49 protein-coding genes, 1 tRNA gene, 1 pseudogene and 1 riboswitch are annotated in these 55,275 nt (G+C 74.8%); of the genes and pseudogenes, 28 read left to right on the forward strand and 23 right to left on the reverse strand.

Annotation, left to right across the window (positions count from 1 at the left end):
* Positions 1-169 precede the first annotated feature (169 nt).
* Together ACIGG8_RS36450 and ACIGG8_RS36455 are read right to left on the reverse strand one after the other, a co-directional pair.
* A pseudogene (locus ACIGG8_RS36450) lies at positions 170-1,492 on the reverse strand (SpoIIE family protein phosphatase); the annotation flags it as partial.
* 170 nt (positions 1,493-1,662) lie between these two features.
* Positions 1,663-3,066, reverse strand: a complete 1,404-nt coding sequence (locus ACIGG8_RS36455) for an NAD(P)/FAD-dependent oxidoreductase (RefSeq protein ID WP_396552941.1) — start codon at positions 3,064-3,066, stop codon at positions 1,663-1,665.
* Positions 3,067-3,588: 522 nt separating this feature from the next.
* Here ACIGG8_RS36455 and ACIGG8_RS36460 point away from each other — a divergent pair.
* The gene (locus ACIGG8_RS36460) at positions 3,589-4,479 is read left to right on the forward strand and encodes a TetR/AcrR family transcriptional regulator (protein ID WP_396552907.1); all 891 of its coding nucleotides are present in this window, start codon (positions 3,589-3,591) and stop codon (positions 4,477-4,479) included.
* A gap of 336 nt (positions 4,480-4,815) precedes the next feature.
* Complete coding sequence (locus ACIGG8_RS36465) at positions 4,816-7,155, forward strand: sigma-70 family RNA polymerase sigma factor (RefSeq protein WP_396552908.1); 2,340 nt, start codon at positions 4,816-4,818, stop codon at positions 7,153-7,155.
* Positions 7,156-7,210: 55 nt separating this feature from the next.
* Here ACIGG8_RS36465 and ACIGG8_RS36470 read toward each other — a convergent pair whose 3' ends face one another.
* From ACIGG8_RS36470 to ACIGG8_RS36480, 3 genes are all read right to left on the reverse strand, one after another.
* On the reverse strand, positions 7,211-7,915 hold the full coding sequence (locus ACIGG8_RS36470) for a DsbA family oxidoreductase (RefSeq protein WP_396552909.1): 705 nt from the start codon (positions 7,913-7,915) through the stop codon (positions 7,211-7,213).
* 95 nt (positions 7,916-8,010) lie between these two features.
* Positions 8,011-8,532: a universal stress protein gene (locus tag ACIGG8_RS36475; RefSeq protein ID WP_396552910.1), complete on the reverse strand. Its 522-nt coding sequence runs from the start codon at positions 8,530-8,532 to the stop codon at positions 8,011-8,013.
* A gap of 169 nt (positions 8,533-8,701) precedes the next feature.
* A complete protein-coding gene (locus tag ACIGG8_RS36480; protein WP_396552911.1) occupies positions 8,702-10,873 on the reverse strand; it encodes an asparagine synthase-related protein in 2,172 nt (723 codons plus the stop codon).
* A gap of 741 nt (positions 10,874-11,614) precedes the next feature.
* Between ACIGG8_RS36480 and ACIGG8_RS36485 the strand changes: the two genes are divergently transcribed.
* The 8 genes from ACIGG8_RS36485 (at position 11,615) to ACIGG8_RS36520 (ending at position 21,953) form a co-directional block, all read left to right on the forward strand.
* A complete protein-coding gene (locus tag ACIGG8_RS36485; RefSeq protein ID WP_350525373.1) occupies positions 11,615-13,042 on the forward strand; it encodes an MFS transporter in 1,428 nt (475 codons plus the stop codon).
* 633 nt (positions 13,043-13,675) lie between these two features.
* Positions 13,676-15,253: a TROVE domain-containing protein gene (locus tag ACIGG8_RS36490; protein ID WP_396552912.1), complete on the forward strand. Its 1,578-nt coding sequence runs from the start codon at positions 13,676-13,678 to the stop codon at positions 15,251-15,253.
* 268 nt (positions 15,254-15,521) lie between these two features.
* Complete coding sequence (gene lhgO, locus ACIGG8_RS36495; RefSeq protein WP_396552913.1) at positions 15,522-16,760, forward strand: L-2-hydroxyglutarate oxidase; 1,239 nt, start codon at positions 15,522-15,524, stop codon at positions 16,758-16,760.
* 55 nt (positions 16,761-16,815) lie between these two features.
* Entirely contained in the window at positions 16,816-17,646 is an 831-nt protein-coding gene (gene trmB / locus ACIGG8_RS36500; protein WP_350525376.1) for a tRNA (guanosine(46)-N7)-methyltransferase TrmB, read from the forward strand.
* A 115-nt stretch (positions 17,647-17,761) separates the two neighbouring features.
* Positions 17,762-19,129 carry a PrsW family intramembrane metalloprotease gene (locus tag ACIGG8_RS36505; protein ID WP_396552914.1) on the forward strand — a complete coding sequence of 456 codons (1,368 nt, stop codon included), beginning with the start codon at positions 17,762-17,764 and terminating at the stop codon, positions 19,127-19,129.
* Between the two features lie 95 nt (positions 19,130-19,224).
* Positions 19,225-19,298: transfer RNA gene (locus ACIGG8_RS36510), tRNA-Met, on the forward strand.
* Between the two features lie 196 nt (positions 19,299-19,494).
* Positions 19,495-20,286, forward strand: a complete 792-nt coding sequence (locus ACIGG8_RS36515; protein WP_396552915.1) for a hypothetical protein — start codon at positions 19,495-19,497, stop codon at positions 20,284-20,286.
* A 452-nt stretch (positions 20,287-20,738) separates the two neighbouring features.
* Positions 20,739-21,953 (forward strand): hypothetical protein, encoded by a 1,215-nt coding sequence (locus ACIGG8_RS36520; protein WP_396552916.1) that lies wholly within the window; start codon positions 20,739-20,741, stop codon positions 21,951-21,953.
* Here the strand turns inward: ACIGG8_RS36520 and ACIGG8_RS36525 are convergent.
* The 4 genes from ACIGG8_RS36525 to ACIGG8_RS36540 form a co-directional block, all read right to left on the reverse strand.
* Positions 21,950-22,396, reverse strand: coding sequence for a GNAT family N-acetyltransferase (locus tag ACIGG8_RS36525; protein WP_396552917.1), 447 nt, complete (start codon positions 22,394-22,396; stop codon positions 21,950-21,952). The two genes, ACIGG8_RS36520 and ACIGG8_RS36525, sit on opposite strands and share 4 nt — an antisense overlap.
* 47 nt (positions 22,397-22,443) lie before the next feature.
* Positions 22,444-23,232, reverse strand: coding sequence for a hypothetical protein (locus tag ACIGG8_RS36530; RefSeq protein WP_396552918.1), 789 nt, complete (start codon positions 23,230-23,232; stop codon positions 22,444-22,446).
* Between the two features lie 110 nt (positions 23,233-23,342).
* Complete coding sequence (locus tag ACIGG8_RS36535) at positions 23,343-24,083, reverse strand: sensor domain-containing protein (protein ID WP_396552919.1); 741 nt, start codon at positions 24,081-24,083, stop codon at positions 23,343-23,345.
* 114 nt (positions 24,084-24,197) lie between these two features.
* Positions 24,198-24,809: a GNAT family N-acetyltransferase gene (locus ACIGG8_RS36540; protein WP_396552920.1), complete on the reverse strand. Its 612-nt coding sequence runs from the start codon at positions 24,807-24,809 to the stop codon at positions 24,198-24,200.
* A 42-nt stretch (positions 24,810-24,851) separates the two neighbouring features.
* On the opposite strand from ACIGG8_RS36540, the gene ACIGG8_RS36545 reads away from it, so the two are divergent.
* Positions 24,852-25,727 carry a hypothetical protein gene (locus ACIGG8_RS36545; protein WP_396552921.1) on the forward strand — a complete coding sequence of 292 codons (876 nt, stop codon included), beginning with the start codon at positions 24,852-24,854 and terminating at the stop codon, positions 25,725-25,727.
* Positions 25,728-25,823: 96 nt separating this feature from the next.
* On the opposite strand, the gene ACIGG8_RS36550 is transcribed toward ACIGG8_RS36545, so the two are convergent.
* Positions 25,824-26,657 carry a M23 family metallopeptidase gene (locus tag ACIGG8_RS36550; protein ID WP_350525385.1) on the reverse strand — a complete coding sequence of 278 codons (834 nt, stop codon included), beginning with the start codon at positions 26,655-26,657 and terminating at the stop codon, positions 25,824-25,826.
* A gap of 12 nt (positions 26,658-26,669) precedes the next feature.
* Positions 26,670-26,828, reverse strand: a riboswitch (cyclic di-AMP (ydaO/yuaA leader).
* 197 nt (positions 26,829-27,025) lie between these two features.
* Between ACIGG8_RS36550 and ACIGG8_RS36555 the strand changes: the two genes are divergently transcribed.
* The 10 genes from ACIGG8_RS36555 to ACIGG8_RS36600 all read left to right on the forward strand — a co-directional run bounded on the left by ACIGG8_RS36555 (position 27,026) and on the right by ACIGG8_RS36600 (position 34,962).
* Positions 27,026-27,316 (forward strand): YiaA/YiaB family inner membrane protein, encoded by a 291-nt coding sequence (locus tag ACIGG8_RS36555; RefSeq protein WP_350525386.1) that lies wholly within the window; start codon positions 27,026-27,028, stop codon positions 27,314-27,316.
* Positions 27,317-27,445: 129 nt separating this feature from the next.
* Complete coding sequence (locus ACIGG8_RS36560; protein ID WP_396552922.1) at positions 27,446-28,273, forward strand: alpha/beta fold hydrolase; 828 nt, start codon at positions 27,446-27,448, stop codon at positions 28,271-28,273.
* 123 nt (positions 28,274-28,396) lie between these two features.
* Positions 28,397-28,963, forward strand: coding sequence for a TetR-like C-terminal domain-containing protein (locus ACIGG8_RS36565; RefSeq protein WP_350525388.1), 567 nt, complete (start codon positions 28,397-28,399; stop codon positions 28,961-28,963).
* 451 nt (positions 28,964-29,414) lie between these two features.
* Complete coding sequence (locus ACIGG8_RS36570) at positions 29,415-30,626, forward strand: ATP-binding protein (protein ID WP_350525436.1); 1,212 nt, start codon at positions 29,415-29,417, stop codon at positions 30,624-30,626.
* Between the two features lie 57 nt (positions 30,627-30,683).
* Positions 30,684-31,097 (forward strand): roadblock/LC7 domain-containing protein, encoded by a 414-nt coding sequence (locus ACIGG8_RS36575; RefSeq protein ID WP_350525389.1) that lies wholly within the window; start codon positions 30,684-30,686, stop codon positions 31,095-31,097.
* On the forward strand, positions 31,094-31,441 hold the full coding sequence (locus ACIGG8_RS36580; RefSeq protein WP_350525390.1) for a DUF742 domain-containing protein: 348 nt from the start codon (positions 31,094-31,096) through the stop codon (positions 31,439-31,441). Before ACIGG8_RS36575 ends, ACIGG8_RS36580 begins: the two co-directional genes overlap by 4 nt.
* Positions 31,419-32,054 carry an ATP/GTP-binding protein gene (locus ACIGG8_RS36585; RefSeq protein WP_350525391.1) on the forward strand — a complete coding sequence of 212 codons (636 nt, stop codon included), beginning with the start codon at positions 31,419-31,421 and terminating at the stop codon, positions 32,052-32,054. Before ACIGG8_RS36580 ends, ACIGG8_RS36585 begins: the two co-directional genes overlap by 23 nt.
* Positions 32,051-33,523: a cytochrome P450 gene (locus ACIGG8_RS36590; RefSeq protein ID WP_350525392.1), complete on the forward strand. Its 1,473-nt coding sequence runs from the start codon at positions 32,051-32,053 to the stop codon at positions 33,521-33,523. Before ACIGG8_RS36585 ends, ACIGG8_RS36590 begins: the two co-directional genes overlap by 4 nt.
* The gene (locus tag ACIGG8_RS36595) at positions 33,487-34,620 is read left to right on the forward strand and encodes a cytochrome P450 (protein WP_396552923.1); all 1,134 of its coding nucleotides are present in this window, start codon (positions 33,487-33,489) and stop codon (positions 34,618-34,620) included. Before ACIGG8_RS36590 ends, ACIGG8_RS36595 begins: the two co-directional genes overlap by 37 nt.
* A gap of 84 nt (positions 34,621-34,704) precedes the next feature.
* Positions 34,705-34,962 (forward strand): hypothetical protein, encoded by a 258-nt coding sequence (locus ACIGG8_RS36600; protein ID WP_396552924.1) that lies wholly within the window; start codon positions 34,705-34,707, stop codon positions 34,960-34,962.
* A gap of 121 nt (positions 34,963-35,083) precedes the next feature.
* On the opposite strand, the gene ACIGG8_RS36605 is transcribed toward ACIGG8_RS36600, so the two are convergent.
* Both ACIGG8_RS36605 and ACIGG8_RS36610 read right to left on the reverse strand, forming a co-directional pair.
* A complete protein-coding gene (locus ACIGG8_RS36605; protein WP_396552925.1) occupies positions 35,084-35,893 on the reverse strand; it encodes an isocitrate lyase/phosphoenolpyruvate mutase family protein in 810 nt (269 codons plus the stop codon).
* An 11-nt stretch (positions 35,894-35,904) separates the two neighbouring features.
* Positions 35,905-36,405, reverse strand: a complete 501-nt coding sequence (locus ACIGG8_RS36610; protein ID WP_396552926.1) for a carboxymuconolactone decarboxylase family protein — start codon at positions 36,403-36,405, stop codon at positions 35,905-35,907.
* Positions 36,406-36,533: 128 nt separating this feature from the next.
* Between ACIGG8_RS36610 and ACIGG8_RS36615 the strand changes: the two genes are divergently transcribed.
* The 3 genes from ACIGG8_RS36615 (at position 36,534) to ACIGG8_RS36625 (ending at position 38,704) form a co-directional block, all read left to right on the forward strand.
* Positions 36,534-37,343, forward strand: coding sequence for an NRDE family protein (locus ACIGG8_RS36615; protein ID WP_396552927.1), 810 nt, complete (start codon positions 36,534-36,536; stop codon positions 37,341-37,343).
* A 153-nt stretch (positions 37,344-37,496) separates the two neighbouring features.
* On the forward strand, positions 37,497-37,670 hold the full coding sequence (locus ACIGG8_RS36620; protein ID WP_396552928.1) for a hypothetical protein: 174 nt from the start codon (positions 37,497-37,499) through the stop codon (positions 37,668-37,670).
* 116 nt (positions 37,671-37,786) lie between these two features.
* Complete coding sequence (locus tag ACIGG8_RS36625; protein ID WP_350525399.1) at positions 37,787-38,704, forward strand: undecaprenyl-diphosphate phosphatase; 918 nt, start codon at positions 37,787-37,789, stop codon at positions 38,702-38,704.
* Here the strand turns inward: ACIGG8_RS36625 and ACIGG8_RS36630 are convergent.
* Positions 38,689-39,453, reverse strand: coding sequence for an alpha/beta fold hydrolase (locus tag ACIGG8_RS36630; RefSeq protein ID WP_396552929.1), 765 nt, complete (start codon positions 39,451-39,453; stop codon positions 38,689-38,691). The genes ACIGG8_RS36625 and ACIGG8_RS36630 overlap by 16 nt on opposite strands.
* 57 nt (positions 39,454-39,510) lie before the next feature.
* Between ACIGG8_RS36630 and ACIGG8_RS36635 the strand changes: the two genes are divergently transcribed.
* Entirely contained in the window at positions 39,511-40,263 is a 753-nt protein-coding gene (locus ACIGG8_RS36635) for a glucose 1-dehydrogenase (RefSeq protein ID WP_396552930.1), read from the forward strand.
* Positions 40,264-40,327: 64 nt separating this feature from the next.
* Here ACIGG8_RS36635 and ACIGG8_RS36640 read toward each other — a convergent pair whose 3' ends face one another.
* Positions 40,328-41,284 (reverse strand): sigma-70 family RNA polymerase sigma factor, encoded by a 957-nt coding sequence (locus ACIGG8_RS36640; RefSeq protein ID WP_396552931.1) that lies wholly within the window; start codon positions 41,282-41,284, stop codon positions 40,328-40,330.
* A gap of 81 nt (positions 41,285-41,365) precedes the next feature.
* Here ACIGG8_RS36640 and ACIGG8_RS36645 point away from each other — a divergent pair, with 81 nt between their 5' ends.
* Together ACIGG8_RS36645 and ACIGG8_RS36650 are read left to right on the forward strand one after the other, a co-directional pair.
* On the forward strand, positions 41,366-41,812 hold the full coding sequence (locus ACIGG8_RS36645; RefSeq protein ID WP_396552942.1) for a carboxymuconolactone decarboxylase family protein: 447 nt from the start codon (positions 41,366-41,368) through the stop codon (positions 41,810-41,812).
* 36 nt (positions 41,813-41,848) lie between these two features.
* Positions 41,849-43,282 carry a PLP-dependent aminotransferase family protein gene (locus tag ACIGG8_RS36650; protein WP_396552932.1) on the forward strand — a complete coding sequence of 478 codons (1,434 nt, stop codon included), beginning with the start codon at positions 41,849-41,851 and terminating at the stop codon, positions 43,280-43,282.
* A 173-nt stretch (positions 43,283-43,455) separates the two neighbouring features.
* Here the strand turns inward: ACIGG8_RS36650 and ACIGG8_RS36655 are convergent, their stop codons facing one another.
* The 9 genes from ACIGG8_RS36655 to ACIGG8_RS36695 form a co-directional block, all read right to left on the reverse strand.
* Positions 43,456-43,659, reverse strand: coding sequence for a DUF6126 family protein (locus tag ACIGG8_RS36655; RefSeq protein WP_350525404.1), 204 nt, complete (start codon positions 43,657-43,659; stop codon positions 43,456-43,458).
* A 32-nt stretch (positions 43,660-43,691) separates the two neighbouring features.
* Entirely contained in the window at positions 43,692-44,327 is a 636-nt protein-coding gene (locus tag ACIGG8_RS36660) for a helix-turn-helix domain-containing protein (RefSeq protein ID WP_396552933.1), read from the reverse strand.
* Between the two features lie 106 nt (positions 44,328-44,433).
* On the reverse strand, positions 44,434-46,167 hold the full coding sequence (locus ACIGG8_RS36665) for a pyruvate dehydrogenase (protein WP_396552934.1): 1,734 nt from the start codon (positions 46,165-46,167) through the stop codon (positions 44,434-44,436).
* A 128-nt stretch (positions 46,168-46,295) separates the two neighbouring features.
* Positions 46,296-48,701 (reverse strand): glycoside hydrolase family 65 protein, encoded by a 2,406-nt coding sequence (locus tag ACIGG8_RS36670; RefSeq protein WP_396552935.1) that lies wholly within the window; start codon positions 48,699-48,701, stop codon positions 46,296-46,298.
* Between the two features lie 76 nt (positions 48,702-48,777).
* Positions 48,778-49,524 carry an HAD family hydrolase gene (locus tag ACIGG8_RS36675; RefSeq protein WP_396552936.1) on the reverse strand — a complete coding sequence of 249 codons (747 nt, stop codon included), beginning with the start codon at positions 49,522-49,524 and terminating at the stop codon, positions 48,778-48,780.
* Between the two features lie 98 nt (positions 49,525-49,622).
* Positions 49,623-50,423 (reverse strand): VOC family protein, encoded by an 801-nt coding sequence (locus ACIGG8_RS36680; protein ID WP_396552937.1) that lies wholly within the window; start codon positions 50,421-50,423, stop codon positions 49,623-49,625.
* Between the two features lie 197 nt (positions 50,424-50,620).
* On the reverse strand, positions 50,621-51,070 hold the full coding sequence (locus ACIGG8_RS36685) for an SRPBCC domain-containing protein (protein WP_396552938.1): 450 nt from the start codon (positions 51,068-51,070) through the stop codon (positions 50,621-50,623).
* Between the two features lie 126 nt (positions 51,071-51,196).
* Positions 51,197-52,948 (reverse strand): LCP family protein, encoded by a 1,752-nt coding sequence (locus ACIGG8_RS36690; RefSeq protein ID WP_396552939.1) that lies wholly within the window; start codon positions 52,946-52,948, stop codon positions 51,197-51,199.
* Positions 52,949-53,260: 312 nt separating this feature from the next.
* Positions 53,261-54,247, reverse strand: coding sequence for a LuxR C-terminal-related transcriptional regulator (locus tag ACIGG8_RS36695; RefSeq protein WP_350525412.1), 987 nt, complete (start codon positions 54,245-54,247; stop codon positions 53,261-53,263).
* 367 nt (positions 54,248-54,614) lie between these two features.
* On the opposite strand from ACIGG8_RS36695, the gene ACIGG8_RS36700 reads away from it, so the two are divergent.
* Positions 54,615-54,857 carry a hypothetical protein gene (locus ACIGG8_RS36700; RefSeq protein ID WP_396552940.1) on the forward strand — a complete coding sequence of 81 codons (243 nt, stop codon included), beginning with the start codon at positions 54,615-54,617 and terminating at the stop codon, positions 54,855-54,857.
* The last annotated feature ends 418 nt before the right edge of the window (positions 54,858-55,275 follow it).

Below are 55,275 nucleotides of genomic sequence, written 5' to 3' on the forward strand. Positions count from 1 at the left end.
AACGAGCACGCCGAATAAGAACCGAGCCGCGACGCAGAAATGCGAACGCAACCCAGCCCGAACCTGGGAAGTGGTGTTTCAGGGGATTGGCTGCCCCGGGGGCCGTCCGCGCTGATGCGTGTCCGGTGCTCCATGTCAGGCAACTCGAAGAACACTAGACCTCTGGGGTGGCCGAGTCAAGGCCCGCAAGCGAATTTTCGGCGACCTCCGCCGCCGGCAGGTGGAAGGCCAGGACGGCGACGTCGTCGTCGTGCTCCGAGGTCACGCCCATCGCCCGCAGCAGACGGGCGCAGATGACGTCGGGGGCACCGATCGCACCGGTCAGGGTGCGGGCCAGGAGGTCGAGGCCCTGGTCGATGTCCTCGTCGCGACGCTCGACCAGGCCGTCCGTATAGAGGACGCCGGTCGTGCCGGGGAGCAGGCGCAGGGTGTGGGAGACGTGCATGCCTCCCCCGGTGCCGAGCGGCGGGCCGTTCTGTTCCTCGCTGCGCAGGATGGTGCCGTCGGGGCAGCGCAGCAGGATCGGGAGGTGGCCGGCCGAGGCGTAGGAGAGGGTGCGGCGCTCCGGGTCCCAGACGGCGTAGGTGCAGGTGGCGATCTGGTTGGCGTCGATCTCCATGGCGAGGCCGTCGAGCAGGCGCATCACCTCGTGCGGTGGCAGGTCGAGGCGGGCGTAGGCGCGGACCGCGGTGCGCAGCTGGCCCATGACGGCCGCCGCCCGCAGGCCGCGGCCCATGACGTCGCCGATGACGAGTGCCGTGCGCCCGCCGTCGATGGCGATGACGTCGTACCAGTCGCCGCCGACGGCCGCCTCGGCGCCGCCGGGCTGGTAGGTGGCGGCGACCCGCAGGTCGGCCGGCTGGTCGAGCTTCTGCGGGAGCAGGCTGCGCTGGAGGGTGACGGCGGCCTCGCGCTGGCGTCGTTCGGCTTCGCGCAGACGGGCGGCGGCGAGGACCTGGTCGGTGACCTCGGCGGCGAAGATCAGGACACCGGCGGGCGGGCCCTCGGCGGGGGCGTCGGTGGTGTCGCCGGAGCCGAGCGGGACGCAGGAGACGTTGTAGTAGCGGTTGCCGGTGAGGCCGAGGATGCAGCGGGCCTTGACGCTGCGCGGGCGGCCTCCGCGGATGACCTGGTCCATCAGGGGCAGGACGCCCATGGACCCGAGTTCCGGGAGTGCCTCGCCCGCGGGCAGGCCGGTGGGGCGTTCGCCGAAGAGTTCGCGGTAGGCGCGGTTGGCGTAGCCGAGCTGGTGGAGCGGGCCGTAGGTGACGGCGACCGGGGCGGGGATGCGGTTGAGGACCTCGCGCAGGTTCTGGGGTTTGTGCGGGTCGAGGAGTTCGGAGGCGGCGGCGGTGGAGCCGGCCGGTTCGCGGGGGCTGGGCACGACGACGCCGTCGGCGGAGGGCACGCCCTCGTCGGTGCCGACCCCGCAAGTCGGGGTGGCACGCCAGGGGACTCCGGTGAGCCGGGCGCTCCAGCGCATCAGGTTCAAACGACGGCCGCTTCCTCGTTTTCCAGGCATATCATCACTTTTTGTGTACACGGCAGTACACGGGGTAATGACCAGGTCGGGCTGATCCTGTCAGGCAGAGGCCCGGTTTCGGAAGTCGCGCGCCCGGCGTGGCCGCCCGATCGGCTTCCGGGCCGCATCGGCGGGGGCGGTCAGCGGGGCGCATCCGGTCCGGCGTCGGACGGCCGTCCGGGCTTCGGGTCGAACCCCTCCTCGAAAGCCGAACGCGGGTGCTCCATCGCACCCAGCGAGACCACCTCGCGGGAGAACACCCCGCCCAGCACCCAGTCCATCAGCACCCGGACCCGGCGCTCCGCGGTCGGCAGCCGCCGTAGGTGCCTCGCCCGGTGCAGCCACCAGGCCCGTCGGCCGGTGAGCTTGCCTCCCCGCCGGGTGTGCGCGACGGCGCGGTGCGGGCCGAGCGAGGTCGAGCAGGCCGCGGGACCGGGCTCGTACGCCGCCAGGCCCGGTGCGTGCGGCCCGCCGTCCAGGGCGACCGCGATGTTGCGGGCGAGCAGCGCGGCCTCGGCGAAGGCGTGCTGGGCGTTGGGCGCGCAGGGGGCGCCGTGCGCGTTCGGATCCGGTACGGCCGCGCAGTCGCCGGCCGCCCAGACCCCGGGCAGGGCCCGCCCGTCCGGTCCCATCGCCTGCAGGGTGGACAGACAGCGGACCCGGCCGAGGGTGTCCAGCGGCAGGTCGGTGTCGCGCAGCAGCGGGGACGGCCGGACGCCCGCCGTCCAGACCAGGGTGCGGGCGCCGAAGCGGCTGCCGTCGGAGAGTGCGACGACCCGGTCGACGGCGGACTCCAGGGTGGTGCGCAGCCGGATGTCGACGCCGCGTTCGCGCAGCTCGCCGAGGGTGTGCTCGGCGAGTTCGGGCGACTCCTCGGCGAGGATCCGGTCGGTCGCCTCGACCAGCACCCAGTGCAGGTCCTCCGCGCGGACGTTGTGGTAGCCGCGCACGGCGGTGCGGACCATGTCCTCCAGCTCCGCGAGCGCCCCGACGCCCGCGTAGCCCGCGCCGACGAAGACGAAGGTGAGCGCGGCCTGGCGCAGCGCGGGATCGCGGGTGGCGGAGGCCAGGTCGAGCTGTTCCAGGACGTGGTTGCGCAGGCCGACCGCCTCGCCGACGGTGGAGAAGCCGAGGCCGTGCTCGGCGAGGCCCGGCACCGGTGCCGTCCGGGAGACCGATCCGGGGGCCACCACCAGGACGTCGTAGGGCAGTTCGATCGGCGCCGGGGGTTCGCCGGGGCTCGCGGCGTCGGCCAGGGCTCGGCGGGCGGCGTGCTCGATCCGGGTGATCCGGGCGGTGAGCACCCGGCAGTCGGGCAGGACCCGGCGCAGGGGGACGACCACGTGTCTCGGGTCGATCGAACCGGCCGCGACCTCGGCCAGCAGCGGGTGGTAGGTGAAGTAGGCCTGGGGCTCGACCACGGTGATCTCCACCTCGCCGCTCCGCAGCCGCTCCCGCAGGCCGCGCTGGAGGTGGAGTGCGGTGGCCGTACCGGCGCAGCCGCCGCCGGCGATCAGGATCCTGATGGTGCACCTCCTGCCGATGTGACGTTTCGTCCCGGCCTCGCGGCCGGGGGTGTCCCCCCATCACGCCCCCCTATGAAGGACCGGCGGAGGTGGTCTTGTCCACAGTCCGTACGGGGCTGGTTGCGTCGCGAGTGGCCGCCGTGGCCAGTTGTGCTTCCCGGGCGACTTTCTGACGCACTTTCGGCCGCGAAGAGCCGTGAACTATGGTCGGATTGTGTACCGGGGCGGCTGTCGCCATGACAATCGGCGGCGACGCACCGTGGAGCGGCCACTACGGCCAGTTCCAGCGTTGGCGTGAGAACCCGACTGGGGGACAGTCATCCGGGGAAGGGTAGTTCCCGGACAGGGCCCCGGGCGGTGCCGACGCGCCGAGCCGGACATGGACCCGGCCCGGCGGCACGAAACCGTGGTCACCGGAACGGGACGGGCGGCACGAGCGATGGTTCATCGGGTCATTTCTGACGGGCTGAGCTGCACCGGGGGGTGCAGGGGCGGGCGACGACAGGGTCCGGATTCGGACGCCTGCGGGGGAGAGTTGGGATGATGGAACAGGAGCAGGTGTTGGGGCGGGCGGGAGCACCGCAGGCCGGGCCGGGCACGGTGCCCGAGCAACGCGGCCCGGTGGACCTGTCGGTGCAGGCCGGGATGGCGCAAGTCGGGATGTTCCAGGGCGCCGCGCCGTACCGGACCGAGTCCGCGCAGGCCGTGCCGCCGGTGCCGGGGGCCCGGCTCCGGGTGGACGCCCGGCGGAATCTGGAGAGCGTGCTGCGGGCGGCCCGCGAGGTGTTCGGCGAGTTCGGCTACGGCGCGCCGATGGAGGAGGTCGCACGCCGGGCCGGGGTCGGCGTCGGCACCGTCTACCGGCGCTTCCCGAGCAAGGAGGTGCTGGTCCAGAGGATCGCCGCCGAGGAGGTGGCGTGGCTGACCGCGCAGGCGCGCGAGTCGCTGTACGGCGGCGACGGCGCCTGGGAGTCACTGGCCGGCTACCTGGCCCGCGCGGTGAGCAGCGGGGCCGGGCGGCTGCTGCCGCCGGAGGCGTTCCGCTACGCAGAGGAGCTGGGCCGGGTGCCCCAACAGCGGGTGCCGGAACCGCCTGCGGCGGTCCGCTTCGACCTGCGCGGTGAGGAGGCCCGGTCCGGCGGGGCGGTCGAGCCGTCGGCCGCCGACGCCGATCCCCGGCTGCTGCTCCAGCTGCTGGCCGCGCTGGTGGCGCGGGCCGGTGCGGCGGGCGAACTGCGGCCGGGTGTCACGGTGTCGGACGTGGTGCTGGTGCTGACCGCGTCGGTGCCGGTGCACGCGGCCCGCCCGTCGGTCTCGACGCCGGCGGCGGGCGGCTTCTCGCCGGTTGCTCCGCAGACGGACGGTCAGGCGCTCACCGGTCCCGCGGACCGACTGCTGCAGATCCTGCTGGACGGTCTGCGGGCGCGCTGACTTCCGGCGGCGGGTGTGGCCGCCACCCCTGGCGGGCAGGGCAGTTGGACGGATCACCGGCGCGCGGGGCAGGCGCGCGCCGGGTGCGGGTGTCGCGCGACCGGGCGCCGCACGCTGGGCGAACACATCCGCGACGGCCCCACGGAAGAGTGGGGAACGGCCGGTCCGGCTACCGCGCGTCCCTGCGCTATGCCATCCTTTGCCCGTGGTTGGAGCCAATGTCCGGATGCGCGCCCTTCGCGCGCCGTCGGCGCCGCACGCCGGGGAACCGTGCGCCTACGCACGTCCGCGCGCCCTGCCACACTACGGGGGCTGTCGTGGAATCTGGGGTCCGTTGTGAGCGCCGAGGAACAGAACGACTACGGGTACGGCCTCGACTTCGGAGGCCTCTCGGGTAGTACCGCCGAAGGGTCCGCCGCAGGCTCCGGCGGGCTCGGCGGTACGGGCGGGCTCGGCAGCCCGGGCGGGGCCGGCGGACCGGCCCAAGGCCCGGGCGCCGCAGCGGGTTCCGCGGCCGGACACGTCCCCGACCAGGCCGGGATGCCCAGCCGTGAGTCGCTCTCCGCATCGGCCGCCGCGCTGCCCTCCGGCCGGGTGCCCGGCCAGGCCCCGGCGGGCCGCGGCGGCGTCGCCCCCGAGGCGTTCGTCGGCGAGCAGTTCGGCGGCGGCCGGCCCGTGCGCCCGACCGTGCCCGCGCCCGCCGACCCGGTGGACGGTGAGCGCCCGCCCTCCGACGCCGAGTTGACCGCCCGGGTGCGGGCCGGCGACGACGCCGCGTACGAGGAGATCTACCGTCGGCACGCCGAATCGGTCCGCCGCTACGCGCGCACCTGCTGCCGGGACAACTTCACCGCCGAGGACCTCGCGGGTGAGGTCTTCGCCCGCACCCTGCAGGCGCTGCGGGCGGGCAAGGGACCGGAGTTCGCCGTCCGCGCCTACCTGCTGACCGCCGTGCGCAACGTCGCCACCGCCTGGCACCGCAGCGAACGGCGCGAGCAACTCGTGGACGACTTCGCCGTCTTCGCGCAGACCTCGGCCGCCGTGGCCGACCCCGACCTGGCCGACCCGGGCGCCGACGCCTGGGCGATGGCGATGGCCGACCAGCGGATGGTCATGCAGGCCTACGCCGAACTGCCCGAGGACGACCGGGTGGTGCTCTGGCACACCGAGGTCGAGCGGGAGTCCCCCAAGACCGTCGCGGTGATGCTCGGCAAGACCGCCAACGCCACCGCCGTCCAGGCCCACCGGGCCCGTGACCGGCTCGCCGCCGCGTTCCTGCAGGCACACGTCTCCGGCAGCCAGGACCGGGCGTGCGAGGGGTACGCCAACCGGCTCGGCGCGTACGCGCGCGGCTCGCTGCGCAAGCGGGCCTCGGCGGAGGTCGGACGGCACCTCAAGGAGTGCGACCGCTGCACGGCGGCCTGCCTGGAACTGACCGAGATCAACACCGGCCTGCGCGCGCTGCTGCCCGGCGGCGTGCTCGTCTGGGTCGGGGTCGGCGGGTTCGGTGCCGCCGCGGCCGCCGTCGGCGGTGTCGCCGCAGTCGGCGGGGCGGCGGCGGGGACGGCGGCGGCGACCGCCGGGTCCTCGGGCGCGGCGGCCGGCTCGGCTGCGGGCGGTACGGCAGGTGCGGCCGGGTCCGTCGGTGCCGCGGGCTCGGGCGGTGCCGCGGGCGGAGGGGCCGCGGGGGCCGGTGCGGCCTCCGGCGGGCACGCGGCCGCCCTGGCCGGCGAGGGCCTGGGCGCGGCCGCCAAGGCCGGGATCGCCGCCGCCGTCGCGGTGGCTGCGGCCGCCGTCGCCGCCTACGCGCTGACCGGTTCGTCCGAGCCGACTCCCCCGGCGGCCGCTCCCCCCGCCGTCAGTGCCCCGCCCGCGCCTTCCCCGGCGGCCCCGTCCCCGGCGGCTCCCCCTCCGGCAGCGGCGCCCCCCGCGCCCGCCCCGGCACCCGCGCCCAGCAGCGCCGCGCCGGCCCCGGAGCAGCCCGCGCCGAGCCCCAGTGCGCAGCCGCCCGTCAAACCCGCTCCGGTACCGCCCGCGGCCAAGGCGCCGAAGCCCGCCCCGGCCGCGCCCAGCAGCCCGGCGGCCCCGAAGCCGACCTTCGTGCCCCCGGTCATGCCCGCGCCGACCCTGCCGCCGGTGCCCGTGCCCGAGCCGCCCGTCGTCCCGACGCCCACCCCGCCGCGGGTGCCGACCCCGACCGTCACACCGCCCACCCCGCCGCTGCCCACCGACTTCTGGGCCGACGCGCTGCCCGTGATCAAGCCCGGCCACAACCGGGTGCCGCCGCCCCAGCCGAGCATCCGGCGGAAGGGCAGCGACAACTTCTGGCAGCGCGTCGGCGGCTGGATCGGCGGTGACCACCACGCGCACGTCCTCACCGTGCGCGCCCCGGCGACCACCCTGATCGACCTCAACCGCAGCTGCACGTCCTTCGACGCGGTGGCCGGAGTGGACGACGCCACGCTCTCGCCCGGCGGGGTGGTCTTCTCCGTCGAGGGCGGCGACGGCCGCACCCTGTGGCGTTCCCGGGCGCTCGCCGTCGGTGACGACGCCGTGCCGGTGCACGTGCCGCTGGCCGGGCAGAAGTCGATCCGGCTGGTGGTCACGCCGGCGAACGGGATCTGGTCGGCGCTGAACGTCGCGGACTGGGCCGAGGCCCGCTTCCGGTGCTCCTGAGGCAGGTGCACCGGAAGCGGGCCCCGGGCTCCGGGCCGTCGGGGCCCGGAGGGGGTCAGATGGCGCAGGCGCCGTCCGCGCAGGCCTCCCCGGCCGGGGCGACCTGCACCGGGGCGGGCCGGCGCTCGCCGATCTCGGTGGCGACCTGGTCCAGCACCTTGCGGAAGGTCTCGGCGTCCTGCCCGCCCTGGACCGCCCACTTGCCCTCGAACACGAAGGTGGGAACGGCGGAGATCCCCAGCTCCCGGCCCTCGGCCAGCTGGGCGTCGACCTCGGCGGTGCCCTCGTCGCCCGCCAGGTAGGCGGTCACCCGCTCCCGGTCCAGGCCCACCGCCACGGCGACGTCGGCCAGCGCGGCGCGGTCGCCGACGTCGACGCCGTCGGTGAAGTGCGCCTTGAGCAGCGCCTCCTTCAGCCGGCCCTGGGCCTCAGGGCCGTACTCGGACTCGGCGAGGTGCAGCAGGCGGTGGCCGAGGAAGGTGTTGGCGTGCAGCGCGGCGTCGAAGTCGTACGCGATGCCCTCGGCGAGGCCCAGCTCGGCCACCCGGGCGTCCATCGCCACCGACTGCGGCCCGTAGCGCTCGGCCAGCCAGGCGCGGTGCGGGCTCGCCGTCGCGGGGGCGTCCGGGACCAGCTGGTACGGGCGGTAGACGACCTCGACCTGCTCCTTGCCCGGGAAGTCCGCGAGGGCCTGCTCGAAGCGGCGCTTGCCGATGTAGCACCAGGGGCAGGCGATGTCGGACCAGATCTCGACCTTCATGCGGGGTCTCCAGGGGGCGTCTTGTCAGATGTGTACGAGATGGGTGAACGATGAACCATCTCGGTACATTCCCGACAACTCCCTGACCTGCCGGTTCAGCCGGCCGGCGGCGCCGGGACCACCAGCACCGGGCACGCCGCGTGGTGCACCATCGCCGAACTCACCGACCCCAGCAGCAGCCGGGCGAACCCGCCGTTGCCCCGGGTGCCGACCACCATCGTGTGCTGCCGGGGCGCCGCCTCCAGCAGCACCTCGATGACGTTGCCCAGCACCACGTGCAGCGACATCTCCCCGGCGTACGGCGTCGGGCGCTGCCGCTGGACGGCGACCACCGAGCGGCGCAGCCCGTCCGCGGTGCTCTCGACCAGCGTCTCCACGCTCTCCTGCACCAGCTCCGCCATCCCCGGCGGATAGCCGGCCGGCGCCGGGTTCACCACGGCCAGCACGTACAGCGGCAGGCCGAACAGCTCCGCCTCCGTCATCGCCCGGTCCAGCGCCCACAGCGACCCGTCCGACCCGTCGCACGCCGCCAGCACCCCGGCCGGGCGGCCGGCCGGCGGCCGCCCGAGCACCGACAGCACCACGGGCACGTCCCGCCCCGCGCTCCCACCGGCCACCGCACACCCTCCTCGCCCCGGATCCACAACCCCGCCATCATGGGCGCCCGGACGACGCCGCCGCCGCAACCGCGCCGAGAGAAGGGGGCGGGTCGGTGGGTGCGGCCCGGTCGACGGGCGGAGGAGCGCGGAGGCGGCCCACCGCGCGGCACGGCCGTCCTGCGTCGGGTCAGGGGGTGAGGGCGGGGGGCTGGGGGTGCGGGAGGCCGGTCCAGCAGGCGCCGTGGCGGCGGGCGCGGACGCGGCGCAGCCAGAGTTCGGCGGAGACGAGCTCGGCCAGGCCGGCGAGCGCACCGGGGGAGATCGGGGAGGCGGGGTCCGCGGAGTCGGCGAGGCCGGCGCGGACGGCGGGGAGGTCGATGAGGCCGGCTTCGGCGAGGAGGGGGGCGTCGAAGAGTTCGGCGAGGCCGTCGGCGGCCAGGCGCAGTCCGGCGCGGGCGGGGGCGGTGCGGTCGGGGCGGGGGCCGCGGCCCCAGTCGGGGGGCAGGTCGGTGCGGCCGGCACCGGTGAGGACGGCGTGCAGGAGGGCGTGCCGGGCGCCGGGCTGGAGGCGGACGTCGTCGGGGAGGAGACGGGCGGCGCGGACGACCTGGTTGTCGAGGAAGGGCGCGTGCAGCCGTTGGCCGGGCTGTTCGGCAGCGTGCACGAGGGTGCGGAAGGAGCGTGCCTGCCGGTAGAGGGCGTGCCGGGCGCGGTGCGCGCCGGGGCGTTCGTCGGGCGCCGGTTTGCGCGCCGCCAGGCGGAGCCGCAGGGCCACGGAGGAGAGCGCCTCGTCGGAGAGCCAGCGGGCGGCCGGCCCGGGCACGCACCAGGCGAGGTCGACGGCCGAGCGGCTCCCCGCCGTCCCGCCGCCGTCCGGGACGTGGCGGGCGGTCAGTTTGGCGGCGGCCTCGTCCAGCGCCTCGGCGTAGCCGACCCGGGAGAGCCGGTGGGCGGCCCGGACCACGGTGAGCGGTGTGCGCAGCGCTCCGGTCAGGACGCCCGCGACGGCCCGGTCGGCCCCGGCCAGCGCGGCGACCGGGGGCAGGAGTTCGCGCGGGCGGCCGGCCCGGATGAGGTCGGCGAGGCGGGCCGGGTGGCCGTCGAGGACCTGGCGGGCCCCGTAGCCGGTGAGATGGTCGGTGCCGCCGGCGTCGAAGCGGGCCTCGGCGCGGGCGGCGGCGACGAGTTCGGGCCCGGGCTCGTCGGTGAGCCGGCCGGCCTGCGGGTCGGTGCGCAGCCCGGCGTACGGGAGGGTGTCGGGGCCGGGGTCGAGCACGGTGTGCCGCAGTCGCGGGGTGTCGGGGGCGAGTGCGAGGGTGGCCGGCGGCTCGGTCTCGCCGAGCGTGACGGCGGCCAACTGCTCGGGCGCGGCGGGCTCCGGGGCGGCGGCCCGGGCCCAGGAACCCTTGACCGCGCCGTTCCTGACCCCCGGTGCGACTCCGGGAAGCCCCGCGGCCCCCGCGGCCCCCGGTGCCCTCGGGGCCGGGACGGTCGCCGCGGGCACCGGCGGCAGCGGTACGGCGGCGGCGAGCAGCGCGACGGTGGCGGAGGCGGTGCCGTACGAGAGGTCGACGCCGAGCCGGGCCCGCCCGGCGGGGTCGAGGACCGGCGCGGTGGTGCGGACCCGGGAGCGGACGGATTCCAGCAGGGCGCGGGTGAGTTCGCGGACGGCGGGCGCCTCGTCGCGGGGCTGCTCGGCGGAGACCGGGTCGTCGTAGCCGGACAGGTACGGGCGGCCGCCGCGGATCCCGAGCACGTGGCCGGGCGGCACTTGCTGGACGCCCAGGTACGGCGTTCCGGTGCCGAGTGCCTCGGGGGACTCGGGGCAGGCGAGCCGGGCGGCGAGGTGGCCGGTGTCCAGGGCGGCGCCGACCAGGTCGGCCAGCGGGAGGGCGGCGGTGGCGTACGCCGTGCCGCCGGCCCAGGGGGTGTGGAAGACCGGCTGGGCGCCGGCGAGGTCGGTGAGCAGCAGGGTGGAGCGGGTGCCGGCGCGCAGCACGACGGTGTAGCTGCCGGGCCAGGCGGTGAGGTGGCGGACCGCGCCGCCGCGGGCGCCCGCGAGGCCGGCGGCGAGCTCGGCGTCGGTGGCGCCGCAGTGGCCGAGGACGGCGAGCCGGGTGGTGGCGGGGGTGTCCTCGACGGGGTCGGGGGCGGTGGGGCCGGTGCTGACCGCGGCGGGGGCGCCGGGGCGGAGGGTGACCAGGCGGATCTCCTCGGGGCGCCAGTCGCCGACGGCCCAGAGCGGGTCGGGTCCGGTCCACAGCGGGCGCGCGGCGATCGGCGCGACCGTGCCGGGCGTCCCGTGCGCGGGCGTGCCCGCCCGGGGCCCGCCCGTGCACCAGCCCGTCAGCCACCGCATCGCGCCTCCACCGGACGAGGACCTGCATCCGCGCGGCGTGCCGGACGCCGGGTGGGTGTGCCGTGGCGGCCCGTGCGCGTCCCGACGTGCCCCCGCAGCTCGATGCGCCGTCAGGGACATCGTGCCACCGCTCGGCGTCGCTGTGGCCGGTGTTGCGGGTTCCGCTTCGGTGGCGGCCTTTCGGCGGCGGGACGGAACCGGGGCCGAACTCCCCGCGGCGGCGGGACGGAACGGGGGCGGAGCGCCCTCACGGCGGCGGGGTGGGGCCGGGCGGGCCGGGCCTCCCCCTCCTTGGCCCGGACCGCCCGCGGGCCGCCTTGGCATGGGCATCGCGAGATGGCCGAAAGGCGTCGCCCAGCCCGGGAGGGCATCCGCATGCCCTCCCGGACTTCACCGCCGCCCGCGGGGATTGAGGCGGCGGCATCCCCCGGCCCGCCGGGTCCTCGACGGCGGGCCGACCCACGACCACCAGCGAATCGCCGACCAGCCGGTGCGGCCAGGGGGCACGGCCGGGCGCACGTGAACACGGGACCGGAGCACGGCGCTCCGGCGCGCGGCGCGATCGGCCGGATCCGAGTGGTCCGGACCAACCCCCGTGCGGCGCCGCCGAGTGCGCGATCCCGCCATCCGGAATGCGACCTCTTAACCGTCGGAACGCGTCCGACTACTCTAGGTACAGCAGCTACGGCCCGGTGCCGCCCGGGCCCCGCGCACAAGGCCGCAGGAGGTGCCGCCGCCACCATGACCGTCAGCCCACGTGGACCGAACGAACGGCTCGGCACGCTCCTGACCCTCGCCCAGATCAGCAACGCCGGACTGGCCCGCCGGGTCAACGACCTGGGCGCCCAGCGGGGGTTGACCCTGCGGTACGACAAGACCTCGGTGGCCCGGTGGGTCAGCAAGGGCATGGTCCCGCAGGGGCCCGTCCCGCACCTGATCGCCACCGCGATCGGCGGCAAGCTCGGCCGGCCCGTCCCGCTGGAGGAGATCGGCCTGGGCGACACCGACCCGGCGCCCGAACTCGGCCTGGCCTTCCCGCGCGACGTCGCCGAGGCCGTCCGCTCCGCCACCGACCTGTGGCGGGTCGACCTCGACCTGCGCCGGGGCCCCGGCGGCGGCCGGTGGAGCGACAGCCTGGCCGGCACCTTCTCGGTCGCCGCCTACGCGACGCCCGTCTCCCGCTGGCTGATCACCCCGGCGGACGGCTCGGTGGCCCGCGAGGTGCCGCGCTCCCCCAGCGACACGTCCTCCTACCGGGTCGGCCACTCGGACGCCGCCAAGCTCCGCGAGGCCGCCCAGGAGGCCCGCCGCTGGGACTCCAAGTACGGCGGCGGGGACTGGCGTTCGTCGATGGTGCCGGAGTGCCTGCGGGTGGAGGCGGCGCCGCTGCTGCTGGCCTCGTACAGCGACGCGGTCGGCCGGGCGCTGTTCGGGGCGACGGCCGAACTGACCAGGCTGGCCGGGTGGATGGCCTTCGACACCGGGCAGCACGAGGCCGCCCAGCGGTACTACATCCAGGCCCTGCGGCTCGCCCGGGCCGCCGCCGACGTGCCGCTCGGCGGCTACGTGCTGGCCTCGATGAGCCTGCAGGCCGGCTACCGGGGCTTCGCCGAGGAGGCGGTGGACCTGGCGCAGGCCGCCCTGGAGCGCAACCGGGGCCTGGCCACCGCCCGCACCATGAGCTTCTTCCACCTGGTGGAGGCGCGAGCCCAGGCCAAGGCCCGCAACGCGGCGGCGTGTGCGACGGCGCTCGGGGCGGCGGAGAGCGCACTCGAACGAGCGCGCGCCGGGGATCCCGATCCGGCGTGGATCGACTTCTACGCCTACGACCGGCTCGCCGCCGACGCCGCCGAGTGCTTCCGCGACCTCGGAGTGCCCTCCAAGGTGCGGCAGTTCACCCGCGAGGCACTGGCCAAGCCCACCGAAGGCTTCGTCCGCTCGCACGGCCTGCGGCTGGTGGTCTCGGCGATGGCCGAGGCGGAGGCGGGCAACCTGGACGCCGCGGTCGCCGCCGGCGAACGCGCCGTCGAGGTGGCCGGCCGGATCTCCTCGCAGCGCAGCCGGGAGTACGTGGTGGAGATGCTGCGGCGCCTGGAGCCGTTCCAGGGCGAGCGCCGGGTGCGGGAGCTGACCGAGCGGGCGCGGGCGGTGATCGTCGCTCCGGCTTGAGGGGCGCCGGGCGGGCCCGCCACCGCGCCGGGCGGGCCGGCCACTGCACCGGGCGGGCCGGCCACTGCACCGGCTGATTCCTGACGGTAAATGAGGTGCGCCTGCGAGAGGGGCCTGGCTAAGGTCTCTCTCGTCCAGGTGCGCAGGCAGAGGTTACTTCCAACTCCCAATTGGGCAGGTCGCGGGTTCGAATCCCGTCATCGGCTTCGGGCCGGTGTAGCTCAGTGGCCAGAGCAGCTTCGTCACCTCAGCCGTCCTCGAACTCTGGACACCCATACGTGAATAGTTCGTCCGCACCTCCCGGTGCGACGGCAGCGGTTACTTCGGTCGAGTGCCCCCCGTGGGCGCGGTGAAGCTGAGTTCCATCGACCGCGGCCACCTTTGATCTCGGGAGGCAGTGCGCTTCGGAGTGCCCGGTGCGCAGGCGGGGGTTACTTCGGATCTTGTGGTTCCGGGTTCGAGTCCCGGGCGTGCCGTGCGCGAGCGCGGGCGCTAGCTCAAATGGGTAGAGCACAAGGCATACAAACCTCCGCCGACGTCGGCCGTCCTCGCGACGGTCGGCACGATCTCGGGCACCCCGGACGCAGCACGCCTCCCTCCCACTGACACCGACACGCCGAGGGGGGCTGTCCCATGTCCAGGTTCAACATTCGTAGGGCGAAGGCGGGCCCGAGCTCGCCGGTGGCCACGACCGGACGGCTCACCCGCAACCACAACGGCGGCACCGGCCACGTCCGGGACGCCCGGTCCGAGCTGTTCCTGCTCGCGGTGGCCGACATGGTCGGCAAGGACACCTACTACGAGCGCGGCGGCGAGCGCGACGACCGCTACACCGCGCTGGTGCGCGAACTCGCCGTCTCCGATCCCGAGTGGACCGTCGGGCTGCTGCACTGGCTGCGCTACGGCGCCCACATGCGCACCGCCGCCCTGGTCGGCGCCGCCGAGTTCACCCGGGCCCGGCTCGACGCGGGTGCCCACGGGCACTCCCGGCAGGCCGTCGCGGCGGTGCTGCGGCGCGCCGACGAGCCCGGGGAGCTGCTCGCCTACTGGACCTCGCGCTACGGCCGGGCGCTGCCCAAGCCGCTCAAGCGCGGTGTCGCGGACGGTGTCCGGCGCCTCTACGACGCCCGCTCGCTGCTCAAGTACGACACGGCGGGCAAGGGTTACCGCTTCGGTGACGTGATCGAGCTGACCCACCCCTCGCCGGACCCGGACAAGCCCTGGCAGGGCGCCCTGTTCGCGTACGCGCTGGACCGCCGGCACCGGCCGGACGAGGCCGTCCCGCCCGTGTCCGAGCCGCTGCTGACCGCCAACCGCGAGCTGCTCGCGCTGCCCGTCGAGGAGCGGCGGGCAGCAGTGACCGCCGAGGACGGCGCCGAGCGGCTGGCCGCCGCCGGGCTGACCTGGGAGGCGCTGGCCGGCTGGCTGCAGGGGCCGCTGGACGCACCGGTCTGGGAGGCGGTCATCCCGTCGATGGGGCCGATGGCGCTGGTGCGGAACCTGCGCAACTTCGACCAGGCGGGGGTGTCGGACACGGTCGCGGCCGATGTGGCCCGGCGGATCTCCGACAAGGGCGAGGTGCGGCGCTCGCGCCAGTTCCCGTTCCGCTACCTGTCCGCGCACCGGCACGCGCCCTCGCTGCGCTGGGGGCACGCGCTGGAGACCGCGCTCGGCCACTCGCTGGCCAACGTGCCGGAGCTGCCGGGCCGGACGCTGGTCCTGGTGGACCGCTCGGGCTCGATGTTCGACCGTTCCGGCGGCCCGACCGAGCTCAACCGGGCCGACTCGGCGGCGATCTTCGGCACCGCGCTGAAGGTCCGTGCCGCCGACGCGGACCTGGTCGAGTTCGGCACCACCAGCCGGGTGGTCGGGGTCGGCCGGGGCGAGGCGGTGCTGCGGGTGCTGGATCGTTTCTCCAGCCTCGGCGGCACCAACACCGCCGACGCCGTGCGCGCCCACTACCGCGGCCACGACCGGGTGGTGATCGTCACCGACGAGCAGACCGGCCCGAACCACTGGGGCGGCGACCCCCTCGCCGCCGTCCCCGCCCACGTCCCCGTCTACACCTGGAACCTGGCCGGCTACGCGCCGGCCCACGGCCCCAGCGGCGGCGCCCACCGCCACACCTTCGGCGGCCTGAGCGACGCCGCCTTCCGCCTCATCCCGCTCCTGGAGGCCGGGGCGAACGCCCACTGGCCCTGGGAGGAGTGAGGGGGCCGGCGGCCCGCGCGGTCGCCGGCCGTCCCGCAGCACCGGTCGTGGGGGCCGGGGCTGCGGGACGGGACCGCACCGGGCACCCGGCGGGGCCGTGCCCGGCATCGGGCACCGCCGGGGGCGGGCGGCCGGGAAGGGATCCACGGGGGTGGTTCCTTCCCGGCCGCCCGCCGTTCCCGCGCGGGCCGTTCGCACTCTCGACCCGGCCCGGCCGCCGTGGCAGCATCGGCGGCGGTGGGGGCGGGCCGGGCGAGGCGAGGAGCCTGTGGTGGCGGACGAGATCGATGTGCTGGTGGTGGGCGGCGGGATCGTCGGGCTGGCCACGGCGTACGCGCTGACCGGGGCGCGGCCGGGGCTGCGGGTCGCGGTGCTGGAGAAGGAGACCGGCTTCGCGGCGCACCAGACCGGGCGCAACAGCGGGGTGATCCACAGCGGCGTCTACTACAAACCGGGTTCGTACAAGGCCCGGTTCGCCGTCGAGGGCGCCGCCGAGCTGGTGGCGTTCTGCCGCGAGCAGGGCATCCCGTACGAGGTGACCGGCAAGCTGATCGTGGCCACCGGCGCCGCCGAGCTGCCCCGGCTGGCGGCCCTGGCGGAGCGCGGACGGGCCAACGGCATCCCGGTCACCGAGCTGGACCGGGCCGGGATCGCCCGGTACGAGCCGGAGGTGTCCGGGCTCGCCGGGCTGCACGTCGGCACCACCGGCATCTGCGACTTCCCGGCCGTCGCCACCGCCTACGCCCGGCTGGCCCGGGAGGCCGGGGCCGAGCTGCGGCCCGGCAGCGAGGTCCGGACGGTGGCGCGGCGCAGGGACGGGGTGACGGTGGGCACCGCCACCGGCGAGCTGCGGTGCCGGGTACTGGTGAACTGCGCCGGGCTGCACAGCGACCGGATCGCCCGGATGGCCGGGGACGAGACCGGGGTGCGGATCGTGCCGTTCCGCGGCGAGTACTACGAACTGGCCGAGCACCGGAGGGACTTGGTGCGCGGCCTGGTCTACCCGGTGCCCGAGCCGGCGTTCCCGTTCCTCGGCGTGCACCTCACCCGGGGGATCCACGGGGACGTCCACGTCGGCCCGAACGCGGTGCCCGCACTGGCCCGCGAGGGCTACGACTGGCGCACCGTCCGCCCGCGCGACCTGGCCGGGACCCTGGCCTTCCCCGGCACCTGGCGGATCGCCCGCCGGCACTGGCGGTACGAGCTGGGCGAGCTGCACCGCTCGCTGTCCAAGCGGGCGTTCACCACGGCCGTCCGACGGCTGCTGCCCGCCGTCTCCGCCGAGGACCTGGTGTCGGCCGCCGCCGGGGTGCGGGCCCAGGCGGTGGCCCGGGACGGCTCGCTGCTGGACGACTTCGCCTTCGCCGGCTTCGACCCGCAGGACCCGCGCTCCCCGCGCCGCGCGGTGCACGTGCTGAACGCGCCCTCCCCGGCCGCGACGGCCTCGCTGCCGATCGGCCGGGAGGTGGCCCGGCGGGCCCTGGCCGCGCTGGAGGCGGGCGGATGAGCCCCGTCACACACCCCGCCGGGGGCCCCGCACGGCCCCGTAGACTCGGGGGATTGTGACTGCCACCGCCCCGATCCCCCAGCCCTCGCCGTCCGCCCGGCTCTCCGCCGCGCCGGCCGGCTACCCCGCGCCGATGTACCCGCACAAGGCCACCGAGGAGCAGCACCGGGAGCGTCGCATCCGCAGCTTCCAGCCGCGCCGGGGCCGGATGACCAACGCCCAGGCCGGCGCGCTGGACCGCGGCTGGGAGACGTACGGCATCCCGATCGACGGCACCCCGCTCGACCTGCGGGAGCTGTTCGGCGAGCTGCCGGTGACGCTGGAGATCGGCTTCGGCATGGGCGAGACCACCGCCGCGATGGCCGCCGCCGACCCGGGCACGGGCATCCTCGCCGCCGACGTGCACACCCCGGGCCACGGCAACCTGCTCGGTCTGCTGGAGCGCGACGGCTCGGACAACGTCCGGCTGGCCGCCGGCGACGCGGTGATCCTGCTGCGCGACATGCTCCCGGACGCCTCGCTGGCCGGCCTGCGGGTCTTCTTCGCCGACCCGTGGCCCAAGCCCAAGCACCACAAGCGCCGGCTGGTCCAGGAGTCCTTCCTCGACCTGGTGCTGCCCCGGCTCGCCCCCGGCGCCCTGGTGCACTGCGCCACCGACTGGGAGCCGTACGCGGAGCAGATGCTGGCGGTGCTGTCCGCCTCGCCGGAGCTGGAGAACCTGCACCCCGAGGGTGACGGGACCGGCTGGCTGGAGCCCGCGGACCACCCGGACGGCAGCATCCCGGGCTACGCACCGCGACCGGAGTGGCGGCCGGTCACCAAGTTCGAACGGGCCGGGATCGCCAAGGGCCACGTGGTCCACGACCTGCTGTTCCGCCGGCGCTGACCCACCGGCCGCCGTTCGAACGGCGGCCGCGCGGCGGCCGTACGGACGTGCCCCGAACGGACGTTTCGTCCCGAGTCCTCCCGACGGGCGGCTGTCGTGGCCTACCCTGTGCCGCATGGGCAGCCCGTCCGGCGGCGGGTCCCGGCCGACCGCCCTGACGACGGTTCGGACGGCTGTTCGGGTCGCCGCCGACGCACCGGAGACGGTCCCGAGCACCGGCGACACCCGGACGATCCCGGGGCCCCGGTGGCGCCGGGACCGACGGCTGCTGCCCCGGCCGGGGGGCTCGTCACCGCCGACCGTGAGGGTCCTCGCCACCGCTTCCGCCGCCGTCGGCGCAGCCGGCGCCCCCGGAGGACCGCCGGGCCGCAGCCGCTCGACGGTGCTCTCCTCGGTCACCGCGACCGCCGTCCTGGTCCTGCTCGGCTGCGGCGTGCTGATCCTGCACCTCGTCCAGCGGCAGACCGGCACCGTCGGACTGCTGGTCGGCCTGGGGCTGGCGATGGTGCCGCTGCCCTTCGTGCTGGGCGGCCTGGCCTGGCTCAACCTCACCGCCCGGGTGCCGCTGCGGCACACCGCGTTCTGCCTCGCCTGGGGCGCCTGCGCCGCCACCACCGTCGCCATCCTCGCCAACAACTGGACGGCCAGCTACCTGACCAGGCACCGGGGCCCGCTCGGCGCGCTGCTCGGCGCCGGGATCGCCACCCCGGTGATCGAGGAGACCGCCAAGGCCACCGCCCTGCTGGTGCTGCTGCTGCCGCTCGGCCGACGACTGCGCTGCCGGGGCCTCCGCACCGGGCGCCCCTGCGCGCCGCTGCTGCACCGGTCGCCCGCGCCCCGGCGCCCCCGCCCGTACCCGCGCCGCGAGGTCGGGCCGCACGCCCGGGGCCGGCTGGGACTGCGCCCCTACCTGCGGCCGCTGCCCTACCTCTGCCCCGCCCCGCCGTCCGGCGGCGCACCGCACCGCCGCTCCCGGCCCCGCACCCTGGCCGCCGGGGTGGTGCTCGGCGGGACGACCGCCTGCGGCTTCGCCTTCACCGAGAACGCCCTCTACCTGGGCCGGGCCTTCACCAGCGACCAGCGGCAGCGGCTGGACAGCCTGGGCCTCGGCGATCCGCCCAGCCTGCGCGACTTCGACAGCACCGTGCAGACCTTCGTGCTGCGCGCCCTGCTCTCGCCCTTCGCCCACCCGCTGTTCACCGCGCTGACCGGGATCGGCCTGGCCGTCGCCCTGACCACCGGGCGGCGCTGGCTCGCCCGGCTGGCCGCACCGACCGGGCTGCTGCTGGCGATGGTGCTGCACGGCACCTGGAACGCCGCCGCCGACCTCGGCACGCACGGCTTCCTGGTGGTGTACGCGGCGCTGATGGTGCCCTGCTTCGTCGCGCTGGTCTGCTTCGCGGCCTGGGCGAGGGCCCGCTCGGCCCGGCACGGGGGACGGGGCGGGCGGCGGCCCGCCGAGCACCCTGCCGGGGGCGGCTGAGGCCTGCGGCAGGGGCTGCGCCGGGCCGGCGGCGGGGGTGCTCGCAGAACCGATTTCCCATCTCGGCGACTTCCACGTATTGTTGTGTTCACCGACGCGGGGTGGAGCAGCTCGGTAGCTCGCTGGGCTCATAACCCAGAGGTCGCAGGTTCAAATCCTGTCCCCGCTACTCAGTAGCACGAAAGGCCCGGAGGACTCGTCCTCCGGGCCTTTCGCGTTCCCGGGTACACGGAGAGCACGGTCCTGCCACGAAGCTGTAACAGCGGCGGAATGGAAGATCCCCGGCCTGACGGCTGACCCATACTGAGGAAAAATTCATCCAGTTGGGGGCGGCCCGGGGCCACCCCCGGGACAAGGAAGCACCAATGCTCTCGAAGCGCCTGGTCAGCACCGCCGCGATCTGCCTCGTCCTGGCAGCCGGCACCGCCGCGTGCGGCGACACCAAGGGCGACAGCAAGGGTGGCGGAGACTCCAAGGCGGCCGCCTCGCAGAAGCTCGACACCGACAAGCTCAGCGCGCAGGACATCGAGAAGCAGGCCAAGGACGCCCTGGCCGGCGCCACCGCCCTCAAGATCAGCGGCAACATGGTCGACGAGGACGGGAAGATGGAGATGAACCTGTCCCTGGACAACAAGAGCCAGTGCACCGGCACCATGTCGATGCCCGGCATGGGCAAGTTCGAGATCATCAGCGACGGCAAGACCTCCTACGTCAAGCCGGACGCCGACTTCTGGACCAACCTCGGCGGCCCGAACGGCGCCCAGGCGGCCGAGCTGTTCAAGGGCCGCTACCTGACCGGCTTCGACACCGACCCGGAGATGAAGTCCCTCTCCAGCGTCTGCAACCTGGCCGACTTCAGCAAGAAGATCACCGAGGACGACGGCACCGACAACAAGGTCGAGAAGGGCTCCGCCGGCAACGTCAACGGCGTGAAGACCTTCAGCCTCAAGTCCACCGACACCAAGGGCGGGGTGTCGACCATCTCCGTCGCCACCGAGGGCAAGCCGTACCCGGTCCGGATCGAGCACACCGGCGGCACGGACGGCAGCGGCCAGATCGACTTCTCCGACTTCGACAAGCCGCTGACCATCCAGGCCCCGTCGGCCGACAACGTCATCGACTTCGCCAAGTTCAAGAGCCAGTTCAAGACCGCCTGAGCGACGCGCCCGGATAAATCCGTTGCCCTCCCGACAGTGGCCTGCCTATGGTGGCGGCACACTGAAAGGAGGTGATCCTGAGTTGAGTACGACCAGGATGCGTGAGGTGGCTGCTCGCTAGAGCCGCCCCTGCCTGCGCGGGGTGAGGCCCCTGGCCTCCGGCAGGCGAAATCCATAGCAGTCACCCGGCCCGCAGGCTCACCGGTACATCCCCGGTGCCTCGGCGCCAGGCCAGTGCACGGGCCGGCGTCGCAGGAGCAGCCTGCGGGCTGTCTGCGTTTTCGGGGACCGTCGGTGTTTTCACGGGTCTTCCTGTCGTAGCCGGGGCGTGCTCCGGGCGTTTCCGTGGTGGGGCCGCAGCGCTAGAGTCGGCGCGGGGTTCCGGAGCGGAGCGGCACGGACACAGGGGGTGGGCGATGGCGGGGTCGCGGCGGCCGGGCGGCAGGTCGGCGATGCGCACGGCGCAGTGGGGTGCCGCCGGCGCACTGGCCGGGACGGGACTGATCGGACTGCTGCTGTTCGCGCTCGGCCGGGACGAGACCTGGCAGGCGCTCGGCGGCGGCCTGGTGGTGACCGGGGCCTCGACGGTGCTCGGCGGCGCGCTGGGCTTCCTGTTCGGGGTGCCCCGGGTGCGCGGTGGCTCGGACCAGCCGCAGGGCTCGTACGCGCCGAACACCAATCTGGAGCAGGTCTCGGACTGGCTGACCAAGGTGTTGCTGGGCGTCGGACTGACCCAGCTCGGCTCGCTCGGCGAGCGGCTGCACGAACTCGGGTCGGCGCTGGCGCCGGTGCTCGGCGGGGGCGACTCCGCGGTGCCGTTCGCGGCGGCGCTGGTGCTCTACTTCCTGGTCCTCGGCTTCCTCGCCGGCTGGCTGGTGACCAGGCTCGCGCTGCCCCGGGTGCTGAACGACGCCGACCGGGCGCTGGACCTCTTCCTCGCCGGGCAGGACCGCGACCGGCACGGCGACAAGGTCGGCGCGGACGACCTGCGGGTCCGCGCGATGCAGCAGCTCGGGCTGCTGGGCGGCAGCGCCGAGCACCCCGCCGCGCTGGCCGGGCAGCTGCCGCCTGCCTCGGGCTCGCCGGCCGGGCCGGAGGGCGTGGTGGCCGAGGTCCGTTCGACGGCGCGGCGCTCGGCACTGACCGCCGACCAGGTGCGGGGCCTCTTCACGGACGGCTCCGAGGGACGGCGGATCCAGGCGCTCGCGCTGATGCAGGGCGACCCCGCGCTGGCGGACCTGACGAGCGTGCTGGACGCGATCGAGCACCCGCGCTCGGGCTTCGAGCAGTACCACGCGCTGCTGGCCGCCCGGGGACTGCTCTCCCGGCTGCCGGCCGCCGGGGCGCAGCGGCTGCGGGACGCGGTGGCGGCGCAGCTGGTCGACCCGCGGGGCATTCCGTACGGGTCGGACCGCAGCTGGCTGGCGGAGAAGATCCTGTCCCGGCTGCAGGTGACGGCCTTCGTGCCGGCGCAGCCGGTGGGGCCGGCACCGGCGGCTGCGCCCGCGGCAGCGACCTCCCCGGCCTCCCCGGCCTCCCCGGCCTCCCCGGCCTCCCCGGACACCCAAGCCTCCCCGGACACCCAAGCCTCCCCGGACACCCCGGACTCCCCGGACGCGGCGGCGCCTTCGGCTCCGTCCTCCTCCGGTGCTGGGGGCGAGTCCTAGACCGTGAAGCGCAGTTCGGGCTGCTCCCACGGGGTCCTGGGCTGCGGCGGCCGGGTGCCGGTGCGCTCGGCGCCCATCCGAAGGTAGAAGCGCTCGGCGGGCGGGTGCGACACGACCTTGACCGAGGTGATCCCGGCCGCCCGGGCACGGTCCAGCATGTCCGCGATCAACTGCCGCCCGACGCCGAGCCCCTGGGTCTCGTCCGCGACGAACATCAGGTCCAGCTCGGCCGGTTCGCGGATCAGCGCGTAGAAGCCGAGCAGGCGGTCGTCGGTGCTGTCCATGGCCATCCGCACCTCGTGCCGCGCGAGGTAGTCGGGCGTCACCTGGTAGCCGTCGATCATCGCGAAGTACTCGCCGCGGTAGGCGCCGGAGGCCCGGATCAGCCCGGTGAGCCGGGCGGCGTCGGCCGCTTCGGCACGCCGGATCGTCATGTCGGTCATGCGGCGAGTATAGGCGGCCGTATAGTGGCTCAAGCGGCCAGTGACCATTACATGCCGAGTGGCCCCGCCCGGCGGCGGCGGTCGGCGGCCCGCAGCACCAGGACGCGGCGGGTGTGACCCCCCTCGGCCGGGGGGACGCGGTGGACCTCGCTGGCGATGCGGCGCTCGCCGAGGGCGTATCGCAGGGGGTCGAGGTGGGGGCAGCGGCGGCCCCGGGCGTCGCACAGCGGCTGGACGCGGACCTCGCCGTCCGGGGAGGTGACCCGGACCAGCTCGGTCAGGGCGGCCAACTGGAGCTCGGGGCCGAAGAGTTCGGGGTAGGCGAAGAGCAGGTAGCCGCTCAGGGTGAGGGCGAAGGTGCCGCCGGCGAAGGGCAGTCGGGGCAGCGCGGCGGCGACGTACCGCTGCGGGTGCGCGGCCGAGTCGGCGGCGAACAGCCGCCGGGCGCGGTCCCAGCTGCGCAGGTAGCGCTCGGGCCGGTGGGGGTGGGGCGAGGGGTAGAGGTACGGGCGGTCGGCCATCGCGGTGGCCATCGCCGCCCGGGCGGCCCGGGCGCGGGCCGCGACCACCGGCAGCGGCAGCGCGTACGCCGGGTCGGCGGCGATCACCCGGCAGCCCAGCTCGCGCGCCTCGGCGGCCAGGCCGGCCGCGCCGCCGGGGCAGTCCAGCAGCAGCCCGGGCAGAGCGGCGAGCCGGGCCCGGGTGAGGCCGAACAGCGCGCAGTACTCGTCCAGCGGACGGGAGGTGACCAGGACGTCCGGGGGTTCGGAGGGAGCCCGTTCGCGGGGGAACCGCTCCGCGGGGAACCGTTCGGTGGGAAAGCCTTCGGCGGCCACCCGGCCATCCGAACACGCGTCGGCCCCGCCCGCACCCGGAGGGCGGACGGGGCCGGACGGAGCGGACGGGGCCGGACGGGGCGGAACGGGGCCTGACGGCCGGTACCGGCTCAGCGGCCGAGCAGACCCTGGGCGGCCGCCCGGTTGACGTTGGTCAGACCACGGACCAGCTGCGCGGTGAGGAACACCAGCACCACCCCGACCAGCGAGACCGCGGCGATCTGCCACACCCCCTCGACGTAGTAGACGTGCCGCGCGTGGTGGCTGTCGGTGTAGTCGAACACCTGGTACCCGCGCCAGTCGGTGAAGGTCGGGAAGACCCAGTGGTAGACGGGGTAGAGCGCCATCGCCCAGCCGACCAGCAGGAACACCAGCGTCATGGTGAAGCTGAAGATCGCCCAGGGGAACATCACCACCTGGTGCAGCGCGGCCTTCCAGCCCGCCGGGTCCGCCAGCCGCGCGGTGATCGCCCCCCAGCTGCCCGGGCGGACCCGGCGCGCCGGCTTCGGGCCGGGGACGTCCAGGGCCAGCATGCCGCGCACCCGGGCCCGCTCCAGTCGGCCGAAGCCCCGGCCGGCGACGGTCAGGGCGGCCAGGACGGGCAGGCCGAGGGCGGTGACGAAGGTGCCGAGACCGAGGCAGAACAGGGCGATCGCGACGGCGAACCCGGCGATCGCCACCGGCAGGCCGGTGAGCACGTACCCGATCTCGCGGTAGTAGTGCGCGGAGAACGGCGCCGCCAGGAAGGCCGGCGGCTGTTCCGTCCGGTGGGCCCGGTCGGGACGCGGCTCGGCGTCGTACCCGCCCAGGACGTCGAACTCGTGGTCCAGTGTGCTTCGGCTGCTGCTCATCTCCCGGCCCCCGGCCCTTCGTTGTGACGGTCGTTCGCGTTCCCTGACGTCGTCCAGTCTGGTCGAACGGCCGGGGCCCGGGGCATCCGGAGGCCTGGCGGATCGGAGGTGGGGTTAACCCCCCGCCCCTTCGGGCCGCCGCTCGGCCGGACGGCGGTCGGCCGGGCCCGGCCACGCGTCGGCGAGCAGCACGTAGTGGTCCGAGCCGGACCGCTCGCCGTCCGGGAGCCGGTCCTGCCGCGCCCGCTCCTCCGGCCGGAACCCGAGTCCGGTGAGCACCTTGGCGGCGGCCGCGTTGGCCGTCTCGGCCCGGGCCGTCAACCGGTGCAGGCCCAGGACGCCGAAGCCGAGGACGCAGAGCAGGGCGGTGACCTCGCGCCCGTGGCCGCTCCCCTGGAACTCGTGGCCGAGGACGCAGCCGAGGTCGGCGGCGCCGTGTTCCCCGAGGGTGAGCGAGGCCTGGCCGATCGGGGTCGCGTCCCGCGGCTCCTCGGCGTCGGCGAGCCTGGTGACGGCGAGCCGGTAGGTGTCCCGCTGCTCGGCCATCGCCTCCTCCAGGTAGAGCTCGATCTGGTCGGCGCAGGTCTCACGGTCGTGCGGCTCGAACGGCAGGTGCCGGGTGACCTCCGGGTCGCCGAACAGCGCGTGCAGGGCGTCCACGTCGCCGTCGGTGTGGTGGTACTCGCGGATGGCCAGCCGGGGGCCGGTGAGTCGTACGGGGACCATGGCTGCCGACCCTACCCGCCCCCGGCGGCTACCGTTCGGACTATGAACGACGAAGACCTGCGGCTCGCCCCGCGCACCAGGGCCGCCGACCTGCTCGCCTGGGCGGCCGAGCAGGGCCGCACGCCGGTGGCCGAGGGGCCGCTGCGCGCGGTGCTGGCGCTGCTGGAGCTGGGCGAGAGCAGGATGCACGACGGCTGGCCCGAACTGACCTCCGACGCGGTGGAGCACCTGCTGTACGAGCGCCTCCACCTGTACGTCCAACCCGCGCCCGAGGAGGACCCGCTCGCGTACGGCGAGGCGGTCCGGCTGCTGATCGACCACCAGCGGGCGGTGCGGCGGCTCAACGCCAAGCGCCAGGAGCGGCTGCACGCCGAGGCCGAGTGGCAGGGCGAGGTCGCGGCCGGGCTGCTGCGCCGCGCCGACCTGGTGACCTGGCCCCGGCTGTACGCGCTGCTGCTGCACGCGCACGGGGTGGACGTCGCGGACGGGGCGGCGGTGCGGGACTGGCTGACCGGCTTCGCCGGGCTGGCGGAGGAGGAGCGGCTGGCCGCGTACGAGGCGCTGGTGCCCACCGGCTGGCTGGACGAGCCGGACGAGCAGGGCTGGGGACCGGGACGGGTGCTGTCGGTCGGCATGGCCACGGACGGCGCCCGGCGGCTGCTGGAGCAGGGCCTGATGCGGCGCAGCTACCGCAACCTGGCCGAGCTGACCGCGCTCGGGCGCCCGATGCCGGACGAACTGGCCGGGGACTTCGGGCACTTCGAGGACTCGGCGGTCGACGCGGCACTCGACCTGTTCGGGGAGTGGACGGTGCCCGGGCTGCCGCGGCTGCTGGTGGCGGAGTTCCCGGAGCTGGCGCCGGAGCCGGGCCAGGAGGAGATCGACGCCTACCTGGCGCAGCTGCCCGCCGAGGAGTAGCCGCGTGGAAACGGGAAGCCCCCGGCCGTGCGGCCGGGGGCTTCCGGGTGGCTGTTGCGGGCTTCCGGGAGGCCGCTACGGGCCTCCGGGTGTCCGTTACGGGTTGAGGCCGTGCTGCTGGAGCCAGGGCTCCGGGTCGACCGGGGCGCCGCCGCCGGGGCGGACCTCCAGGTGCAGGTGCGGGCCGGTGACGTTGCCGGTCGCGCCGACCTTGCCGATCTGCTGGCCGGAGGTGACCTTGCCGGAGCCCGCGATGATCGAGGAGAGGTGGCAGTACCAGATCTCGGTGCCGTCGGGCAGGGTCTCGACGATCCGGTAGCCGTAGGAGCCGGACCAGCCGGCCGAGGTGATGGTGCCCTGGCCGAGCGCGTAGACCGGGGTGCCGGTGTCGGCGGCGAAGTCCAGGCCGGTGTGCAGGTTGGCCCAGTAGCGGGCGCTCTGGCCGTAGTGGGCGGAGAGCCGGTAGTCCTTCACCGGGAGGGTGAGGGCGGCGGCCCGCTTGGCCTCCGCCTCCTCGGCGGCGCGCTTGGCCTCGGCCTCCTTGGCGGCGGCCTTGGCCTCGGCCTCCTGCGCGGCCTGCACGCGGGCGGTCTCCTCGGCGGCGGTGCGCTGGCTGTCGGCCTGCTGCTGGATGCGGGCGGCGAGCGCGAGGCCGGGGTCGGCGGAGAGGGCGACCGGCGTCTCGTCCGGGGCCTCGACGGCGGGTGCGGCGGCCGGGGTGGCCGAGGCGAAGCCGGTGGCGCCCAGGGTGGCGGCGACGGCGGTGACGCCGAGCAGCGGGGAGGTGCCGCGGACCTGACGCGGCATCCGGTGCCGGTTGGTCTCGGCCTCCGGGCCGAGGGCCTCGGGGCCGTCCGCACCGGGGTGGTCGAGGAGCTGGGTACCGGCTGCGGGGCCGGCCGGGTGTGCCGGAGTGTGCGTCGACGCCACGGAGGCGCGCTCCTTTCCTTCCTTCGCGCCTACCGGGTTAGCTGACGGGTTCGGAGCAGGAAGGTCTCCTACGGCCGGGCCGGGGCCCCGCCGATTCACCCCAAGGAACGTGGTTCCCCGGCTCCCTGACCTGCCCGGAGGCCGGCCGGCGGGATTAGGCGACGGCGCACGGTGCCGTCTGGGTACGGCGTTGACAACCGCGCTGCGTTATCAAACGTTAATCCTAGGACGCTCTGATTCCAAGCCATCCGTCCGGGACGGCCGTGGAGCGAGTGATAGGACGTCAACGAACGACCCTTCGACACGAGCACTCCATCTGAGTACTCCTACTCATGTGCGGCCCGGCCGGGCGGCCGCATCCTGACGCCATGAGCGCACCGATGCAGAACCGCACGACGGCCGCCTACTACATCCAGGCCATCCTCTCCTTCGCCCTGTCGGGCACGGCCCTCGCCGTCGGGATCGCCTACCTGCCGGTCGGCGGGTGGACCCGGGCGTTCCTCGGGATCGGCCTCCTCTACACCGTCAGCTCCGCGTTCACCCTGGCGAAGGTGGTCCGGGACCGACAGGAGACGAACGAGATCGTCAGCCGGGTCGACCAGGCCCGGCTGGAGAAGCTGCTCAGCGAGCACGACCCGTTCAAGGTCGAGGGGGTCTGAGGCGGGCCGCCCGACACCCCCTCCCCCTCCGCCGCGATCGAGCACTTGACGGCTAAGGCTATTAGCCTTAGCTTTATGGCTATCGGCAGCACCGCCGATGCCCGCAGCGGAGGACCGAGGAGGCCCACCATGAACGCCACCATCACCCCGGACACCCAGTACCTGACCCTCCCCGGCGGGCGGATCGCCTTCGACGACACCCGGCAGGGCGACGGCACCCCCGTCGTCCTGCTGCCCGGCATGCTCGACAGCCGCGCCGCGTACCGGCACCTCCGCCCGCTGCTCGTCGCCGCCGGCCACCGGGTCGTCACCATGGACCTGCGCGGCTTCGGCGAGTCGTCCATCGCCTGGGACGACTACGACCCCGCCGCGATCGCCGACGACGTCCTCGCCCTGCTCGACCACCTCGGCATCGAGCGCGCCGTCCTCGCCGGGAACTCCTACACCGGCGCGACGGTCGTCAAGGTCGCCGGGGACGCGCCGGAGCGGGTCGCCGGGATCGTCCTGATCGACGCCTTCGTCGAGAACCCGCAGCCCGGCGCCCTGATGCGCGGCGTCCTCGGCCTGATGGGCGCGGCGCTCGTCCACTGGCCCGCCTTCTGGGGCTTCTACCTGCGCCGGATGGCCTTCCCCGGCGCCAAGCCCGCCGACTTCGACGCCTACGTGAACGGGCTGGTCGCCGCGCTGCGCACCCCGGGCCGCAAGACCGCCACCCGCGGGTACGTCACCGGGAACTCCTCGCCGGTCGGCTGGACGGCCGCCGTGCGGTGCCCGGCGCTGGTGGTCATGGGCAGCAAGGACCCCGACTTCCCGAAGCCGGAGCTCGTCGCCGACCGGCAGGTCGCGGCGCTGGGCGCGCGGAAGGCGATGATCGAAGGGTCCGGGCACTACCCGATGGCCGACGACCCGCAGGCCACCGCGGACGCCCTGCTGCCCTTCCTCGCCGAACTCGCCTGACCGCCCGACCGCCCGGCCCACCCGGCCCGCCACAGGCCCACCACCGACCGGCCACCGGGGGCCGACCCACGGCGGGACCGCCGCCCGACCACCGCCGACTCCCGCACGAGAGAAGCCCGAACCATGCCCCGCATAGGACTGACCCCCGACCAGGTCGTCGACCACGCCATCGCCCTCCTGGACGAACAGGGCACCGAAGCCCTCACCCTCGCCGCGGTCGCCGCCCGGGCCGGCGTCGCCACCCCCTCGCTGTACAAGCACGTCAGCGGTGGCCTCGCCGAACTGCGGCGGCTGATCGCCGTCCGGGTCACCGGGGAACTGGCCGACTGCCTCGCCGCCGCCGCGGTCGGCCGCAGCGGGGACGACGCCGTCGCGGCCGTCCTGCGCGCCTACCACGCGTACGCCACCGAGCACCCGCACCGCTACAACGCCCTCCCCCAGGCCCCGCAGCCCGACGACGACCTCGCCGAAGCGGCCGCGCGACTCGTCGGCGTGATCATCGCCGTCCTGCGGGAGTACGGGCTCGACGGCTCCGAGGCGATCCACGCCGCCCGGACCGTCCGCTCCCTGGCCCACGGCTTCGCCTCCCTCAGCACCGCCGGTGCCTTCCGGCTCGCCGAGGACCTCACCACCACCCAGGACCGCCTCATCGCCACCCTCACCACCGGCCTCCGCGCCTGGCCCGCCTGACGGGCCGCCCACGCACCCGGCGGACCGGCGGACACCGGGGGCGTCGAGCCGGCCGACCCCCCGCGGCGCCCCGACGGAGGACGGGTGGACGCCGGAGGAAACGCCGGAGGAAACGCCGGGGGAAACGCCGGGGGAAACGCCGGGGGAGGCGCCGGGGGAGGCGCCGAGGGGAGGCATCGAGGGAAGACGCCGCCGGCCCCGAGGATCCGCTTTCGCGACATCCTGCACACAGGCCCCACACATCCCAGGGCGCGAACCGGCCATCGGGTGGGTTCGGGACGGGTGGCGGCCGACCCGGCGGAGCCGCCCCGAGGGCTTGCCCCAGAGGGCGATCGGGGACGAACGAGTCCGGAATGCGGGCGGATTGACTTGATTTTGACGAGATCCGGTCACTTGGCGAGATCCGTTCACACCTTCGTAGGATCATCACCCTAGAATTCGCCGCGTGACGATGACTCAGTGGTCAGTAACGGCAACCGGCGTGCTCGCCGTCCTCGCCCTCGTGGCCGCCGCGCGCTACCACGCCGTGTCCGTCACCCAGCGCGGCCGCGCCGACCGGCTGCAGCACGAACTCGCCCGGCTCCAGGAACAGCTCACCGCCGAACTCTCCCGCCGGGGCGTGGACCTGGCCGCCGTCCAGCACGAGCAGGAACTCACCGCCTCCACCCAGCGCGCCTTCCTCAGCGTGGCCCGCCGGATCCTGGTGATGGCCCACGACCAGCAGGCGCTGCTGGACGAGATGGAACGCACCCACGACGACCCGGCACTGCTGGAGGGCCTGCTCAAGGCCGACCACGCGGCCGCCCAACAGGCCAGGCTCGCCCAGACCCTGGCCGTGCTGTGCGGCGCCCGGGCCGGCCGGCACTGGCCGGAGCCGGTCACCCTGGAGGACGTCGTCCGCGGCGCCCAGTCGCGCATCCTGCCGTTCCAGCGGGTGGTGGTCCGCAGCCGGATCGAGACCGCGGTGGTCGGCGCCGCGGCCGAGGCGCTGATCCACGCGATCGCCGAGCTGCTGGACAACGCCACCCGCTACTCCCCGCCCAGCACCCAGGTGTTCGTCACCCTGATGCCGGTGCACAACGGCGCCGTCATCGAGATCGACGACGGCGGCGTCGGCATGCCCGAGCAGGCCGTCGCCAAGGCCGCCGCCGCGCTCGCCGGCGGCAGCACCCTGGAGGTCTCCCGCCTCGGCGAGGTCCCGCAGCTGGGCCTGGCCGCGGTCGGCCGGCTCGCCGAGCAGTACGGCTTCCGGGTCACCCTCAGCTCGGCGCCCTCCCCGTACGGCGGTGTCCGCGTGGTCATCCTGCTGCCGAACGCGCTGCTCACCGAGCCGCTGCCGCCCACCGTCCCCGGCTTCGGGCCGGGCGACCCGGCGTTCAGCCCCGGCCCCGGGCCGGCCTCCCCGGCCGACCACCCCCTGCTGGAGACCCCGCCACCCGGCCGGGCCCCGGTCGGCGGCGACACCCCACCGCCGCTGCCCCGCCGCAGCCACCGGCGCGACCGCGCCAACCGGCCCGCCCAGCACGCGGCTCCCCCGCCGCCCGCCCCGCCGTACCGCTCGGCCCGGGACGCGCAGACGTTCATGGCGATGTTCCAGGCCGGGACCGCCAGCGGCCGGTCGGCCGCCCGGGGCCAGGGCCGGAACGCACCCGGCCCCTCCTGACCACTCCCGCACGCTTCCCCCGACTCCCCCCGACTCCCCAGCGCTCCGGAGAACTCCATGACCACCACGCCTGATCTCGGTTGGCTGCTCGCCGACATCATCAATGTCCCGCAGGTCCAGCACGCCGTCGTCGTCTCCAACGACGGCCTGGAGATCGGCCGCAGCGCGGGCATCGCGCGCGAGGACGCCGAACGGCTCGCCGCCGCCTGCTCCGGCCTGCAGTCCCTGGCCCGCGGCGTCGCGACGGGCTTCGGCGGACCGGGCAGCGCCACCCGCCAGATCATCATCGAGTACGGCGGCGGCTACCTCTTCATCGTCGCCGCCGGGGCCGGTGCGCACCTGGCCGTGGTGACCAGCGAGGCGGTGGACGCCGGCCTGGTCGCCTACCAGATGCAGGTCCTGGTCGAGCGGATCGGAGCCCACCTCACCAGCCCGCCGCGCGTCGACCACGCGGCGGGGGGCCACCGGTGAGCGGGCCGGTCCGGCCGTACGTCATCACCGGTGGCCGCAGCCGCTCCACCCGCCCCGAGCTGGCCCTGGAGAGCCTGGTCAGCGCGTTACCCGAGCCTCCGGAACTGCCCGAGCACGTGCTGCTGAACCGTGAGCACCGGCGCATCCTCGGACTCTGCCACAGCCTGCTGTCCATCGCCGAGGTGGCGGCCCACCTGGGGCTGCCGCTCGGCGTCGTCAAGGTGCTGGTCGGGGACCTGTGGGACCTCGGCGCCGTGCAGGTGCTCCCACCCGTCCCGCAGGCCGAACGCCTGCCCACAACCCTTCTGGAAGAGGTGCTCGTTGGCCTCCGCCAACTCCGCTGAAGCCGCCCCCGGGGCCGCCGGGTCCGCCGACGGGCCGCAGTACCTGCCGTCCTCGGTGCAGGGCGCGGTCAAGATCCTCGTCACCGGCCCGTTCGGGGTCGGCAAGACCACCCTGGTCGGCTCGCTGAGCGAGATCACCCCGCTGCGCACCGAGGAGACCATGACCGCCGCCAGCAGCGGCGTCGACGACCTCACCGGGCGCGGCGGCAAGACGACCACCACGGTCGCGCTGGACTTCGGCCGGATCACGCTCAACCCCCGGCTCGCGCTGTACCTGTTCGGCACCCCCGGGCAGCAGCGGTTCTGGCCGCTCTGGGACGACCTGTCGCGCGGCGCGCTCGGCGCCATCGCCATGGTCGACCTGCGCCGGCCGGACGAGAGCTTCGACGTCCTCGGCCGGCTGGAGGAGCAGCGCATCCCGTTCGCGGTGGCGGTCAACACCTTCCCGGACACACCGAGTTACCCGGAGGAGGAACTGCGCACGGCGCTGGACCTGCTGCCGGACGTACCGATCCTGTTCTGCGACGCTCGCGACCGGCGGCAGTCCTACGACCTGCTGATCGACTTCGTCGACCACCTGCACCGCAACTCGATCCTGGAGCTGCAGGGATGAACGCCTCCGACCCCGGGGCCGCGGGCGCCCACGGCTGCCCCGTCGCCCACGGCGGCAGCCTGCCCGGCGGCCTGCCGGTGGGCGTGCCGCTGACCCCGCTGCACGGCACGGCGGTAGCCGAGGACCCGCACGGCCTGTACGCCCGGCTGCGCGCTCACTACGGCCCGGTCGCACCGATCGAGCTGGAGCCCGGCGTCGAGGCCTGGCTCGTCCTCGGCTACGCCGAACTGCTCGAACTCACCCGCAACGAGGCGCTGTTCTCCAAGGACTCGCGCCGCTGGCGGGTGCCCGCCGAGGGCCGGCTGGCCGCCGACTCCCGGCTGCTGACGATGACCGCCTGGCGCCCGACGCTGCTCAACCTGGACGGCGCCGAGCACCAGCGGCTGCGCTCCGCCGTCTCGGACACCCTCGCCCAGATCGACCACCACCAGCTGCGCGGCACCACCGAGGCCGCCGCCAACGGCCTGATCGACAGCTGGGGGCCGGACGGCACCGCCGACCTGATCGCCCAGTACGCGCGGCGGCTGCCGCTGCTGGTCTTCACCCAGCTGATCGGCCTGTCCGCCGAGGCCGGGCCCCGACTGGTCGAACTGATCAGCCACTTCGTGGACAGCAGCGCCGAGTCCCAGCGGGCCGGCGCCGAGTTCCAGGCGATCCTGGTCGACCTGGTCCGGCGCCGCCGGGCCGCGCCCAGCGCCGACCTCACCTCCTGGCTGCTCGCCCACCCGGCCGGGCTGACCGACGAGGAGGCGGTGCACCACCTGGTGGTGCTGATGGTCGCGGGCAACGAGACCTCGATCAACTGGATCGGCAACACCCTGCGGCTGCTGCTCACCGACCGGCGGTTCCGGGCCACCCTCACCGGCGGCCGGCTCACCGTGTCCGACGCGCTGGAGGAGGTGCTCTGGCGCGACCCGCCGACGCAGAACTTCCCCGGCCGCTGGGCCACCGGCGACACCGTGCTCGGCGGCCAGTACATCAGCGCCGGCGACATGCTGGTCCTCGGCCTGGCCGCGGCCAACGCCGACCCGGCCGCCCAGGGCGTCTCCGCCGCCGCCCAGGGCTCGCTCGGCGGCAACCGGGCGCACCTCGCCTGGGGCGCGGGCCGGCACGTCTGCCCGGCCCAGCACCCGGCCCGGATCATCGTCGAGACCGCCGTCGAGACCCTGCTGCACCGGCTGCCCGACCTCCAACTCGCCGTCCCGCCGGGCGAGCTGTCCTGGCGCCCGTCCCCGTGGTCGCGGGCCCTGACCGCCCTGCCGGTGCTGTACAGCGCCTTCACCCCGCCCCGCCCGCCAGCCCCCGAGAGGCCCGCATGGACACCGCCGTCGATCCCGCAGGAGCCCGACCCGAGCCCGTCCGACTCGACCCCTTCGGAGGCGACCAGCACGGAGAGAACGCCCGACTCCGCGCGGCCGGCCCCGCGGTCCTGGTGGAACTCCCTGGCGGGGTGGTGGTCTGGGCGATAACCCACCACGACACCCTCCAGACGCTGCTCGCCGACCCCCGGGTCGGCAAGAACCCCCGGCTGTGGACGACGTTCCGGGAGGGGCGGCTCCCGGAGGGCTGGCCGCTGACCAACTTCGTCTCCGTGCCCGGCATGGTCACCGCCGACGGGGACGACCACCGGCGGCTGCGCGGACTGGTCTCCCAGGCGTTCACCCCGCGCCGGATAGCCGCCCTGGCACCGGCGATCGAGGCCAGGACGATCGCGCTGCTCGACCGGGTCGCCGAGCTGGAGGGCGAGTTCGACCTCCGCGAGCACTTCGCCTACCCGCTGCCGATGCAGGTGATCGGCGAACTGCTCGGCCTCGCGCTGGAGCAGCAGGACCGGCTGCACGCGCTGTCCGACACCCTGGTCTCCAGCTCGGCCACCCCGGCGGCGGCCGTCGCCGCGCAGCGGGACCTGAACGCGCTGCTGGCCTCCGTGGTGGCCGCCAAGCGGGCCGAGCCCGGCGACGACCTGACCACCGACCTGATCGCCGCCCGCGAGGCCGGCCCGAGCACGGACCGGCAGCAGCTCAGCGAGGCCGAACTGGTCGGCACCCTGCTGCTGATGCTGGTCGCCGGGCACGAGACCACGCTCAACCTGATCACCAACGCCGTCCGCGCCCTGCTCGCCCACCCGGACCAGCTGCAGCTCGTCCTGGACGGCGCGCAGCCGTGGTCGGCGGTGGTCGAGGAGACGCTGCGCTACGACTCGCCGGTCGGGCAGTTCCCGCTGCGCTACGCGGTCGAGGACATCGAGGTCGGCGACGTGGTCATCCGGCGCGGCGAGGCGCTGCTGGCCTCGTACGCGGCGGCCGGGCGCGACGCCGGGCACCACCCCGACGCCGACCGCTTCGACCTCACCCGGCAGCCCGCCCGGCACCTGTCGCTCGGCCACGGCCCGCACTTCTGCCTCGGCTCCGGGCTGGCCCGGCTGGAGGCCGAGACGGCGCTGCGGCACCTGTTCGGGCGCTTCCCCTGGCTGGCCCTGGCGGAGGGCCGGACGAACGAGCCGATCGCGTCGTTCGTCAGCAACAGTGTGCGGACCCTGTGGGTGAGCGTCCGGCCCGCCGGGTGACCTGAGGGCGGCCCGGTCGTTCGGCAGTGCATGACGAACCACGGCACCAAGAACGACGGCACGCACGGCACGAGGAGCCACGGCATGAAGAAGCTCGCCACCCTGGCCGCCCTCACCATGGCGGGCCTGGCCCTCGCCGCCCCGGTGGCCTCCGCCACCACCCAGACCGCCGCCTCGCCGGACGCCACCGGGGGCCTGACCGACGGCCTCAACCTCTCCCCCGCCGACCTCGCCCTGCAGACCGCGGGCAAGCTCCCGGTGGTCGGGCACGCCGCCAACGAGGTCGAGGCCGTCGGCACCAACCAGATGAGCCACCCGGGGCTCAGCGGGCAGATCGGCTGACGGGCGTCGGCGGCGCCCCGGGCCGACCGGCCGGTGCCGGGCGGCCGGCCGTCCCCCGAACGGTCGGCCGCCCCCGGTCCGGGCCCGGGCCCGGTGCCGGAATCCGGCCCGGTCCCGGGGTTCAGGCGGAGAAGAACCCGTTGAGCTCCGGGTACGTCAGCCCGCCGTCGAGAGCGCCGTACGTTCCGCTCGTGTACACCTCCTCGGCGGCCCGGCGGACCGCCGCGTACGCCGCCTTGGCCAGGCCCGGGCCGAGGCTGATCCGGGCCACGCCGAGCTTCGCCAGGTCGGCGACCGACGGGGAGCCCGGGCCGGCCAGCACGTTCAGCGGCGCCGGAACGGCCGCGACCAGGGCGGCGATGGTCTCCGGGTCGGCCACGCCGGGGACGAACACGGTGTCCGCGCCCGCCTCGACGTACGCCCGCAGCCGGCGGACGGCCTCGTCCAGCCGGCCCTCCGGGGCTCCCGTGCCGTGCAGGAACACGTCGGTGCGACCGTTGACGACGAGCGGGACACCGGCTGCTCCCGCCGCCGCCCGGGCCGCCGCGATCCGCTCGGCGGCCTCCTCCACGGGGCGTCCGCCGTCCTCCAGGTTCACCCCGACGGCGCCGGTGGCGAGCAGCGCGGCGACGGTCTCGCCGACCCCGGCGGCGGTGTCCGCGTAGCCGCTCTCCAGGTCCGCGGTGACCGGCAGGTCGACCGCCCGGACCACCTGGGCGGTCCGGGCCAGCACCTGCTCGCGGTCGGCGCCGCCGCCGTCCGGGCTGCCGAGCGACCAGCACACGCTCGCGCTGGCCGTCGCCACCGCGCGTGCCCCGGCGACGGCCACCAGGCGGGCGCTCGCCGCGTCCCACACGTTCGCCAGCACCAGCGGCTCGCCCGGGCGGTGCAGCTCCCGGAGCAGCCGGGCCTTCTCCTGCCGGGTCGTCACGTCGTCGGCCCTCACTTCGCGGCCGGGCTCAGGCGGGTGCTCACGCCGATCCGGTTCCAGGCGTTGATGGTGGCGATCAGCGCGACCAGCTGGGCCAGCTCCGTCTCGTCGAACTGCTCGGCGGCCTCGGCCCACACGGCGTCCGGCACGTGGCCCTGGGTCAGCAGGGTGACCGACTCGGTGAGGGCCAGGGCGGCGCGCTCGCGGGCGGTGAACCAGGGGGTCTCGCGCCAGGCCGGGAGGGAGAGCAGGCGGTGCTGCTGCTCGCCGTGCTTCACGGCGTCGGTGGAGTGCATGTCGATGCAGAAGGCGCAGCCGTTGACCATCGAGGCGTGCAGCTTGACCAGCTCGACGATCACCGGGTCGAGGCCGGTGCGGGCGGCCTGGTCCACGGCGACCATCGCCTGGTAGTAGGCGGGGGCGAGCTTCGGGAGCGCGAGGCGCTGGGCCGGGGCGGGCACGTGCGCACCGGCCGCCGCGTCGGGGGTCGGCAGGCTGTCGTTCGTCGTCATGATCACCAGCCTAGGATCGCGGTGGCCCGTCGCCGTGGTGCATTCGGCACCGGGTTCCTTGGGCCATTTCCGGCGTGCGAACATCCGTGCGAGGATCGCTGACAGGACGAGGTCAGGGGGCCGGGGTCGTGTGCACGGCGTTCGTCAGCATCGAACCGGGGGCGCCGGTACCGGTACTGCTGCTGTCCGTCCGGGACGAGTACCTGGGGCGCGCCTGGCTGCCGCCGGACCACCACTGGCCGGACCGGCCGGAGCTGCTCGGCGGGCTCGACCTCGCGGCCGGCGGCACCTGGCTGGCCGTCGACCCCGCCCGGCGGACCGCCGCCTGCCTGCTGAACGGCTTCGGCCCGCTCGCCCCCGCCGACTCCCGGCGCACCCGGGGCCGGCTGCCGCTCACCGCCGTCACGGAGGGCGGGATCGGCCACCTCGACCTGACCCCGTACGACCCCTTCCACCTCGTCCTGGTCCGGCCGGACGGCGCCCGGGTCGCCAGCTGGGGCGGCGGCCGGCTCACGGAGCACGAACTGCCCGCCGGCCTCAGCGTGGTGCTCAACGACGGACTGGAGGGCCTGGCCGCCAACCGCGCCGCCTCCGAGCGGATCAGCGCGCTGATGGCCGCGCGCGCCGCCCACTTCCGGGCCCGCTTCAGCGCCGCGCCCCGCCCCGAGCCGACCGGCGCCGGGCCCGCCGCGCGGGCCTGGGGCGCGTGGCTGCCGATCGTCAGCGGCGACGGGCTGGCGCCGGACGAGGACGCGGCGCTCGTCCAGCGCCGGGACTTCGGTGACGGGCGGGTCTGGGGCTCCTCGTCGATCTCGCTGCTCGCGCTCGGACCGGACCTGCTGCGGTACGACTTCGCCGCCGCGCCGGTGGCGCCGGACGGGCCGAACGGCTCGGACGGCTCGGACGGCTCGGGCTGGCGGCGGATCGCGACGGACTGACCCGGGCCCGACCGGCCCCCGCCGGGCCCGACCGGACGGGAGCAGCCCCGGCCCGGAACTCCGGCCGCCGGGGCGAAAAGGACTTGAACCTGACGCAGCGGGAGGCGCCATCGTGGCGTGCGTCGAGCCCGAAGCCGAGTCCGGGGAGCCACGATGCACCGCCTGTCCGCCGTCCTGACCGTCGCCCTGCCGCTGGCGGGCGCACCGCTCGTCGTGAGCGCCTTCGTCCTGCTCGGCCACCCCGCGCACCGGGCCGTCCCGAGCACCACCCTGCTGGCCGCCGTGGCAGGGGCGCTGATCCACCACCTGGGCGCCGGTTTCCCGTAGACGTACGGTCGGTGAACTTCTGGCGGCGGGACTGCCGGGCGTCTACATGGGCGTAGTAGCTTCGCGGGGGCCACCGGACCAAGGCCGGCCACCGACCCCCCGATCGAAGGTGCGCGATGTCCACCCTGACCTACCCGGAAGCGATAGGCGTCGGCCTGCTGCAGGGTGTCACGGAACTCTTCCCGGTCTCCAGCCTCGGCCACAGCATCCTGCTGCCCGCCCTGATCGGCGGGAAGATCCAGCACGACCTCGACATGACCGCCGAGGGCTCGTCCTACCTCGCCGCCCTGGTCGCCCTGCACCTGGCGACCGCGCTCGCGCTGGTCGTGTACTTCTGGCAGGACTGGGTCCGCGTCGTCAGCGGGCTGATCACCTCGATCCGCCACCGCCGGGTGGAGAGCCGCAACGAGAAGCTCGCCTGGCTGCTCATCCTCTCCACCATCCCGGTCGGCGTGGCCGGCCTCGTGCTGGAGAAGGCGCTGCGCAACGCGCTCGGCAAGCCCCTGCCGGCCGCCGTCTTCCTCGCCCTCAACGGGCTCGTGCTGCTCGGCGCCGAGCGGCTCAAGCGCGGCGGCTCCGGCCGCCGCCGGGCCGGGCACGCCGCCCCCGTCGACGAGCCGGGCCTGGACCCGGCGGTCGCCTCCGACCACCGGCTCACCAAGCTGGGTTACGGGCAGGGCGCCTGGATCGGCGCCGCGCAGATCCTCGCGCTGTTCCCCGGCATCAGCCGCTCCGGCGTCACCATGAGCGCCGGCATCCTGCGCGGGCTGCACCACGAGGACGCCGCCCGGTTCTCCTTCCTGCTCGCCACCCCGGTCATCCTGGCCGCCTCGGTGCTGAAGGTCCCCGAGCTGTTCAAGCCGGAGAACTCCCCCGTGCTCGGCCCGGTCCTCGCAGGCAGCGTCGCCGCCTTCGCCGCCGGGTACGTCTCGGTGCGGTTCCTCACCAAGTACTTCGAGACCCGCAGCCTGACGCCGTTCGCGATCTACTGCTTCCTGGCCGGCCTCGGCAGCGCGGTCTACCTGTCGGTCTGAGCCGACCCGTCCGCCCCGGCCGGGCCGTCGCTCCGAGCAGGCCCGCCCGGCCGGACCGGCCGGACCGACTCCAGCAGGATCCGGGCCAGTTCGGCCGGCCGGGAGAACATCGGCCAGTGCCCGGTGTCCAGCTCGGCCAGCCGCCAGTGGCCGTCCGCGACCAGCGCGGCGACCACCGGCGGCGGCTCCGGCCAGTCCAGCAGGCACTTCACGTACACCGCCGGGAGGGCGCTCAACGGCCCCTCCAGCACGGCCGGTTCGGTCAGCGAGGCGCCCGGGTGCGGGGTGGCCCGCTCGGCGATCCGGGCGATCTGCCCGGTCGTCAGCCCCTGTCCGGCGAAGTCGGCGGGCGGCAGCGGCGGCCACCAGCCCCCGTGCGCGGCGAGGTCGGCCCGCAGCCCGGCCGGCTCCGGTATCCCGTCGGCGAAGGACTCCCCCGTCACCGGCACGTCGGCGTCCACCAGGACCAGCCGGGCCAGCCGGTCGCCGATCCGCTCGGCGGCCTGACCCACCGGGACGCCCGAGTAGCTGTGCCCGACCAGCACGACCTCCCGCAGGTCGTGCTCCTCCACCGCGGCCACGACGTCCGCCACGTGCTCCCGCTGCCCGGCCGGCACCGCCCGCTGCCCGGCGAGCCCGGACAGCGTCAGCGGGTACGCCCCGTGCCCGGCCGCGCGCAGCTCCGGCACCACGTCGTCCCAGGCCCAGGAACCGAGCCACGCGCCCGCCACGAGTACGAAGTTCGCCATGCGCGGCACGGTAGCGCGAGAGGGTGACAACCCACCCCTCGAACACGTGGAGGAAGCATGACGGAACCACTGCTCCTGGACGGCAAGGCCGCGGTCGTCACGGGCGGCTCGCGGGGCATCGGGCGGGCCGTCGTCCGGCGGCTGGCGCGCGACGGCGCGCAGGTCGTCCTCGGCTACGCCCGCGACGAGGCGGCCGCCGCCGAGACGGTCCGCGCCGTGGAGGCCGAGGGCGGCCGCGCGTGGGCCGTACGGGCCGACCTCGCCGAGCCGGACGCCGCCGAGCGGCTGATGGCCGAGGCCGAGGAGCGGCTCGGCGGGCTCGACGTCCTGGTGAACAACGCCGCCGCGTCCTTCGTCCCCACCCCGCTCGCCGAACTCGACGACGCGGCCCTCGACGCCGTCCTGGCCGTCAACACCCGCGCCGCCTTCACCACCGTCCGCTACGCCGCCCGCCGGATGCGCGACGGCGGGCGGATCGTCAACGTCTCCACCGCGAACACCGTCCGGCCCGTCCCCGGCATCGCCGCGTACGCCGCCAGCAAGGGCGCCGTCGAACAGCTCACCGCCGTCGCCGCCGTCGAACTCGGCCCGCGCGGGATCACCGTCAACACCGTGTCCCCCGGGGCCACCGACACCGACCTGCTGCGCGGCACCAACCCGCCCGAGGCCCTCACGCGGGTGGCCGGCCTGACCCCGCTGCGCCGCCTCGGCCGCCCCGAGGACATCGCCGACGTCATCGCCTTCCTGGCCGGCCCGGACGGCCGCTGGATCACCGGCCAGAACCTCCGCGCCACCGGCGGGCTGGCCTGAGAACCGGTCCCCGGGTCCGGCCGTCCGTCGAGCGGCCGGACGGGCCCGGGGAGCGGGTGCCCGGTCAGGCCGTGAGGCCCAGGGCGGCCAGGCGGGTCGGGTCGGTGAGGATGTCCATCGCGGTGATCCGGCCCTCGTGGATGGTGAACGACATGACCGACAGCGGACGGCCGTCGGCGAACGACACCACCCCGGGCGAGCCGTTGACCAGGACCAGGCGGCCGTCGGCGGCGAACCGGGCGAAGGTGATCGCCTGGGCGGCGACGTCCGCGGCGCCGCGGCGCAGCACGCTCGGCACCAGCGTGCCGCCGTCGGAACGGGCCACCACGTCCGGGTCCAGCACGGTCAGCAGGGCATCGAAGTCGCCGCCCCGGGAGGCCGTCAGGAACGCCTCCACCACCTCGCGCTTGCGGGCGACGTCGGTGTCCGCGGCCGGCGTGGCGCCCTGCACCCGGCGGCGGGCGCGACTGGCCAACTGCCGGGTGGACGCGGACGTGCGGCCCAGCACCTCGGCGATCCCGTCGAAGGGCACCTCGAACATGTCGTGCAGCACGAACGCCACCCGCTCCGCCGGGGACAGCGTCTCCAGGACCACCATCAGGGCGATCCCCACCGAGTCGGCGACCAGGATCTCGTGCACCGGGTCCAGCGCCGCCGGCCCGCTGACCACCGGGTCCGGCAGCCGCACCTGCCCCTCCTGCTCGGGCAGCGGATCCTCCCGGCGGGAAGCCCGGGACCGCAACTGGTCCAGGCAGACCCGGCCGACCACCGTGGTGAGCCACGCCCCCAGGTTGCGCACCCCGCCCACGTCGCTGCGGCTCAGCTTCAGCCAGGCCTCCTGGACGGCGTCCTCGGCCTCGGCGACCGACCCGAGGATCCGGTAGGCCACCGCGCGCAGCTGCGGCCGCTCCGCCTCGAAACGCCCTGCCAGCTCGGCCAGTTCGGACGGTTCGGACGGTTCGGACGGTTCGGACGGTTCGGACGGTTCGGACGGTTCGGCCGGGGAAATCTCTTCGCTCATGCTGTCACATCCTCGCGTCGGGATCCGTCGGTCCAGTGACGGACGCTAACCGACGAGGAGATCACCGTGACCACCGCACGCATGAAGAACCCCGCCCTGGTCCTGCCCGACGCGATGAAGGGCGTCCAGGCCGTCTACAAGGCCATGTACCAGGGCGGCGTCTCCCCGCAGCTCCTCGAACTGGTCCACCTGCGGGCCAGCCAGATCAACGGCTGCAGCGCCTGCGTGTTCGCGGGCGTCCAGGGAGCCAAGAAGCACGGCGAGACCGACGAGCGGCTGCACGCCGTCGCCGCCTGGCGCGAAGCACCGTTCTTCACCGACGAGGAGCGCGCCGCCCTCGAACTCACCGAGGCCGCCACCCGGATCGCCGACCGCTCCGGCAAGGCCGTCCCGGACGAGGTCTGGGACGCCGCCGCCGACCACTTCAACGAGGAGCAGCTCTCCGCGATCGTCCTGATGATCGCGCTGACCAACTTCTTCAACCGCATCAACACCACCATCGAGGAGCCCGCCGGCACCTCCTGGTGACCCCGGCGGGCCGCCCCTGCGCGCGAGAATGGGCCGGTGACCAGCTCCTGGACCTCCTTCGGCGGCGACCTGCACCTCGACCTCACCGAGCGGCGCGCCGCCGGGACCGGGCTGCGGGCCGCCCTGGAGGACGCCCTGCGCGAGGCCGTCCAGGACGGACGGCTCGCGCCCGGCACCCGGCTGCCCTCCTCCCGGGCCCTCGGCGAGGACCTCGGGATCGCCCGCAACACCGTCGTCGAGGCGTACGGCCAGCTCACCGCAGAGGGCTGGCTCGACTCCCGCCAGGGCTCCGGCACCACCGTCGCCCGGCGGGCCGTACCCGAGGCCCCCGCCCACGGCAGGCGGGCCGCGCCCCGCCGGGTTCCGCAGCGACGGACCGCCCGGCACGACCTGATGTCCGGACGGCCCGACCTCTCGCTCTTCCCCCGCACCGCCTGGCTCGCCGCCGCCCGCCGCGCCCTCGCCACCGCACCGCACGAGGCCCTCGACTACGGCAGCCCGCTCGGCCGGATCGAACTGCGGCAGGCCCTCACCCACTACCTGGCCCGGGTCCGCGGCGTCCGCACCGACCCCGACCACCTGCTCATCTGCACCGGCGTCACCCAGGGCCTCGGCCTGCTCTGCACCGCCCTGCGGGAACGCGGCACCCGAACGCTCGCGGTCGAGGAGTACGGGCTGCCACCGCAGCACGACGTCGCCCGGGCCGCCGGACTCACCACCGCCCCGCTGCCACTGGACGAGGAGGGCGCCCGGGTCGACCGGCTCGACGCCCGCCCCGGCGCCGTCCTGCTCACCCCGGCCCACCAGTACCCCACCGGCGCCCCGCTCTCCGCCGACCGACGGGCGGAAGCGGTGCGGTGGGCGCGCGAACAGGACGGGTACGTCGTCGAGGACGACTACGACGGCGAGTTCCGCTACGACCGGCAGCCGCTGGGCGCCATGCAGGCGCTCGACCCCGAACGCGTGGTGTACGCCGGAACGGCCGCCAAGAGCCTCGCGCCCGGCCTGCGGCTGGCCTGGCTGGCCCTGCCGGACGCCCTGGTCGAGCCGGTCGCCCGGCTGAAGGTCCTGGCCGACACGATGTCCCCGGTGCTCGACCAGCTGACGCTGGCGGAGCTGATCACCTCCGGCACGTACGACCGGCACGTACGGCGCTGCCGCCTGCACTACCGGCGCCGCCGCGACCACCTGGTCGCCGCGCTCGCCGAACACGCCCCGCACGTCCGGGTCACCGGGATCGCGGCCGGCCTGCACGCCGTCCTCCAGCTCCCGCCCGGCTCCACCCCGGAACCCGAACTCCTCAGCCGCGCCCAGGCCGCCGGCATCTCCCTCAACGGCCTCGCCTGGCACCGCGCCACCCCGGACCCCACCGACGCACCGCCCTCCCTCGTCATCGGCTACGCCACGCCACCGGAGCACGCCTTCCCGGCGGCGGTGCAGGCCCTCTGCGAGCTGCTGCGCAGGGCGTGAGGAGGGGGCGGGGAAGAGGAAAGGGCGGGGCGCGGTGCAGGCCCGCTGCGAGTTTTTGCGCGGCGCGGGGCGGCGGGGTGCTCGCGAACTGTCGGACGGCACCGGCAGGTTGGCCGGACGGCGTTCCGCCCGCCTCCCTCGGGGGTGGAGGCGGGCGGACGGCGGAGGGGCGCCTACTTGTTGCGGCTGCCGAGTTCGAACAGGAGCATGATGAAGCCGGCGAAGACGTGGATGCCGGCGGTGTAGATCACCAGGCGCAGGTAGACCCGCTTGTTGGCCCACTTCCCGGCGTCCATGGTCTTCGGGCCGGTCGGGGTGTCGGCCGCGCCGACCAGGGGGGCTGGGGCGGTGGTGGCGGTGGTGGTGGGATCGGCCACGGTGATCTCCTCCGGATGGTTCTGACGGCAGGTCAGTGGGTCGCGGCGGGGCCGCCGCCGAGGCAGAGTTCGCCGCCGGGGCTCTGCAGCAGGGTGTGGACGAAGAGCAGTTCGACGCCGTTCTCGGACTCGGCGGCGATGCAGTGCGGGGTGAGCGAGTCGTAGTGGGCGGAGTCGCCCACGCGGAGGTGATGGACGCGGTCGCCGAGGGTGAGTCGGAGTTCGCCGCGCAGGATGTACAGCCACTCCTCGCCGGGGTGGACCCGGACCACCGCGTCCTGGACGCCCGGCGGGACCTGCACGCGCAGGGCCTGCATGGCGCGGCCGGGGGCGCCGGCCCGGCGGTAGCCCCAGCCGCCGGCCCGGCCGGGCTCTATGGCGCCGCCGCGGACCACCGGGTCCGGTTCGGCCATGGTCTCGCCGAGCAGGCCGGACACCGAGGTGCCGTAGGCGCGGGCGAGGCCGAGCAGGACGGGCAGCGAGGGCTGGCGACGGCCGGTTTCCAGCCGGGACAGATACGCTGGGGAGAGTCCGATCCGCGCGGCGGCGACCTCCAGGGTGAGGCGGCTGCTGAGCCGGTGCTCGCGGAGGCGGGCGGCGAGGCCGACGACCTCCTGGTCGTCGAGCTGGTCGCCTGCGGCGGGGGCGCCGGTGGAGCTGGTGGTCATGTACCCAGTGGACACCCGGCGTGCCGGTCGGGCAAGAATATTGCCTCAGAGGCAAAAGCCCCGAGAACAGGGGCTCACGACCGGGACCCGCGGGCCCTTCCCCGCCTCACGGCCGCGGGATGTTCCGCAGGTTGCTCCGGGCCAGGTCGATCATGCGTCCGACCCCGCCCGAGAGCACCGTCCGCCCGGCCGCCAGCGCGAAGCCCTTCAGCTGGGCGGCGGTGATGTGCGGCGGGACGGACAGCGCGTTGGGGTCGGTGACGACGTCGACCAGGGCCGGTCCCGGTCGCTCCAGCGCCTCGGCCAGCACCTCCCGGACCCGGGCCGGCTCGGTCACCCGCTTGGCCGGGATCCCCATCGCCCGGGCGATCCCCGCGTAGTCCACGTCCCCGTTGTCGATCTCCGACTCGGGGTACCCGGAGACCAGCATCTCCAGCTTGATCATGCCGAGCGCGCCGTTGTTGAACACCACCGTCTTCACCGGCAGCCGGTGCTTGGCCACCGTGAGCAGTTCGCCGAGCAGCATGCCGAGGCCGCCGTCGCCGGCCATCGCGATCACCTGGCGTCCGGGGTTGGCGAGCTGGGCGCCGATGGCGTGCGGGAGGGCGTTGGCCATCGAGCCGTGGAGGAAGGAGCCGATCATCCGCCGATGGCCGTTGGGCTGCAGGTAGCGGGCGGCCCAGACGTTGTTCATGCCGGTGTCGACGGTGAACACCGCGTCCTGCGCGGCGACGTCGTCGAGGACGGCGGCGACGTACTCGGGGTGGATCGGCAGGTGCTTCTCGATGTCCCGGGTGTAGGCGCCGACCACGTCCTCCAGCGACCGGGCGTGCTTGCGCAGCATGCCGTCCAGGAAGGCGCGGTCGCCCTTGGCCTCCAGCAGCGGCAGCACGGCCCGCAGGGTGGCGGCGACGTCGCCGTGGACGGCCAGGTCGAGCGCGGTGCGCCGGCCGAGGCGGGTCGCGTCGTGGTCGACCTGGACGGTGTGTGCCTGCGGCAGGAAGGAGTCGTACGGGAAGTCGGTGCCGAGCAGCAGCACCAGGTCGGCGGAGTGCAGCGCCTCGTGGCAGGCGCCGTAGCCGAGCAGGCCGCTCATGCCGACGTCGTACGGGTTGTCGTACTGGATCCACTCCTTGCCGCGCAGCGAGTGGCCGATCGGCGCGTTCAGGGCCTGCGCCGCCTCCATCACCTCGGCGTGCGCACCGCGCACCCCGGCGCCGCAGAACAGCACCACCTTGCGCGCCTCGTTGAGCAGCCGGGCCAGCTCCTGCACCTGCGACCACGGCGGCGCGGCGACGGCCTGCTCGGTGAGGAAGTGGCTGGTGCCGGTGGGGCCGGCGGCGGGCAGCGCGGCGACGTCCCCGGGGAAGGCGAGCACCGAGACGCCGTGCGCGCCGAGCGCGTGCTGGACGGCGATCCGCAGCAGCCGGGGCAGCTGGGCGGGGGCGGAGAGCAGCTCGCACCAGCTGCTGCAGTCGGTGAACACCCGCTCGGGGTGGGTCTCCTGGAAGAAGCCGGTGCCGATCTGGCCGGACGGGATGTGCGAGGCGAGCGCGAGGACGGGCAGGCCGCTGCGCTGGGCGTCGTAGAGGCCCTGGATCAGGTGGGTGTTGCCGGGGCCGCAGGAGCCCGCGCACACGGCGAGCCGGCCGGTGAGTTCGGCCTCGGCGGCGGCCGCGAAGGCCCCGGCCTCCTCGTTGCGCACGTGCACCCAGCCGATGCCCTCGGCCCGGCGGATCGCGTCCACGACCGGGTTGAGGCTGTCCCCGACGACGCCGTAGACCCGCTCCACCCCGGCCTGCCGGAGCACCTCCACCATCTGTTCGGCCACGCTCGCCACGGGTGCACTCCTTCACTGGGGCGCCGGTTCTCACAGGCACCTGCACACTCCGACGGGCGGCGGGGCGGCGCAGCCGGGGTGGGCCGGACGGGTGAGCGCGCGGGCGCGGGTGCGGACGCCGCGGGGTGCTACTCCGCCGCCAGGTGGTCGTGCTGGCCGAGCTTGCCCGCGGCGAGGCCCGCCTGGGGCTGGCGGCGGGCGGGTTCGCGGCCGGGCGGCTGGGCGAAGCGCTCCTGGGCGGGCGGGGCGGTGGTGGGCAGGGTGACCGGCTTCCCGGACTTGAGCTGGACCGCCTCGCCGTCGTGCCGCAGGTGGAGCACGTCGCCGCGGCGCAGGGTGTACGTCGTCTCCTCGTGGCTGATCCGGACGTCGAGCAGGTGTCCGCGCACCAGCAGCGAGAAGCTGAGCCGCATCAGCCCGGACGGCAGCCGGGGGCGGAAGGACAGCATCCCGCTGTGGTCGCGCAGCCCGCCGAACCCGGCCACCAGGGCGATGCAGGCCCCGGCGAGCGAGGCCATGTGCAGGCCGTCGCGGGTGTTGCCGCCGAGGTCGTGCAGGTCCATCAGGGCGGCTTCGGCGGTGTAGTCGTACGCGAGGTCGAGCTGGCCGACCTCGGCGGCGATGACCGCCTGGGTGCAGGCGGAGAGCGAGGAGTCGCGGACGGTGAGGCGCTCGTAGTACGCGAAGTTGCGGGCCTTCTGCTCGTCGGTGAAGGCGTCGCCGCGGACCTGCATGGCGAGCACCAGGTCGGCCTGCTTGACCACCTGCTTGCGGTACAGGTCGAAGTACGGGAAGTGCAGAAGCAGCGGGTACTTCTCGGGCGGGGTGTTCTCGAAGTCCCAGACCTGGTGGTGGGTGAAGCCGTCGGCCTGCGGGTGGACGCCGAGGTCCTCGTCGTACGGGATGTACATCGCCGCGGCGGCGTCCCGCCAGGCGGCGGTCTCCTCGGTGTCGACGCCGAGGGCGGCGGCCTCGCGCGGGTGGCGGACGGCGGCCTCGGCGGCGGCGCGCAGGTTCGTCTGCGCCATCAGGTTGGTGAAGACGTTGTTGTCCGCGACGGCGCTGTACTCGTCGGGACCGGTGACGCCCTCGATCCGGAACCTCCCGGCGACGTCGTGGTGGCCGAGCGAGCGCCACATCCGGGCGGTCTCCACGAGGAGTTCGAGCCCGTACTCGCGCTCGAACTCCTCGTCCCCGGTGGCCCGGACGTAGCGGGCGACGGCGGCCGCGATGGCGGCGCCGATGTGGAAGGCCGCGGTGCCGGCCGGCCAGTACCCGGAGCACTCCTCGCCGCGGATCGTCCGCCACGGGAACACCGCGCCGGACAGGCCGAGTTGGGCCGCCCGTTCGCGGGCCAGCGGGAGGGTGGTGTGCCGCCAGCGCAGGGCCTGGTTGACGGCGGCGGGCAGGCAGTAGGTCAGCACGGGCAGGACGAAGGTCTCGGTGTCCCAGAAGCTGTGCCCGTCGTAGCCGGGGCCGGTCAGCCCCTTGGCGGGGATGGCCCGTTCCTCGCTGCGGGCGCCGGCCTGCAGGACGTGGAAGATGGCGAACCGGACGGCCTGCTGCAGTTCGACGTCGCCCTCGATCTCGATGTCGCTGGTCTCCCAGAACTCGCGCAGGAACGCCTTCTGTTCGGCGACCAGGCCGTCCCAGCCGGTGTACCGGGCGGCGGTGAGCGCGGCCTCCACCTGGTCCCGGACGGCGGGCTGCGAGCGGGTGCCGGACCAGCCGTAGGACATGAACTTGGTCAGCCGCAGCCGCTGGCCGGGCTTGAGCACGGTGGTGACGCTGATCCGGCAGTGGTCGGCCTCGGCCTCGGCGACGGTGTCGGACTTCTCCGGGCCCTCGATGATGTGGTCCATGCCGGCCGCGACCCGGATGCCGCTGTAGCGGGTGCGGTGCACCAGGACGGCCTTGGTGCCCCCGGCGTGGTGCACCTCGGGCTGCAGCGGCGCCTCCAGGACGGCCGCGGCGCGCGGGTCGCCCTCGGGGCTGCCGGGCAGCTGCTCGTTGGCGACCAGCTCGGACTGCAGCACGATCCGCACCGGGCCGTCCACCGCCTCGACGACGTACTCGACGGCCGCGATGGCGCGCTGGGTGAGCGAGACCAGCCGGGAGGAGCGCACCCGGATCGTCCGCCCGGCCGGGGACGTCCACTCGGCCTCGCGGTGCAGCAGGCCCTCGCGGAAGTCCACCCAGCGCTTGTGGCTGACGAGTTCGCCGTACCGCAGGTCGAAGGGCTCGTCGTCCACCAGCAGCCGGATGATCTTGCCGTTGGTCACGTTGATGACGCTCTGGCTGGACTCCGGGTAGCCGTAGCCGCCCTCGCCGTAGGGCAGCGGACGCAGCTCGAAGACGCCGTTGAGGTAGGTGCCGGGCAGGCCGTGCGGCTCGCCCTCGTCCAGGTTGGCGCGCAGGCCGATGTGCCCGTTGGAGAGTGCGAAGACGGACTCGGCGCGGGCCATCGAGGCCAGGTCCAGGCCCTGTTCGGTGATCTGCCAGGGGTCGATCGCGAAGTTGTCGGAGGGACTCATGCCGCCGCCTCCCCGCGGCCGCACAGGGGCCCCGCCTCGCCGCGCCCGCCCGGGGCCGTCGTCTCGCCGCGCCCGCTCATGCCTCGTCCCCCAGGAGCTCGGCGAGGTCGTCGACGACCACGGTGGCGCCGTCGTGGCGCAGTTCGGCGGCCTGTCCGGTGCGGTTCACGCCGACCACCGCGCCGAAGCCGCCGGCCCGGCCGGAGGCGACCCCGGCGAGCGCGTCCTCGAAGACGGCGGCGTGCTCGGGCTCGACACCGAGCGCGCGGGCGGCGTACAGGTAGGTGTCGGGGGCGGGCTTGCCGGGCAGGCCCTCGGCCTTGGCGACGTTGCCGTCCACGATCACGTCGAACAGCTCCTCGATGCCCGCCGCCCGCAGCACGTCGCGGCAGTTGGCGCTGGAGGAGACCACCGCACTGGGCAGCCCGGCCGCGCGCAGCCGGTGCACGTAGGCGACCGAGCCGTCGTACGGCTGGACGCCCTGTTCGCGGATCATCCGCAGCACGGTGTCGTTCTTGGCCCGGCTGATCCCTTGGACGGTACGGGAGTTGGGAGGGTCGTCGGGGGAGCCCTCGGGCAGGTCGACGTCCCGGCTGTGCAGGAAGGCCCGGGTGCCGTCGAGGCGCGGGCGGCCGTCCACGTAGGTGTCGTAGTCGACGACGGCGTCGAAGGGGACGAACGGCCCGCCGGTACGGGCGGCTTCGGCGCGCAGGAAGGCGTCGAAGGTGTCCTTCCAGGCCGCGGCGTGCACCTTCGCGGTCCGGGTGAGCACTCCGTCGAGGTCGAAGAGGAAAGCGCGGATGTCGTCCGGTAGCCCCAGCATGGGTGCAGTCTTACCCGGGAACGGGGGGAAGCCGCCCATTTCCCGGCGGCGCGTCGCGGGAAGGGCGGCTTCCGGTTGCCCGGCCGCGCCGCGGGCGGCTACGGGGAGTCGGGCAGCTGCGCCTGGGGCGCCTGGACGACGGCGAAGACCGCGCCCTGCGGATCCCGGACGACGGCCATCCGCCCGGCCTGCATGTCGAACGGCGGCTGGATCACCGAGCCGCCGGCCTTGACCAGGGCGTCCACCGTGGAGTCGGTGTCGTCCACCGAGAAGTACGTCATCCAGTGCGAGGGGGTGCCCGGGGCGAGGTAGCCGGGGATCGCCTGCATGCCGCCCACCGTGCGGTCGGCGACGTTGAGCGAGAAGTAGCCGTCCATGCCCTGGATGGTGGCCGGGCGCAGCCCGAGCGCCGCGCGGTAGAAGCGGCCGGCCGTGTCGCCGTCGGCGGTGTTGAGCTCGTTCCAGACCAGCGCGCCCGGTTCGTTGACCACGCCCGCGCCGATGAAGTCCATGGCCTGCCAGATGCCGAACACCGCGCCGGTCGGGTCGGCGGCGACCAGCATCCGGCCGATCGTGCCGACGTCCGTCGGCTGGTAGAGGATCGTGCCGCCGGCCGCGGCGATGGCCCGGTTGCTCTCGTCGGCGTCGTCCGAGGCGAGGTAGGTGGTCCAGGCGACGGGCGGCGCGGGCTGGCCCTCGGGCACGACCTGCCCCATGATCCCGGCGACCGGCCGGCCGTTGAGCGCGCACACGGCGTAGCCGCCGAACTCGGCCGGGCCGACCTCGCCCTGCCAGCCGAAGAGGTCGCGGTAGAAGTCCAGCGCGGCTTGCTGGTCGGCGGCCATCAGGTCGACCCAGCAGGGGGTGCCGGGCGGGTACGGATCGGTGACGACGGGCATGGCTGGGCCTCCCGGAGGCGGTGGTGACCGGCGGTGGCGGTGACCGGCGGCGGCGGTGACCGGCGGCGGCGGTGACCGGCGGCGGCCGGTACGACGGGGGTACACCGCCACCATCGGCCCGCCGCCGCGATCCCGCCACCGGACCGCGGTGTCGCGGGGCGGCCTGGGCGCGGTGTCGCGGGGCGGCCCCGGCCGGCTCACGGGGCGTCGTGCCGCCGGGCGGTGACGAAGTACGGCTGCACCTTGCCGCTCTGCGCGTAGTCCTTCAGCCGGACCAGCAGTTCGGCCCAGGTGCCGGCCACCGCCGGGACGCCCTCCTCGGTGCCCGGCTGCCAGCCCCCGTGCCGGAACAGCAGCCGGGTGCGGTCGGGCGCTCCGGGCTGCTCGGCGAGGTCCCAGCCGATCCAGGTGCCGGCCCAGTGCGGCGGGAACGCCCCGGCGTTGGTCCACACCACCCGGTCCTGGTCGGCCCGCTCCACGCGGAGCCGGAACGGCTCGGGGACCTCGGGGAAGTCGAACAGCAGGACGTCCTCCTCCCGGTCCGCGGCGGTGGTCCACCAGGAGGTCAGCCCGTCGTGCGTGGTGAGCGCGGCGAGGACGACCTCACGGGGCGCGGCGATGTCGAACTGCAGGGCGATCTCGGGCATGGGCTCCGCCTTTCGAGACCTGGGTCGAGGCCCGTGGCGGGCCTACGGCCACCATGGCACGACCCCCGGGCCCACGCGCTCCGGGAGCGCTGGTCCGGGGGTCGTCCCGCCGTCCGGTGGGTGCGGTCAGCCGCCGCTGCCGTACGTGGTGTTGGCGCAGATGTCGTCGTCCGCCGAGCGGGCGTCGTTGGTGACGGTGGTGGGCAGCGGCTGCGGGGGGGAGCCCGGGGTGCCGGCCGTCCCGGCGGGCGCGGCGGAGCCGACTCCCGCGGTGGCGGCGAAGTCCTGGCCGACGATGACCGAGATGCCGCGCGAGCTGCCGGAGGACATTTCGGCGCCCGGGAACAGCGCGGCGACCTTCTCGGCGTTCGCCTTCTGCCCGGTGCCGTACTCGATCGTGGTGACCTTGTACTTGGTGCTCGCCGCCTGGCCCGCGGTGGAGGCGGTGAACTTGGCGGTCTTCAGCAGTTCGGTGCCCTTGCCGGCCAGGCCGTTGGCGGTGGTCCCGTTGTAGACCGCCACCTTGATCGCGGCGTTGGAGGCGTCCCCGGCCGGGGCGGCCGGGGTGGTGGGACCGGGCTGCTGCGGGGCCGGGCTGGTGCCGGACGCGTCCGGCTGCTGGCCGGTGGCGTTCTGGCCGTCGATGGTCTGGTCGGCCTTGAGGGTCTCCCAGAGCTTGTTGGCGTCCGGCTGAACCAGGTCCAGGTCGGCGTCCTGGGTGCGGTAGCGCCAGGGCGCCGTCACGAACTTCAGGTCGTGCATGTCGATGTTCTTCATCGACAGCCCGAAGGAGAGCAGCTTGTCGGCGGAGTCCAGGCCCGGGTCGACGGTCAGCGACTTGGTGGCGGCGTCGGCGAGCGGCAGGAGGGTGGTGGGGCCCATCCCGTCCTTCTTGATCTTGCTGGCGAGGGAGCTCATGAAGGCCTGCTGGCGCTTCATCCGGCCGATGTCCGAACCGTCGCCGATGCCGTGCCGCAGTCGCACGTAGTCCAGTGCCTTCTGGCCGTCCACGGTCTGCTTGCCCTGCGGGAGGACGAGGGCGCCCTTCTTGTGCAGGTTGGGGTTGATGTCTCCCTCGTAGATCGGCTGCGGCAGGCAGATGTCCACGCCGTTGACGGCCTTGGTCATCGCGGCGAAGCCGTTGAAGTCGACCACGAGGGTGTGGTCGACCCGGATGCCGGTGAGCTTCTCCACGGTGTTCTGGGTGCAGGCCGGGTTGCCGTCGTCGCTGCCGCCGGTCGAGAAGGCCGCGTTGAACAGGTCGGTGTTGCCGCCCTTGGTCCACTTGCCGTTGGGCAGCTTGCAGGACGGCAGCTGGACCTTGGCGTTGCGCGGGATCGAGATGCCCACGGCGTGCTTGTGGTCGGCGTAGACGTGCAGCAGGATCGTGGTGTCCGAGCGGGCGCCGCCGTCCTCGCCGCCCCCGAGGTCGGCGTTGTTCTTGCCGCGGCTGTCCGAGCCGATCAGCAGCACGTTGACCGGCTTGTTGCCGTCCGCGTCGGCCTTCGCCTCGGGCGGGCGGTCGCCGGCTATCGCGTCGGCGTCGAAGGACTTGATGTTGGCGTTCAGCTTGTAGTAGATCGCGCCGCCGGTCCCGGCGATCAGCACCAGCACGCCCGCCGCCGACCAGGCGACGATCTTCTTCACGTTCTTCTTCGGCTTGGCGTTCTTGCGCGCCGCCGCCCGTCCGCCGGCCCCGGAGTCCGATCCGCCGCCGGCGCGGCCGCCCTTGCCCTGGCCGGCGGCACGGCGGGCCTCCGCGCGTCCGCCGCCGGAACGCGGCGACGGCACGGCAGCGCCGCCCCTCTTACCCCCGGTCGTGAGCGCACCGGACTCGTCCCCGCCCCGGGCCGGGCCCTTGTCCCGCTGACCTGACATGCGCGTACCTTTCACCGACGGAAGCGACGCCCCGGACGATCTGGCGCACCGCACACAGAGAGACGGCCCCAACCGTTCCCAGGTTGCACATACGACCGTCTGCATCAACCGACGATCGTGGCTTCCGATCATATTTTGGCCCAACACGGTCATGGACCTCCGGTCGGTGGGCAAACCCCCCGACACCCGGGCAACCACCAGGCAGAACACCCGAAACCACCCGATTCCGACGTGACTTACGCCACTACGGCTCTCCGGTGACGGGCGGCGCCGGGGGACGCGACGGGCGGCGCCGGGGCGGACGCGGTCGGCTCAGAGCCAGCCGCGGCGGCCGGCCAGCAGGCCCGCCTCGAACCGGCTGCGGGCGCCGAGCCGGTCCATCAGGTCGGCCATCATCCGGCGCACCGTCCGCAGGGAGAGGCCGAGGTGCTTTCCGGCCGCCTCGTCGGTGTAGCCCTGACCGAGCAGGCGGAGCAACTCCTGCTCCTGGCGGGTCAGGCCCTGCTCGTCGCGCTCGCGCGGGGCGCCGAAGGGGGTCGCGTCGGCCCAGGTCTGCTCGAACAGCGAGAGCAGGGCGGTGATCACGCCCGGCGAGGAGATCTGCACCGCGCCCTTGCGGGTGTTGGCAGGGTCGATCGGGACGAGCGCCACCCGCCGGTCGATGACCATCATCCGCAGCGGGAGCGCGGGCACCGTCCGGACCTCGCAGCCCAGTCCGGTCAGCCACTCGGCGTGCCGGACGGTGGCCCGGTCCTTGCGGACGCTGTCCAGGTAGACCGTCCGCATCGCCACGCCGCGGGCGAGCAGTTCCTCGTTGGCCGGGCGGCTGGCCTGGAGCGAGGCGGCGGACTGGGCTCCCCCGGGGTTGAAGGTGAGCAGTTCGCCGGAGACCGAGCGGATCAGCTCGTCCAGCCGGGCCTGCACGGTGGCGAGCCCGATCAGCCGCTCCAGCTGGCTGTCCTCCCGGGCCGACTCGTCCCGGTACTCGGCGAGCAGGTTGGTGATCGCCGCCTGGCGCCGCTCGAACTCCTGCTGGGTGCGCTGCTGGACGGACTCGTAGTGGCGCAGCAGGGCGGGCAGTCCGACCCTCGGGTCCACCGGCCGCAGGCCGCCCGGGAGCTCGCCCGGGAGTTCCTCGGACGGCCGGAGCAGCCGGAGGTCGGCGAGCTGGTCGAGCGCGTCGCGGACCTCCGCCTCGCTCAGGGCGAGCTTCTCGGCGAGCCCCTTGGCATCGAGGTGATGATCCGTCAGCATTAAGCGGTAGACCGCCTGTGCGGCGTTGTCGATCCCGTCCAGCATCGGCGCACCACCCCCGCAGTCCGTCCCCTCGACCGGCAACTTCGACCGGGAAGTTGCCGCCTGATCATGCCAGGGCGGGCGGACCGGGACAACCGTCGAAAGCCCCACCGCTGCGGCTCGCGGAGAGGCCGGCGCGGCAAAGGTAATGGAATGGCAATGGCACCATCGTGCCAGGGCGATCTTCCTGCCGTCCCGAACACCTTCCGGTCCCCCTCGGCGTGCAGCAGACTTCCGGTTGTCGGGGGGCGGCGAGCTCCCCGGCCGGGCCCGCCGATGACCGCGGACCGCCCCCGCCGGCGGTCGACCGCCGCGGCTGCGGAAATGCCCGGCATCCGCTTCCGAAACTGCGCTCGTCCTGGGGGATTCCATGCTTTCCTGCCGCACGTTCGCCTGTACCGCCGCCGCCACTGCGGCCCTCGCCGTCGGCGTCCTGGCCGGGGCCGCGCAGGCCGCGACCGGCCACCCGCCGACCGCGCGTCCGGCGTCCGTCGCCTCGCCGTCCGCCACTCCCTCCGCCACGCCGGGCGACTCCACCGACCCGGTGCCCGCCACCACGGCGAAGCCCCGGGACCCGGGCATCAACACGCCGGGTGACTGGCGCTGGGAGTGATCGGCAACAACGCCGACACGGACTGCACATGACGTCTCCTCACCGATCGCCGACCGCCGGGCAGCGCGGTCGGACGGTGCGGGACTCCCCGGTGGACGCACCCGGCCGCCGAGCCGGGCGGCGGATCCGACTCGCGTCGCACCCCACCCGTCCGCGCCACCGGTGCGCCGCCCGCGGGCACCGGCCGGCCGCCGCCCGCCCCCACCCGGGGCGGACGCGGCGGGCCGCGCTCCGGACGCCCACACAAATTGAATGTGCAACAAAACCGTCAGGAGCGACAGTGCCGGTTATCGAGCCGATTGTGCTGAACTTCTTCGGCATCGAGGTCGGCCTGGTCCGCGCCGACCGCGACGAGATCTCGTTCCATTTCGGACCTCACCTCACCGGGATTTCCCAGGACCCCGACCAGCTGCGGGTG

The sequence above is a fragment of the Kitasatospora sp. NPDC085464 genome (assembly GCF_044541955.1).
Taxonomy (GTDB): domain Bacteria; phylum Actinomycetota; class Actinomycetes; order Streptomycetales; family Streptomycetaceae; genus Kitasatospora.

Excerpts from the sequence above, each read along its gene's own strand:
- ACIGG8_RS36695 (WP_350525412.1), bottom strand. The coding sequence starts at position 54,247 with ATGCTGGACGGGATCGACAACGCCGCACAGGCGGTCTACCGCTTAATG.
- ACIGG8_RS36560 (WP_396552922.1), top strand. The coding sequence starts at position 27,446 with ATGAACGCCACCATCACCCCGGACACCCAGTACCTGACCCTCCCCGGC.
- ACIGG8_RS36490 (WP_396552912.1), top strand. The coding sequence starts at position 13,676 with ATGTCCAGGTTCAACATTCGTAGGGCGAAGGCGGGCCCGAGCTCGCCG.
- ACIGG8_RS36590 (WP_350525392.1), top strand. The coding sequence starts at position 32,051 with ATGAACGCCTCCGACCCCGGGGCCGCGGGCGCCCACGGCTGCCCCGTC.
- ACIGG8_RS36525 (WP_396552917.1), bottom strand. The coding sequence starts at position 22,396 with ATGACCGACATGACGATCCGGCGTGCCGAAGCGGCCGACGCCGCCCGG.
- ACIGG8_RS36480 (WP_396552911.1), bottom strand. The coding sequence starts at position 10,873 with ATGCGGTGGCTGACGGGCTGGTGCACGGGCGGGCCCCGGGCGGGCACG.
- ACIGG8_RS36555 (WP_350525386.1), top strand. The coding sequence starts at position 27,026 with ATGAGCGCACCGATGCAGAACCGCACGACGGCCGCCTACTACATCCAG.
- ACIGG8_RS36685 (WP_396552938.1), bottom strand. The coding sequence starts at position 51,070 with ATGCCCGAGATCGCCCTGCAGTTCGACATCGCCGCGCCCCGTGAGGTC.
- ACIGG8_RS36535 (WP_396552919.1), bottom strand. The coding sequence starts at position 24,083 with ATGAGCAGCAGCCGAAGCACACTGGACCACGAGTTCGACGTCCTGGGC.
- ACIGG8_RS36600 (WP_396552924.1), top strand. The coding sequence starts at position 34,705 with ATGAAGAAGCTCGCCACCCTGGCCGCCCTCACCATGGCGGGCCTGGCC.
- ACIGG8_RS36630 (WP_396552929.1), bottom strand. The coding sequence starts at position 39,453 with ATGGCGAACTTCGTACTCGTGGCGGGCGCGTGGCTCGGTTCCTGGGCC.
- ACIGG8_RS36690 (WP_396552939.1), bottom strand. The coding sequence starts at position 52,948 with ATGTCAGGTCAGCGGGACAAGGGCCCGGCCCGGGGCGGGGACGAGTCC.
- ACIGG8_RS36700 (WP_396552940.1), top strand. The coding sequence starts at position 54,615 with ATGCTTTCCTGCCGCACGTTCGCCTGTACCGCCGCCGCCACTGCGGCC.
- ACIGG8_RS36640 (WP_396552931.1), bottom strand. The coding sequence starts at position 41,284 with ATGAGCGAAGAGATTTCCCCGGCCGAACCGTCCGAACCGTCCGAACCG.
- ACIGG8_RS36635 (WP_396552930.1), top strand. The coding sequence starts at position 39,511 with ATGACGGAACCACTGCTCCTGGACGGCAAGGCCGCGGTCGTCACGGGC.
- ACIGG8_RS36565 (WP_350525388.1), top strand. The coding sequence starts at position 28,397 with ATGCCCCGCATAGGACTGACCCCCGACCAGGTCGTCGACCACGCCATC.
- ACIGG8_RS36540 (WP_396552920.1), bottom strand. The coding sequence starts at position 24,809 with ATGGTCCCCGTACGACTCACCGGCCCCCGGCTGGCCATCCGCGAGTAC.
- ACIGG8_RS36625 (WP_350525399.1), top strand. The coding sequence starts at position 37,787 with ATGTCCACCCTGACCTACCCGGAAGCGATAGGCGTCGGCCTGCTGCAG.
- ACIGG8_RS36670 (WP_396552935.1), bottom strand. The coding sequence starts at position 48,701 with ATGAGTCCCTCCGACAACTTCGCGATCGACCCCTGGCAGATCACCGAA.
- ACIGG8_RS36485 (WP_350525373.1), top strand. The coding sequence starts at position 11,615 with ATGACCGTCAGCCCACGTGGACCGAACGAACGGCTCGGCACGCTCCTG.
- ACIGG8_RS36660 (WP_396552933.1), bottom strand. The coding sequence starts at position 44,327 with ATGACCACCAGCTCCACCGGCGCCCCCGCCGCAGGCGACCAGCTCGAC.
- ACIGG8_RS36545 (WP_396552921.1), top strand. The coding sequence starts at position 24,852 with ATGAACGACGAAGACCTGCGGCTCGCCCCGCGCACCAGGGCCGCCGAC.
- ACIGG8_RS36460 (WP_396552907.1), top strand. The coding sequence starts at position 3,589 with ATGATGGAACAGGAGCAGGTGTTGGGGCGGGCGGGAGCACCGCAGGCC.
- ACIGG8_RS36610 (WP_396552926.1), bottom strand. The coding sequence starts at position 36,405 with ATGACGACGAACGACAGCCTGCCGACCCCCGACGCGGCGGCCGGTGCG.
- ACIGG8_RS36505 (WP_396552914.1), top strand. The coding sequence starts at position 17,762 with ATGGGCAGCCCGTCCGGCGGCGGGTCCCGGCCGACCGCCCTGACGACG.
- ACIGG8_RS36645 (WP_396552942.1), top strand. The coding sequence starts at position 41,366 with ATGAAGAACCCCGCCCTGGTCCTGCCCGACGCGATGAAGGGCGTCCAG.
- ACIGG8_RS36575 (WP_350525389.1), top strand. The coding sequence starts at position 30,684 with ATGACCACCACGCCTGATCTCGGTTGGCTGCTCGCCGACATCATCAAT.
- ACIGG8_RS36570 (WP_350525436.1), top strand. The coding sequence starts at position 29,415 with ATGACTCAGTGGTCAGTAACGGCAACCGGCGTGCTCGCCGTCCTCGCC.
- ACIGG8_RS36620 (WP_396552928.1), top strand. The coding sequence starts at position 37,497 with ATGCACCGCCTGTCCGCCGTCCTGACCGTCGCCCTGCCGCTGGCGGGC.
- ACIGG8_RS36515 (WP_396552915.1), top strand. The coding sequence starts at position 19,495 with ATGCTCTCGAAGCGCCTGGTCAGCACCGCCGCGATCTGCCTCGTCCTG.
- ACIGG8_RS36675 (WP_396552936.1), bottom strand. The coding sequence starts at position 49,524 with ATGCTGGGGCTACCGGACGACATCCGCGCTTTCCTCTTCGACCTCGAC.
- ACIGG8_RS36680 (WP_396552937.1), bottom strand. The coding sequence starts at position 50,423 with ATGCCCGTCGTCACCGATCCGTACCCGCCCGGCACCCCCTGCTGGGTC.
- ACIGG8_RS36470 (WP_396552909.1), bottom strand. The coding sequence starts at position 7,915 with ATGAAGGTCGAGATCTGGTCCGACATCGCCTGCCCCTGGTGCTACATC.
- ACIGG8_RS36520 (WP_396552916.1), top strand. The coding sequence starts at position 20,739 with ATGCGCACGGCGCAGTGGGGTGCCGCCGGCGCACTGGCCGGGACGGGA.